The sequence below is a fragment of the Enterococcus infantis genome (assembly GCF_049166715.1).
In the GTDB taxonomy this organism is placed as follows: Bacteria; Bacillota; Bacilli; order Lactobacillales; family Enterococcaceae; genus Enterococcus_C; species Enterococcus_C leclercqii.
This window is the reverse complement of record NZ_JBMHFB010000001.1, coordinates 519043-575320: the sequence shown is the minus strand read 5'-3', so window position 1 is coordinate 575320 and position 56278 is coordinate 519043. Positions and strand designations below refer to the sequence as shown.

The window sequence follows — 56278 nt, the reverse complement described above, 5'->3', positions numbered from 1 at the left end:
ACGGCGAAATCACATTGAACGAAGAAATTTTCGGTATTGAACCAAATGAAACAGTTGTCTATGATGCAATCATCATGCAACGGGCTTCATTGCGTCAAGGCACACACGCGGTAAGAAACCGCAGTGCAGTACGTGGCGGTGGCCGTAAACCATGGCGCCAAAAAGGTACTGGTCGTGCCCGTCAAGGTTCAATCCGTTCACCACAATGGCGCGGAGGTGGCGTTGTCTTCGGACCAACTCCACGTTCTTACAGCTACAAGCTGCCTAAGAAAGTCCGTCGCTTAGCTATGAAATCTGTATTGTCTGAAAAAGTTGCTTCAAACAACTTGGTAGCAGTTGATGCTTTGAGCTTCGACGCACCTAAGACAAAAGAATTCAAACAAGTGCTTGCTAACTTGGATATCGATGCCAAAGTATTGGTAGTTGTAGAAGCCGGCAACGACTTCGCAGCATTGTCTGCCCGCAACTTGCCAAACGTTTCTGTTGTTACTTCTGACAACATCAGCGTATTGGATATCGTTTCCGCAGCTAAAATGTTAGCGACTCAAACTGCTCTTACTCAGATCGAGGAGGTGCTTGCATAATGAACTTACTAGACGTTATCAAACGCCCAGTGATCACTGAAAAATCCATGCTTGCTATGGATGAAAAGAAATACACTTTCGAAGTGGACACTAAAGCGAACAAAACATTAGTAAAACAAGCTGTTGAAGCAGCTTTTGATGGTGTGAAGGTAGCAAACGTGAACATCGTCAACGTGCGTCCGAAATTCAAACGCATGGGCAAATATGCAGGATATACAAAAAAACGTCGTAAAGCTATTGTGACGTTGACTGAAAGCTCAAAAGAAATCCAACTGTTTGACGCTGCTGAATAAGCGGTTGTTCAAAACATTACTATAGGAGGGAATAAGACGTGGCGATTAAAAAGTACAAACCTACCTCAAATGGTCGTCGTAACATGACAAGCTCTGACTTCGCTGAAATCACTACTTCAACGCCAGAGAAAACACTGTTGGCACCATTGAAAAACAACGCCGGTCGTAACAACAACGGACGCATCACTGTTCGTCATCAAGGTGGCGGCCACAAACGTCAATACCGTTTGATCGACTTCAAACGTAATAAAGACAACGTTGTAGCGGTAGTTAAAACTATCGAATACGATCCAAACCGTTCAGCTAACATCGCGTTATTACATTATACTGATGGGGTTAAAGCATATATCTTGGCTCCTAAAGGTTTGGAAGTTGGCATGACCGTTGTTTCCGGTCCAGATGCCGATATCAAAGTGGGGAACGCATTGCCATTGGAAAATATTCCAGTCGGTACTGTTATCCACAACATCGAAATGAAACCTGGCAAAGGCGGACAATTGATCCGTTCAGCTGGTACTTCTGCTCAAGTATTGGGTAAAGAAGGCAAGTACGTATTGATCCGTTTGAACTCCGGTGAAGTACGCATGATCTTGGCAACTTGCCGTGCAACAGTTGGTGCTGTCGGTAACGAACAACACGAACTGATCAACATTGGTAAAGCCGGCCGTTCTCGTTGGATGCGCAAACGTCCTACTGTCCGCGGTAGCGTAATGAACCCTAACGATCACCCACACGGTGGTGGTGAAGGTAAAGCTCCAATCGGGCGTAAAGCTCCTGTATCTCCATGGGGTCAACCTGCATTGGGTTACAAGACACGTAACAAAAAAGCCAAATCTGACAAACTTATTGTTCGTCGTAAAACTAAATAATTTTATTGACCATGTGTCAACATTTTGTAAAGGAGGTTCACCATGGGTCGTAGTTTGAAGAAGGGGCCTTTCATTGACGAGCACTTGATGAAAAAGGTCGAAGCACAACAAGGCGCAGAAAAGAAAAAAGTGATCAAGACTTGGTCACGTCGTTCCACGATTTTCCCGAATTTCATCGGCTTTACTATCGCTGTCTATGATGGACGTAAACACGTTCCTGTTTACATCCAAGAAGACATGGTAGGACATAAACTAGGTGAATTCGCACCAACAAGAACTTACCGTGGGCACGCTGCCGACGATAAGAAAACAAGACGCTAATCTTGAGAGGAGGATTTTACAATGGCTGAACAAATCACATCAGCAAAAGCAACTGCCAAAACAGTTCGCGTGTCTCCTCGCAAATCTCGTCTAGTGATCGATTTGATCCGAGGAAAAAGCGTTGCTGACGCAATTGCAATCTTGAAATTCACACCAAATAAAGCTGCCGGAATCATCGAAAAAGTTTTGATGTCAGCAGTAGCGAATGCAGAAAATAACTTTGACTTAGATGTTGAAAACCTGTTCGTTTCTGAAGCCTTCGTCAATGAAGGACCTACTATGAAACGTTTCCGTCCACGGGCGAAAGGGTCAGCTTCACCAATCAACAAACGTACAAGTCATATTACTGTAGTCGTATCAGAAAAATAAGGAGGGACAATCAGTGGGTCAAAAAGTAAATCCTATTGGAATGCGTGTAGGCATCATCCGCGACTGGGATGCAAAGTGGTATGCTGAAAAAGAATATGCCGACTTCCTGCACGAAGATTTGAGAATCCGTAAATTTATCGCGACTAAACTTGCTGATGCTGCTGTGTCTAAAGTTGAGATCGAACGTGCGGCTAACCGCGTGAACGTTTCAATCCATACAGCTAAGCCAGGCATGGTCATCGGTAAAGGTGGATCTGAAGTCGAAAACCTGAGAAAAGAATTGAACAACCTGACCGGCAAACGTGTCCACATCAACATCGTGGAAATCAAAAAACCGGATCTGGATGCTAAATTAGTAGGCGAAGGGATCGCACGTCAGCTGGAAGCTCGTGTTGCATTCCGTCGTGCCCAAAAGCAAGCAATCCAACGCACAATGCGCTCTGGCGCTAAAGGTATCAAAACAATGGTATCTGGCCGTTTGAACGGTGCTGATATCGCGCGTTCTGAAGGTTATTCAGAAGGCACTGTTCCTCTTCATACATTGCGTGCCGACATCGACTACGCATGGGAAGAAGCAAACACTACCTACGGAAAACTGGGAGTGAAAGTGTGGATCTATCGCGGCGAAGTATTGCCTGTGAAGAAGAACGCTCAAAACACTGAGAAAGGAGGGAAATAAACATGTTAGTACCTAAACGTGTTAAACACCGTCGTGAGTTCCGCGGAAAAATGCGCGGCGAAGCTAAAGGCGGTAAAGAAATCGCATTTGGTGAATTCGGTTTGCAAGCTGTTGAATCTCATTGGATTACCAACCGTCAAATCGAAGCATCTCGTATCGCCATGACTCGTTACATGAAACGTGGCGGGAAAGTATGGATCAAAATTTTCCCTCACAAATCATACACATCTAAAGCCATCGGCGTACGTATGGGTAAAGGTAAAGGGGCTCCTGAAGGTTGGGTTTCTCCAGTTAAACGCGGCAAGATCATGTTTGAAATCGCCGGTGTACCTGAAGACGTAGCTCGCGAAGCATTGCGTCTTGCCTCTCATAAATTACCCATGAAAACTAAAATCGTGAAACGCGAAGAAATGGGTGGTGAATCGAATGAAGGTTAAAGATATCCGAGAATTAACCACTGCCGAAATGCTTGATCAAGAAAAGCAATTGAAGGAAGAGTTGTTCAACCTGCGATTCCAACTTGCAACTGGTCAATTAGAAAACACTGCACGTATCAATGAAGTACGTAAATCGATTGCACGCATCAAAACTGTATTGCGTGAACAAGCGAACTAATATTGGAAGGAGGCCATTAAGCGTATGACTGAAGAAAGAAATCAACGCAAAGTTTACCAAGGACGCGTGGTATCTGACAAAATGGATAAAACCATCTCTGTAGTGGTTGAAACCAAAAAGAATCACCCAATCTACGGCAAACGCATGAACTACTCTAAGAAATACAAAGCCCACGATGAAAACAACGAAGCAAAAGTTGGCGATATCGTGCGCATTATGGAAACTCGTCCATTATCAGCTACTAAACGTTTCCGCTTGCTGGAAATCGTTGAAAAAGCAGTGATTATCTAATCACACGAGATTTTCCTATATAGATTGGTATTGAAAATCTGAAAGGAGGATACACATCGTGATCCAACAAGAAAGCCGCTTAAAAGTTGCTGACAACTCAGGCGCCCGCGAAATCTTGACGATTAAAGTTCTTGGTGGCTCTGGCCGCAAGACTGCGAACATCGGTGATGTGATCGTTGCTACGGTTAAACAAGCAACGCCAGGTGGGGTTGTCAAAAAAGGTGACGTCGTAAAAGCCGTTATCGTTCGTACAAAAACAGGAGCACGTCGTACAGACGGTTCATATATCAAATTTGATGAAAATGCTGCGGTAATTATCCGTGACGATAAGAGCCCTCGTGGTACTCGTATCTTTGGCCCAGTTGCCCGCGAATTGCGTGAAAACAACTTCATGAAGATCGTTTCCCTGGCACCGGAAGTACTGTAACAGCCACTTATTCCCAAAGGAGGTGCGAAACAAAAATGTTTGTTAAAAAAGGCGATAAAGTTAAAGTTATCACTGGTAAAGACAAAAACAAGGAAGGCGTCGTATTAGAAGCTTTCCCTAAAAAAGACAAAGTGATCGTCGAAGGTGTCAACGTTGTGAAGAAACACCAAAAACCTTCACAGGCTGCTCCTCAAGGCGGGATCCTTGAAATCGAAGCACCAATCCATGTTTCCAACGTGATGGTGATCGATCCTTCAAACGGTCAAGCTACCCGTGTCGGCTACAAAGAAGTTGACGGCAAAAAAGTCCGCGTTTCTAAAAAAACCGGCGAAGTTCTGGATAAATAATCAGCTAGGAAAGGAGGAGCAAACGAATGAACCGCCTGAAAGAAAAATACTCTAAAGAAGTTGTTCCAGCTTTAATGGAAAAATTCAACTATTCTTCTATTATGCAAGCACCAAAAGTTGACAAGATTGTAATCAACATGGGTGTGGGTGATGCAGTATCCAATGCTAAAAACTTGGATAAAGCAGTTGAAGAATTGGCTTTGATCTCTGGTCAAAAACCATTGATCACTAAAGCAAAAAAATCTATCGCAGGTTTCCGTCTGCGTGAAGGAATGCCAATCGGTGCCAAAGTTACTTTGCGTGGCGACCGGATGTACGAATTCCTTGATAAATTGGTCAGCGTTTCACTGCCTCGTGTCCGTGACTTCCACGGCGTCAGCAAAAAGGCATTTGACGGTCGCGGCAACTACACTTTGGGTATCAAAGAACAATTGATCTTCCCTGAAGTCGATTATGATTTGGTAGACAAAGTCCGCGGGATGGATATCGTAATTGTGACAACTGCACAAACAGACGAAGAATCTCGTGAATTGTTGACCCAACTCGGCATGCCATTTGCAAAATAATAAAAGGAGGCGAACTACGTGGCTAAAAAATCAATGATTGCTAAAAACAAACGCCCTGCTAAGTTCTCAACTCAAGAATACACTCGTTGCGAACGTTGCGGACGTCCACATTCAGTTTATCGTAAATTTCATCTTTGCCGTATTTGCTTCCGCGAACTTGCCTATAAAGGTCAAATTCCCGGCGTGAAGAAAGCTAGCTGGTAAACCAGAAAACTCGCATAAAGGAGGTAAATCATCCAATGGTCATGACAGATCCAATCGCAGACTTTCTGACACGTATTCGTAACGCCAACATGGTGAAACACGAATCCCTGGAAGTGCCTGCATCAAAAATCAAACGTGACATCGCTGAGATCCTGAAAAAAGAAGGATTTGTTCGCGATGTTGAGTATATCGAAGATGACAAACAAGGCGTGATCCGCGTTTTCTTGAAATACGGGAAAAACGGCGAACGCGTCATCACCAACTTGAAACGTATCTCCAAACCAGGCTTGCGGGCTTATGTCAAAGCTGACGAAGTGCCAAAAGTATTGAACGGTTTGGGTATCGCGATCTTGTCTACTTCTGAAGGTGTTATCACTGATAAAGAAGCTCGGGCGAAAAATATCGGCGGCGAAGTTGTCGCTTACGTATGGTAATCCAATAATTACACAAGGAGGTGTCTTCAAGTGAGTCGTATCGGTAATAAAATCGTTGTGCTTCCTGCTGGCGTTGAAGTCAAGCAAGACGGCAACAACATCACTGTCAAGGGTCCTAAAGGTGAATTGACTCGTCCTTTCTCTTCTGATATCAAAATGAATATCGAAGGAAACGAAGTAACATTCACTCGTCCTAACGACAGCAAAGAAATGAAAACAATCCACGGAACAACTCGTGCCAACTTCAACAACATGGTCGTAGGTGTTTCCGAAGGTTTCCAAAAAGCATTGGAACTCCAAGGTGTCGGTTATCGTGCTCAATTGCAAGGTAAAAAACTTGTATTGGCAGTCGGTTACTCTCATCCAGTAGAAATCGATGCACCAGCTGGGATCGAGATTGAAGTACCAAGTAACACTTCAATCATCGTGAAAGGAATCAATAAAGAAGTTGTCGGCGAATTGGCTGCCAACATCCGTGGCGTTCGTCCGCCAGAACCTTACAAAGGCAAAGGGATCCGCTATGTTGGCGAATTCGTACGTCGTAAAGAAGGTAAAACCGGTAAATAATCGTTTGCATAAAAGTCCGTTTTCGTTTGGCGGCCAACTGGTCACAGACGGGGACTTTTGCTGTGAGCGAATCGCGGCTTAGGCCAGCAAATACAAAGAGGTGACAATTGTGATTACAAAACCAGATAAAAACAAAACACGTCAAAAGCGTCATAGTCGTGTACGTAACAAAATCTCTGGTACTGCTGAGTGCCCACGCTTGAACGTTTTCCGTTCTAACAAAAACATCTACGCGCAAGTAATTGATGACGTAGCGGGTGTGACGCTAGCAAGTGCCTCTACCTTGGATAAAGAAATTTCAGGTAGCACAAAAACCGAACAAGCACAAGCTGTCGGAAAATTAGTTGCAGAACGTGCTGCAGCCAAAAATGTTAAAGTCGTTGTCTTTGACCGTGGTGGGTACCTTTACCATGGCCGTGTGCAAGCTTTGGCTGAAGCTGCACGCGAAAATGGACTTGAATTTTAAGAGAAGGAGGAACACCATTCATGACTTACATTGATCCAAAGCATTTGGAATTGGAAGATCGCGTTGTTGCCATCAATCGCGTTACTAAAGTAGTTAAAGGTGGACGTCGTCTGCGTTTTGCGGCTCTGGTAGTCGTTGGTGACAAAAACGGTCATGTGGGCTTTGGTACCGGTAAAGCACAAGAAGTACCAGAAGCAATCCGCAAAGCTATCGAAGCTGCGAAGAAAAACCTGGTCGAAGTGCCAATGGTCGGTTCTACTATCCCTCACGAAGTCATCGGCGTATTCGGCGGCGGTCGCATCTTGATGAAACCAGCAGTAGAAGGTTCTGGAGTTGCAGCCGGCGGACCAGTTCGTGCGGTCTTGGAATTGGCCGGTGTTGTGGATATTACATCCAAATCACTTGGCTCCAACACACCAATCAACGTAGTACGTGCCACTGTTGAAGGTTTGAAACAATTGAAACGGGCTGAAGAAGTTGCAGAACTTCGCGGCAAATCCGTTGAAGAATTGATCGGATAAGGAGGACAAGTATAATGGCTGAATTGAAAATTACTTTGAAGCGCAGCATTATCGGTCGTCCTCAAAACCAACGGGACACCGCTAAAGCATTGGGCTTGAACAAAATCAACGCTACTGTAGTGAAACCTGCCAATGAAGCAATCAAAGGCATGGTTAACACTATTTCCCACTTGGTAGAAGTCGAAGAAGTTTGATTCTTTGCTTCACGCTATTTTGATTAAGGAGGTGCCAACCTATGAAACTTCATGAATTGAAACCTGCAGAAGGTTCTCGTCAAGTACGTAATCGTGTCGGTCGCGGAACTTCATCCGGTAACGGTAAAACTTCCGGACGCGGACAAAAAGGTCAAAAATCCCGTTCAGGCGGTGGTGTACGTTTAGGCTTTGAAGGGGGACAAACTCCATTGTTCCGTCGTTTGCCAAAACGCGGCTTTACTAACATCAACCGTAAAGAATACGCAGTGATTAACTTGGATGTCTTGAACCGATTTGAAGACGGAACTGAAGTAACCCCTGTTACTTTGGTAGAAGCTGGAATCGTGAAATCCGAAAAAGCTGGAATTAAAGTTCTTGCTAACGGCGAATTGACTAAGAAATTGACTGTGAAAGCAGCTAAATTCTCAAAAGCAGCTGAAGAAGCTATCGTCGCTGCCGGCGGATCTATCGAGGTGATCTGATGATTAAGCTGTTGCGGGACTCGTTTAAAGTCAAAGAGATCCGTTCGAAGATTTTCTTTACGATCTTTGCCTTGTTCGTCTTTCGTCTTGGTGCCCACATTACGGTACCGGGCGTAGACGCCAGCCGTCTGCAAAGCATCTCAGAACTGCCTTTTTTGAACATGTTGAATATCGTAAGTGGTAGCGCAATGCAAAACTTCTCGATCTTCGCCATGGGGGTTTCACCTTACATTACGGCTTCGATTGTAATCCAACTCTTGCAGATGGATATCATTCCGAAGTTTGTAGAATGGTCGAAACAAGGGGAAGTCGGTCGTCGCAAGTTAAATCAGGCGACACGGATCTTGACCCTGATCCTGGGCTTTATCCAGTCTATCGGGATCACATTTGGTTTTAATTCCTTCACTCAGTTGGGCTTTGTCAAAGACACAACGGTTACGAATTTTGCTGTGATCGGACTGATTTTGACTGCCGGGACGATGTTCGTTACCTGGTTGGGGGAACAAATTACTGAAAAAGGCGTCGGAAACGGCGTATCTATGATCATCTTTGCCGGGATTATCTCTCGGGTGCCAACAGACGTCAAGACACTGATTGAAGATTACTTCATTAACATTGAGTCTTCTGAAATCTGGAAATCGGCGATCTTTATGGCAGTTTTGATCATTGCGATCTTGGTTATCGTGACCTTGGTGACATATGTGCAGCAAGCGGAACGCAAGATCCCAATCCAATATACAAAACGGGTGCAAGGTGCGCCAACTAGCAGCTATCTGCCAATCAAGGTGAATGCTGCCGGCGTTATCCCGGTTATTTTTGCCAGCTCTTTCATCGCTACTCCGAATGCAATTTTGCAAGCAGTGGCGACTAACCATCAAGGTGAAGGTTGGTATGAAGTGATGACCCAAATCTTCAGCTACAACACGGTTCCCGGTGCTATTATTTACACCGTACTAATCGTTGCGTTTACTTTCTTCTACGCGTTTGTACAGGTTAACCCTGAGAAATTAGCGGAAAATCTGCAGAAACAAGGCAGCTACATTCCAAGTGTGCGGCCAGGGAAAGGAACTGAAGATTATGTCTCCGGACTGTTGATGCGTTTGAGCGCTGTTGGTGCTGTATTCCTCGGTATGGTAGCTTTGCTGCCAATCGTGGCGCAGATGGTTTGGAATCTGCCTCAATCCATTGGTTTGGGGGGAACAAGTTTATTGATCGTTATCGGTGTCGCGCTGGAAACTGCTAAACAGTTGGAAGGCTTGATGTTGAAACGGAAATATACTGGTTTTATCAATTAACGTTGCAGCGGGTTGAGGAATCTTCCTCAACGCCGTTACACCGCTACAGGAGGAGTTAGCATGAACCTTGTATTGATGGGTCTGCCAGGTGCTGGCAAAGGGACTCAGGCAGAACGGATCGTTGCTGAATTTAAAATTCCCCAAATTTCAACTGGCGATATGTTTCGGGCGGCAATGGCCAACGAAACTAAGCTGGGTATGGAAGCTAAGTCATACATGGACAAAGGTGAGCTGGTTCCAGACGATGTCACTAATGGTATCGTGAAGGAACGCTTAGCACAACCGGATACAGAGAACGGCTTTTTGCTGGACGGGTTTCCGCGAACATTGGATCAAGCACAAGCGCTGGATCAAATGCTCACAGACCTGGGTAAAAAACTGGACGCTGTTATCGAAATCCATGTCCCTGAAGAGATCCTCGTTGAGCGTTTAGCCGGACGCTATATTTGTCGCAACTGCGGCGCTACCTATCACAAGATCTTCAATCCTACCAAGGTAGAAGGCACTTGCGATCGCTGCGGTGGCCATGAATTTTACCAACGGGAAGATGATAAGCCTGAGACGGTCAAAAATCGTCTCGCTGTCAATATCAAAAGTAGTGAACCGATCTTGAGTTACTATAAAGACCAAGGTTTATTGCAGTCTATTGATGGCGATCGTGAAATCGATGCTGTATTTAACGATGTTAAAAAAATCATCGAGTAACGAATGCTGCCACAGCCGACTTGCAACCCTAAAACTTTCTCTTGCGAAGTTTGACATAGTGTGATAAAATATGTCAGTCCGACTTCTAGCGTTTGTTAGAAGCAACTTTTTTGAGAATCTCAGGTGGGAACCCCGGTGTTTCCGCCATTTTATCGTGTGAAAATCACAAGTACAAGGAGGTACTGTGCGTGGCAAAAGAAGATGTGATCGAAATCGAAGGTACAGTCGTCGAAACTTTGCCGAATGCAATGTTTAAAGTGGAGTTGGAAAACGGACACCAAGTGCTGGCTACAGTTTCCGGAAAGATTCGGATGCACTACATCCGCATTCTGCCTGGTGACAAAGTGACTGTGGAGTTGTCTCCATATGATCTTTCCCGCGGCCGAATCACTTACCGCTTTAAGTAATTGTACTCCGTAAAACTACAGGAGGTATTATCATGAAAGTAAGACCATCAGTAAAACCAATGTGCGAACATTGTAAAGTGATCCGTCGTAAAGGTCGGGTCATGGTGATTTGCCCAGCAAATCCAAAACATAAACAACGTCAAGGATAATCGGAGGTGTAACAAAGTATGGCTCGTATTGCAGGAGTAGATATTCCTCGTGATAAACGCGTAGTCGTTTCCCTTACTTATATTTACGGTATTGGTAACACTACTGCGAAACAAGTTTTAGCTAATGTTGGTGTTTCTGAAGACGTACGTGTTCGTGATTTGACTAACGAACAAACAGACGCTATCCGTGCTGAAATTGATAAATTAAAAGTTGAAGGTGACCTTCGTCGTGAAGTCAACCTGAACATCAAACGATTGATGGAAATCGGTTCATACCGTGGTATCCGTCACCGTCGCGGCCTGCCTGTTCGCGGTCAAAACACTAAGAACAACGCACGTACCCGCAAAGGCCCTTCTAAAACAGTGGCTGGTAAGAAAAAATAATTCCTAAGTGAAGGAGGTTAAAACTTCATGGCAGCAAAAAAAGTGAGTCGCAAACGCCGTGTGAAAAAGAATATTGAAGCGGGTATCGCGCATATCCACTCAACATTCAACAATACAATCGTTATGATCACTGATGTTCACGGAAATGCATTAGCATGGTCATCAGCTGGTTCTCTGGGCTTCAAAGGTTCTAAAAAATCTACGCCTTTCGCAGCACAAATGGCAGCAGAAACTGCTACTAAAGCCGCAATGGAACATGGTTTGAGAACTGTAGAAGTAACCGTTAAAGGACCTGGTTCAGGACGTGAAGCAGCAATTCGTTCTTTACAAGCAGCAGGTTTGGAAGTATCTGCTATCCGTGACGTAACTCCAGTTCCTCATAATGGATGCCGCCCTCCAAAACGCCGTCGTGTTTAATGAGTGCTGCTCATCTTGAGTGCAACAAAGTAACGTCATTAAGCAGGACACTTTTCGTTTTGAAAGGGGTAAAAGATAAGAATGATTGAATTCGAAAAACCAAGAATCGCTAAGATTGATGAAGAAAAAGATTATGGCAAGTTCGTTGTAGAACCTCTGGAAAGAGGCTACGGGACTACTTTAGGCAATTCCCTGCGTCGTATTTTACTTTCTTCTTTGCCAGGTGCAGCAATCACAAGCATCCAGATCGATGGTGTTTTACACGAATTCTCAACTGTCAAAGGTGTACGGGAAGACGTGGCACAGATCATCTTGAACATCAAAGGCCTCGCCCTGAAGATGTACACGCAAGAAGAAAAAACCCTTGAAATCGACATTACCGGACCAGCAACCGTAACTGCCGGCGATATTATTGTCGACAGCGATGTAGAAATCTTGAATAAAGATATGTACATCTGTTCTGTTTCCGAAGGTGCGACTTTCCATGCTCGTTTGACTGTCAAACCGGGACGTGGCTATGTTCAAGCTGACGAAAACAAAAAAGAAGATATGCCTATTGGCGTTCTTCCGGTTGATTCAATCTATACCCCCGTTCATCGTGTTAACTATCAAGTTGAAAATACACGGGTCGGACGTCGGGATGATTTCGATAAATTAACGATGGAAATCTGGACAGACGGATCCATTTTGCCATTAGAAGCTATGAGTCTGGCTGCGAAGATCATGACTGAGCATTTGGATATTTTTGTGAATCTGACGGATGAAGCGAAAAACGCTGAAATCATGATTGAAAAAGAAGAAACACAAAAAGAAAAAATGCTGGAGATGACCATCGAAGAACTGGACTTGTCCGTTCGTTCCTATAACTGTCTGAAACGTGCCGGAATCAACACCGTTCAAGAATTGACCAACAAGTCTGAACCGGAAATGATCAAAGTACGTAACCTGGGCCGTAAATCTCTTGAAGAAGTCAAAGCAAAACTGCATGACTTGGGACTCGGTCTGCGTAAAGACGACTAGGAAAGTAATTTGGAATAGGAGGAAACCCACGTGAGTTACCGCAAATTAGGACGCACATCCAGCCAACGTAAAGCGATGTTGCGTGATTTGACTACTGATTTAATCATCAACGAACGCATCGTGACGACAGAAGCTCGCGCGAAAGAAGTTCGCTCAACTGCTGAAAAAATGATCACTCTTGGGAAACGTGGAGATCTGCATGCTCGTCGCCAAGCTGCTGCTTTCGTACGTAACGAAGTCGCAAGCATTCGCGAAGAAAACGAAGAAATCGTTATCGAATCTGCTTTGCAAAAGCTGTTCAATGACGTTGCCCCTCGTTATGCAGAACGCCAAGGTGGATACACTCGTATCTTGAAAACTGAACCACGTCGCGGCGATGCTGCACCAATGGTTATTTTGGAACTGGTTTAAAATCACACTTAACATCACTTTATGGATGAACTTTCAGAGTGTTATGATGTTGGAAGGCTTGATATCTTTCCGAGTCTAGCTCAGCGCTGCATCCCGGCTTTTGTCGGGATGTATGCACTCATCATAAAGTGCTTTTTTTTTGCTCTCAATCTGTGTCAAGACAGCTGCTCTTTGTAAGATACCTGTCTGCTGAAACTTGTTTTGAGCTGTCCGATGTTTGCCGTTTCTTTAAACATTTTGGTGGCTGCCTACATCGGAGAGCTTAAAAAGGGCAGATATATTTGAAATGAACGGCTTTTTTTGGTAGATTGATGAAGTATGTAAGTGGTTGTGAAAAAGTGGCGGAAGGTTACGAAAATCACCGTCAAAAGTGTATCTAAATATAGGAGAATGACTATGGATCCGATCATCGAATTAGCAGATATCACATTTAAATATGATCCCGAAGATACTCGACCAGCCTTGAATGGGGTCTCACTGACGATTGAAAAAGGCGAGTGGGTTGCGATTATCGGCCACAACGGCTCTGGTAAATCGACATTGGCAAAGACGATCAACGGACTATTGCTGCCGCAAGCCGGTACGGTAAAAGTCGGGGGACTAGCCCTCAACGAAGAAAATATTTGGGAAATCCGTAAAATGGTAGGGATGGTGTTCCAAAATCCCGACAATCAGTTTGTCGGCTCCACTGTTGAAGATGATGTCGCCTTTGGGATGGAAAATCAAGGAATCCCACGAGAAGATATGCTTCTGCGGGTCCAACAAGCCTTGGAACAGGTGAAGATGACTGATTTCAAAACACGGGAACCAGCCCGGCTATCCGGTGGTCAAAAACAGCGGGTCGCGATTGCAGGTGTGGTGGCGCTTAGCCCAGATATTATCATTTTGGACGAAGCGACCAGCATGTTGGATCCTGAAGGGCGAGAAGAAGTCATCGCTACGATTCAAAAAATCAAGGAACAAAACGATTTGACCGTGCTTTCCATCACCCACGATATCGACGAAGCAGCCAATGCCAGCCGTGTCCTGGTGATGAAAGAAGGCAAGTTAATTGATGAAGGAACGCCGGAAAAAATCTTTTCTGCCGGACCGAAGCTGATTGAATTGGGCTTAGACCTGCCGTTTCCTGAAAAATTAAAAGCGGCCCTGAAAGCTCGCGGCATACAAGTTCCTCAAGAGTATTTGACAGAAGAAAGGATGGTGGACTGGTTATGGACATCCGTTTTGAAAAAGTAGACTATACTTACCAGCCCGGTACACCTTTTGAAACGCGGGCGTTGTTTGATATCGATTTGACGGTCCTGGAAGGCTCCTACACGGCTTTGGTGGGTCATACCGGCAGTGGCAAGTCTACATTGCTGCAACACCTTAATGCACTGTTAAAGCCGACTTCTGGTGTTGTTAAGATTGGTGATCGGACCATTACACCAGACACGGACAATAAAAACCTGAAACCAATCCGTAAAAAAGTCGGAATCGTCTTCCAGTTTCCGGAAGCGCAGTTGTTTGAAGAGACAGTCGCCAAAGATATCGCTTTTGGCCCTAAAAACTTCGGTGTCTCTGAGGAAGAAGCTGTCAAATTGGCAGAAGAATATCTGGGGCTGGTAGGATTGGATGCTAGTTATATGGACCGCTCCCCCTTTGATCTTTCCGGTGGACAGATGCGACGGGTAGCGATTGCCGGTGTTCTGGCGATGGAACCAGAAGTGTTGGTTTTGGACGAGCCGACAGCGGGTCTTGATCCCCAAGGCCGTAAAGAAATGATGGAGATGTTTTGGCGGCTGCATGAGGAAAAGCAGATGACTATCGTCTTGGTCACCCATCTGATGGATGATGTGGCAGATTATGCAGACTATGTCTACGTTTTGGAAAAAGGCCGTATCGCCAAATGCGGTACCCCTCAGGAAGTCTTTGAAGATGTCCGCTGGGTAGAAGAAAAACAGATTGGCGTGCCGACCGCAACAGCCTTTGCTGAAAAATTGCAGGAAAAAGGGCTGACTTTTGACCATTTGCCGTTGACTGCAGATGCGTTGGCGGACCAATTGCTGCGAATGGGAGGACTGTCCCATGATGAATAAACTGATTTTTGGCCGCTATATCCCTGGAGATTCTGTTATCCATAAACTGGATCCGCGGGCCAAGCTGGTTGCCAGCTTTTACTTTATTGGTATTATTTTTCTGGCGAATAACTGGCAGACCTATTTGTTTGCGGCAGTCTTTACGCTGGTTTGTGTGTTGTTATCCAAGATTAGCCTCAGCTTCTTTATTCGCGGAGTGAGACCGCTAATTTGGTTGATTCTCTTCACAGTGGCGCTACAGATGTTCTTTACTGTCGGTGGCACCGTTTATTGGAGCTGGTGGATCTTTACACTGACTGAATTTGGTTTGAAAAATGGGATCTTCATCTTCTGTCGTTTCATTCTGATCATCTTCATGTCAACCTTGCTGACGTTGACGACAGCGCCATTGGAACTGTCAGATGCGATTGAGTACATCTTGCGGCCACTGAAAGTGATTCGTTTTCCGGTTCATGAGATTTCTTTGATGCTGTCAATTGCGTTGCGTTTTGTACCGACCTTGATGGATGAAACAGAGAAGATCATGAATGCACAGCGAGCACGGGGGGTAGATTTTGGTGAAGGCAATCTGATCCAAAAAATGAAGGCAGTTATCCCGCTGTTGATTCCGTTGTTTGTATCTAGCTTCAATCGGGCAGAAGACCTGGCAACTGCCATGGAAGCGCGGGGGTATAACGGCGGTGAGGGGCGGACAAAATATCGCAAGCTGGATTGGCATCTGCGAGACAGCGTGACGATTTTACTGTTTGCGGCCTTTACAGCAGTGCTGGTCTTTTTACGAAATTAACCAATCGGATAGCACGCAGTCGGTTGCTTTTGGGCCGGCTGCGTTTTTTGCAAGATGAAAACTATTTCTTGTGATGAATCAGGCTCAAGGGCTGACTGGATTATTTTGCGGTAATCCAATTGTTAGAGAACACAGATCACGCAGGTATACTTTGATAGGAGGGAAAAATAAATGGTACGCTATAAAGCAATCATCATGTATGATGGGACAAATTTCAGCGGCTTTCAGCGGCAACCCAACGGACGAACCGTACAAGAAGAGTTGGAGAAACTGCTGACAAAGATGGCAGATGGGACGCCGATTATGGTGCATGGTTCCGGTCGAACCGATGCAGGGGTCCATGCCTTGGGTCAGGTGATTCATTTTGATTTTCCTTATGAACGGCCACTGGAGAGGATGCGCTTTGCATTGGATACCCAGTCACCGGAAGATATCGCTGTCAGACAGGTGGAGCTGGTGGATGAGAATTTCCACGCCCGCTACTTAGTGACGGAAAAAACGTACCAGTTTAAGGTAGATATCGGTAAGCCTCGGAGCCCTTTTCGGCGAAATTATGCGAGTTACTACTCTTATCCACTAGATTTGGAGTTGATTCGTCGCGCGTTGCCAGATCTTTTGGGAACCCATGATTTCACCTCTTTTTGTGCTAGCGGCAGCTCAGTAGAAGACAAGGTGCGAACCATTCATGAAGCGAGCATGTCGGTAAATGAGGCCGGTGATCAGTTGACGTTTACTTTTCGTGGGGACGGCTTTTTGTATAAGATGATCCGGATTCTGGTGGGAACTTTGCTGAAGATTGGCAATGGTCGTCTAGCAGCAGACAGTCTGCCGGCAATTCTTGCTGCGAAGGATCGTAATTTGGCAGGACCAACGGCGCATCCAGAGGGGTTGTATTTGGTAGAAGTGCGTTATGATGGTGTAAAAGGGATTGACCGCCAGATGCTGTCAGATCGCAAATAAGAAGTCCCAGGCATATAGTCTTGAAAAAACCTGCTGCCGGCAAAAAATCTTTTGCAGTAGCAAGATGCGCTCATTTACAATGGCAGTTTTACGGAGAGCTGCCCCACGAGAAAGTGTCATAAATAATTTTAAAGTGCTAAACAGCGGATGTTTAACCACAATTAATAAAAAGGATACGGATGAGGAACATTTGTGACAATTTTCATGTCCTAGTCTGAAATGAGAACATCACCCTACGTGTCAAGAGAAGTGAATGACGCTGACCTCCCTTGGTGAAATCAAGGTTAGTAGCTTTTGAAATTTTTAGCAATGAAAAGCCGACGCTCTTCCACTGCGTTTAATGGAAGAGCGTCGGCTTTTGGAGTCTCACAGTTGGTAGTGTTCGCTTTAGAAGACGGTGAATCAGTTATTGTCACAGCCCCAGGTTGTTTAGTACCAGATTTAAAGTCAATGCTTTGCAGTCGTGTCTGTCACTAATTCTAAAGTTTTTTTTCGTCTGCTGCGCCATTTGCTATAGCCCAGATCAAAGAGGCCAAACAAGAGGGTGCAACCAAAGAATAGAGCGACGCCAGCTTTGAAGCCTTGTGGTGCATAATGAAAGGCGATGTCGTGTTTACCCGCAGGTACCATGACGGAGACAAAGGCATCCTGAAAGGCGGTTACAGTTGCAGGTTTGCCGTCTACAGTAACGCTCCAGCCTTTTTCATAAGGGATGGTAGTCACCAGCAGCTGTTCTTTATCAGCAGTGACTGTGCCGGTAGCATCTTGTTTACCGACTTTTAAGTCAACCCCTTTGGCCTGTAATGTATCCATTGCCTCTTGATAAGCTGTGGTATCCAGGAAAAGGGCTTGCGGGTTTTGGAAGCTGATCTCAGAAGTACCATAAAAGCTGGCGGTGAAGGTGACGGTCGTTTCTTTGTCATAATAGCCCAGATCGTAATATTGACCGGTGATATTGATCTGGCTTTTTCTTTGGGTGCCGTTGACAAAGAGTGTAACTGTCGAACTTTTTAACTGGCCAAAATCTTTCGGATACAAGCTGAGGTAGGCCTGTTTGTGAGCCGGTACTGTGACTTCCCAAGTAACATCTTTGGCAGCATTCGGATTTTCTTCCTTGATGCTTGTGTAAATTCCGCTAGTGGTGACGGTAGCATTGGCAGTCTCCTTTAAAACCAGCGGCTGGAAGGTAAAATACTGCAGTTCTAGTCCGGACAAACCGTTCAAGAGGTTGGTTTGACAGGTCAGGTTATCATTTTCCGGTTGCAAAATATCGGCTGCGTTAGGATCGGTCAGCAGCCCCAACGGCAGCGCATTTGTATTTTCGTAAGACAAGTAGTTTTTAGTCTCGCCGTTTTTGGTAAAGCCGTATTTAGACAGGGCTTCTTTAGTTAAATTGTACTTGATCCCCAGCAAGCTGTCGCCAATCAGTGTGTTGTTGGCATAGCGGATATTCAGATTAGTTCCCCGTGAACGAAAACCCAGCTTGTCCAGATAGCCGGAGGAGTGTCGGTTACGGATGGAAGAAAACATGCTGATGCCACTATAGCCGTAGTTCAAGCCGTCATTTGAGGAAACACCGTCGAGGTTTTCCATTCGAAAGAAGCTGTCATTGGCGGCGGTATTCTTATCTACCAGCGCTTTGATTTCGGGATAAGGTTCGGTATATAAGCTGCGAGAGGCATAGTTCCAATCTTGCAAAATCCCTCGTACCATGCCGCCGGTGTTCAACGCCACTTCGCCACAGACCGTTACTAACAGCACAATGGTAAAGACCTTTTGACTCATAGCGCCGATTTTTTGACAGGTGAATAAGGCTAGATACAGCAATACAAAACAAAGCGTCAAAAGGAAAGAAGAAAATTTTAGATAGTCGTAACTGCCTTGCGGGCGCATCCCAAAAGCCAGGCAAAATGCTGCTGCTAATAAGAGGAGCAAAGCCGCAAAAGTTTGCCAGTCTTTCAGCTTCAATTGTTCCCAACCGTAACCTGCCAACATCACCACCAAAAAAGAAAAGAGAAAAGCGTAGCGGAATAAAAACATGTTGGGGGCATGCATGCCGTGCCAGAACAGATTCAAAGGTGCCAGATAAAAACTGGCAATCAAGACAGCAAAGATTCCGGCATACAATAGCTTGTCACGTAAGCGGATTTTGCGACTGATGAAATAAAACAGACACAGCGCCAACGGTAAAAGGCCGGCATAAATAAAAGGGATGGAACCGTATTTGGTCGTGTCGTAAACCCCAATCATATTTTTGATCAAAAGATCCAGTGGAGCCGTCGCTTCGGTTTTCAGCTTGGTAATGGAAGACAGCGTTTCACCGTTTGCCGCCAAATCCATAACTGCCGGCAAAATCATAATCATAGAAGCACCGCCAGACAAAAGGGCGGTCAGACCATAAGGAAGTACGTAGCGTAAGTTGTGCTTAGGAGCCATAAAGAAGCGGGCGATGAAATACAGCGCCGAGAAGATTGCAATCATAAAGCCGGTATAAAAACTGGTAACAAACATCAGCAAGTAGCTGAAAAACAGCAACCGGGGGCCTTTGCCGGCTAAGATGCGGTCGATGCCCCAGATAATTAGTGGCAACCAGACAAAAGCATCTAGCCACATAATCAATTCCGAGTGGGCGGTGACAAAGGACATCAAGCTGTAAAAAATAGCGAGAATCACATGGTAGGCTCGCGGCAGCTTAAAGGTGTGTTTTGCGTAAAACCAGAAAGCCAAACCAGCCGAACCGATTTTGATCAATGTTAAAAAGTAAAGAGCGTCTGGCATCATGCGATTGGGAAAGAAGATTACAAGGGGGGTGAACAAGCCTCCCAGATAATAAGAGACCAAAGACAGGTAATTTAATCCCAAAGAAGCATTCCAAGTATAGAGGGCCCCTTGCTTGCCCAATAACATATTGCGATAGCTGGCATGAAAGTTAGAAAACTGGGAGAAGGCATCGCTAGCCAGGACACTGCGGGAGCTGCCGGGATAAATGCCGATGGTCAGATAGACCAGTGCCATAATAGCAAAAGGAATAAAAAAGCTGGCCGCCAGATAGCGGCGGTTGTCTTTAATGAAGCGTCGTTGTTTGGAAAACATATCGTCACCCTTTGTGTATGATTGCAGGCATTGACAGGAAAAAGTTCGTCACCCCTGCTTGTTGTGGAAAATAATCCCACTGTTCAGTTTACCATATCAACAGCCGAAATTGAAAAAGCTGCGCTGGTTTACGCAACCCTTCTGAAAGCTTTCCAGCAAAGTATAAAAAATACTTCTTTCTGTGACTGAATAGTTTGTGATAGTTATTTAATTTTTTAAAAAAGGAGAGAATTATGGGATATGTATGTACTTTAGATTAAAAAATATCTTGACTTTTAATTTTAACTGTTGTATTTTAATAGTATAAAAAAACATATTATTTTGCGCTGGCGAGGCGGCACATATACTGAAACTGTCGGGGACTTTTAGTCTGCGGCAGTTTTTTATTAAAGACAACGCCGATTTTGCTGTGCCTGGTACTGGGGATGAACTAGTTTCATGCAGGTGGCCAACTTCTCGATGACACGAGCAGACAGCAATAAATAATAAAAAAACCGCCTGCAGATGCAGACGGTTTGAAGGTCGTAAGATTAAACGCGCTCAACTTTTCCTGATTTCAAAGCACGAGCTGAAACCCAAACTTTCTTAGGTTTGCCATCGATCAATACGCGTACTTTTTGCAAGTTAGGTTTAACTGTGCGTTTTGTAGCGTTCAGCGCATGGGAGCGGTTATTTCCACTTTTTGTTTTACGTCCTGTAAAGTAACAAACTTTAGCCATGTTAATTGTTCCTCCTTTGCCTTGATGTCAGAGCGCATAAATTCGCTCATACCAAAAGAATTTATCACAATTCTCCAAGTTTTGCAAGAGGATTTTCTGTGAAACATTGACATTTACCGACAAACCATGTAAATTTAAGTCCGTCCTGTGACTGTTGTGCCCTAGAAAGACAGGGGGCTCGGCTTTTATTTAAGACATCCCTATGATAGAATACTATAGAAGAAACGGGCGCTTTTTCCTTTGAAAACAGTCTTTTGAGACTTTGTCATTTTTGAGGGGTGAAAAGGCGCATTTTGCAGTAAACTGATTTTTATCAGGCAATGATCAGAATAATTTCAGCAAGGGGGCTATTACATGGCTGTAAAAATCAAGACCCAAGCCGGGACCATCGAAATCACCAATGACGTGATCGCCACAGTAGTAGGCGGCGCGGCTACGGATGTTTTTGGGATCGTTGGCATGGCCAGCAAAAAGCAGATCAAAGACAACATCAATGAAATCCTGAAACGGGAAAACTACTCTCGCGGCGTAGTCGTACGTCAAGAGGAAAATGGCATTGCAGTAGATGTCTATACGATTGTCAGCTACGGTACGAAGATCTCCGAGGTCTCTCGCAACGTGCAGGAAAAAGTAAAATACAACTTGGAAACGATGCTAGGCGTGACGGCTAACTCCGTCAATGTTTTTGTCCAAGGGGTACGTGTACTGCCTGACTAGAGAGGCAGCCATCCGCCTGTTAGTGAGGGGGATGGATTTGAAGGAGGATTACTGTGAATCAAACGAATATCACTGCCGGCCAGTTCTCTGAAATGGTGCAGGCGGGCGCAAACCGCTTACAAGCAAATGCTGAGTATGTCAACTCATTGAACGTTTTTCCGGTGCCGGACGGCGATACCGGAACAAATATGAACATGTCCATGCAATCCGGTGCCAAAGCCGTGTCTGATTCCCCTTCTGAAAAAGTTGGCGAATTGGCGCAAGTTCTGGCACGGGGTCTTTTGATGGGGGCGCGGGGAAATTCCGGCGTTATCCTGTCACAATTGTTCCGCGGCTTTTCCAAGCAAGTCGTGACCGTTGATGAGCTGAATGCGACTCAACTGGCACAAGCCTTTACCCACGGGGTGGAAACAGCGTATAAAGCTGTGATGAAACCGGTGGAAGGAACTATTTTGACGGTTGCTCGAGTAGCAGCTGAATTTGGCGAACGTAAAGCTGCTGAAACCGAAGATGTCATCGAAGTGATGAAGGCGGTTGTCAGCGGTGGTAAGCGAGCATTGGCCAAGACACCTGACTTGTTGCCGGTTTTGAAAGAAGTTGGCGTTGTGGATAGTGGCGGTCAAGGACTGCTTTATGTCTATGAAGGGTTCTTGGCAGCCTTGACTGGTGAATACCAAGCTGACGAAACCTTTGAACCAACACCGGCTGCAATGGACGAAATGGTGAATGCCGAGCATCATCGCAGCATTCAAGGACAGTTAGCCACTGAGGACATCAAGTTCGGTTACTGTACTGAAATTATGGTGAAAATTGGTGAAGGCCCAACAGTCGATGACAATTTCGACTACGAAACCTTCCGTAATTATCTGAATGAACTGGGGGATTCACTGTTAGTGGTCAACGACGATGAAATCATCAAAGTCCACGTCCACACGGAACACCCGGGTGAAGTCATGAACTACGGCCAAAAATTTGGCTCACTGGTGAAAGTGAAAGTCGACAATATGCGTGTGCAGCACGAAACAATTTTGGAACATGACCAACAAGTGGAAGCTTTCACTGGTGACGCTGCACCAGCGCCACGTATTCCTTATGCGGTAATTGCGATTGCAGCGGGCAATGGGGTTGGTGAACTGTTCAAGAGTCTGGGAGCGAGCTACATCATCAATGGCGGTCAGACCATGAACCCTAGTACAGAAGATATCTTGAAGGCCATTGAAGAAGTCAATGCCGATAAAGTTATCATTTTACCAAACAATAAAAATATCTTCATGGCCGCTGATCAAGCAGCTGAAGTAGCTGAAATCCCGGTAGTTGTTGTGCCAGCTAAGACAATTCCTCAAGGGATGACTGCGATGCTTTCCTTCAACGAACAAGCGGATTTGGAAGCCAACAAAGAAGCGATGACAGAAGCCTTGGAAAGTGTTGTTTCCGGCTCTGTGACGCATGCGATTCGCAACACGTCTATTGACGGTATCGAAATCACAGAAGGCGACTTCATCGGTATGGTGGACAGCAAGATTGTGATTTCCGAAAAAGATCGGGTGCAGACAGCGGTAGATACATTGAACAAAATGCTCAATGAAGACACCGAAATCGTAACTATCATCTTTGGGGATGAAGCAAAAGAAAAAGAAGCACAAAGTATTGCAGATCAGCTGACTGCGGCTCATCCAGATTTGGAAGTAGAGATTCACCAAGGCGATCAACCGGTTTATCCGTATTTGTTTGCTGCTGAATAAGAAAGATTCGGTCGGGCCTTTCCAGGTGTGTTTGAAAACGCCCGGTCCGGACGGGAAATAATGCAAGTTTGTGGACCGCTGAAAGTCTCCGTCACATATGGAGATTTCCAGCGGTTTTCTGCATGAAGGACAATAAGGCCAGAAATATTTCAAGAAAACCTTATTTAAAAGCTACATATTGGTGGCAGGTATGGCGAAAAATTTCGTAAAAGAGAGTTAACGGAGGTGAGTACATGAGCGGCTTGGAACAATCTGTCCAGTATTTGAAAGGTGTCGGGGAAAAGCGCGCCCAGGACTTGGCTAGTTTAGGAATCGAGACAGTCGGGGATCTGCTGGGGTATTATCCGTTTCGCTATGAAGATATCCAGGAACGGAGCATCGAAGAGATTGGTGATCAGGAAAAAGTGACGTTAAAAGGGGTAGTTGTCGCGCCACCAGTGGTCAGCCGTTTCGGGTATAAAAAATCTATGCTGAAATTTCGAATGATGCAGGAACACGCGGTTTTCAATGTTTCCTTTTTTAATCAGCCTTATTTGAAAGACAAAGTGGAGCTGGGGGAAGAGCTGGCAGTCTACGGCAAGTGGGACGCTAAGAAAAAAGCCATGACTGGCATGAAAATTCTCGGAAGCGGGCAGCAAGGGGAATTTGCCCCCATCTACCATGTTTCCCAAAAAGTGAAACAAAAAACCTTGGTTCCGTTGATTCGGCAAGCTTTTGAAGATTTCGGAAATGAGATTGAAGAAAATTTGCCCTTGTCTTTGCAGGAAAAATATCGGCTGTTGGATCGGCGTCAGGCGATGTATGCCATGCACTTTCCAGTGAATCCAGAGCAGCACCATCAAGCCAAACGCCGCGTGGTTTTTGAGGAATTTTTCTTGTTTCAGATGAAAATTCAAGGGTTGAAGCAACAGGAAAAAGCCGCCAATAATGGCTTGGCAATCGCCTACGACAATGAGAGCTTAAAACGATTTATCGCCACACTGCCTTTTGAATTGACGACAGCGCAAAAGCGGGTGACCAATGAGATTTGCAGCGATATGAAAAGTCCACAGCACATGCAGCGACTTTTACAGGGAGATGTAGGTAGTGGGAAAACTGTTGTGGCAGCGATCGTCTTGTTTGCGGCGGTGACAGCGGGTTTTCAAGGAGCCTTAATGGTGCCGACAGAAATCTTAGCGCAACAGCACATGGAAAGTTTGAATAGCTTGTTTGATCCTTTAGAAGTCCGGACGGCGCTGTTGACCGGTTCTACTAGTACCAAAGAGCGAAAAGCTTTATTAGCTGAGCTTGCTGCCGGTGAAATTGATATTGTGGTGGGAACCCATGCGTTGATTCAAGAAGGGGTCGACTTTAGTAATCTGGGGCTGGTGATCACCGATGAACAGCATCGTTTCGGCGTTAACCAGCGACGAGTCTTACGGGAAAAAGGCTGGCGCCCAGATGTACTCTTTATGACGGCGACACCGATTCCCCGTACATTGGCGATTACCGCTTACGGGGAAATGGATGTATCGGTTATAGATGAGCTGCCTGCCGGTCGGATTCCGATTGAAACTCGGTGGGTTCGCCCTAGTCAATTGGACAGCGTCTTAGATTGGAGCCGACGGGAGTTAAAAGCCGGTCACCAGATGTATGTCATTTGTCCGTTGATTGAAGAGTCGGAAATGCTGGATGTTAAAAATGCCACCGAAGTGTATGAGCACCTGCAGAATTTTTTTGCGCCAGAAGGTTATGGAGTCGGCTTGCTGCACGGCCGCATGAAAAATGTCGAGAAAGACGCCATTATGGAAGAATTCAAAGACGGCAAAACGCGGATTTTAGTGTCTACAACAGTAATCGAAGTTGGGGTCAATGTTCCCAATGCTACGGTGATGCTGATCATCGATGCCGATCGTTTTGGACTCGCACAGCTGCACCAGTTGCGGGGGCGGGTCGGTCGGGGCGCAGACGCCTCTTATTGTATCTTGGTGGCTGAGCCGAAAAACGAATACGGGCAGGAACGGATGAAAATCATGACTGAGACCAACAACGGTTTTTTGCTGAGCGAAAAGGATCTGGAGTTGCGGGGGCCGGGAGAAGTATTTGGTTTTCGACAGTCTGGGCTGCCGCAGTTTGTGGCAGGAGATCTGGTGGCAGATGCAAATATCTTGGAAGTCGCCCGGGAGGAAGCCACAGCTGTTTGGCAAATGAAAAATTGGCAGCAATTGCCGGAATACCAAGGTTTGGCTAAAGCAGTGACTGCCCCTGATAAGCAGTTTTTTGATTAGACAAAAGACCGCTTGTCAGTAAGGCATCGGCTACCGAAGAGTGCCTGTGTTTTTCAACGTTTTTTTTGTTAGCTGTGGCCGGTAGTTGACTGTCTAGGCTTGTTAACTAGGCGTGTAGCTGCTTTTTGCTGAAAGACTAGCTGTGGCAGCTGGTTGTTTTTTCAGAAGGGATATTGTAAAGTTGTGATAAGAATTTACTTGTACCTGTAGGACAAGTACTCCCGAGTCACGGGATGAGTGGAGGAAAACGACAATGATGAGAATCGCAGTGGACGCGATGGGTGGCGACAATGCACCGAAAGCTATCGTGGAGGGTGTCGTCTTGGCGAAGAAAAACTTCCCGGACATCGAGTTCCAACTCTACGGCAAAGAAGCCGAAATCAAAAAATACCTGGAGGATGAGGAAAACATCAAAATCATCCACACCGATGAAAAAATTAACAGCGATGATGAACCAGTTAAGGCAATTCGTCGTAAAAAAAATGCGTCAATGGTATTAGCTGCCCAAGCTGTTAAAGATGGGGAAGCCGATGCCGTCTTTTCAGCTGGAAATACCGGTGCGTTGTTAGCGGCTGGCTTGTTTATTGTCGGGCGCATCAAAGGAATTGAACGCCCCGGTTTGATGTCGACACTGCCGGTGATGGGTAAGACGACGGGCTTTGACATGTTGGATCTTGGGGCCAATGCCGACAATAAAGCTGAACACCTGCACCAATATGCAATTTTAGGTTCTTTTTATGCTCGGAATGTGCGGAAGATTCAAAATCCACGCGTGGGGTTATTGAACAACGGTACCGAAGAAACCAAAGGCAGCGAGTTGACGAAAAAGGCTTTCCAACTACTTGCTGACGAACCGGCAATTAATTTTATCGGCAACGTCGAGGCGCGGGAATTGTTGAACGGTGCAGCCGATGTGGTCGTTACCGACGGCTTCACCGGAAATGCGGTGTTGAAATCCATCGAAGGAACAGCCCTGAATCTGATGGCGCTATTGAAAGATGCAATCAACGGTTCCGGTACCAAAGGGAAATTAGGGGCCTTGCTTTTGAAAGATAGCCTATATACGTTAAAGGATGCTTTAGATTATTCTCAATACGGGGGGGCAGTCCTCTTCGGCTTGAAAGCACCGATGGTAAAAACTCATGGTGCGACTGGTCCGGAAGCTGTTGCCAATACCATCAAGCAAATCCATACCATGCTGGAAACAGACGTGGTAAAGGAGTTAGTGAAACAGTTTGAGAGCGTTCAGGAAAAAGAAATTCAGCAATCGTAATGAAATTTTTGTAACATTTTTGCAAAAATAGACTGGACAAATAATTTTAAAAAAAGTACAATGCTTTGTAGCTATCTTTTCTTTTGTTGGTCAAAAGCGTGGAGGTGAATGCAATTGACGCGTGAAGAAGTGTTTAAAAAAGTAGCAAACGTGATCGCCAATCACTTTGAGGTGGATGCTGATACAGTGACCGATCCCATGAGTATTAAAGACGATCTGAATGCTGATTCTATCAGTGTCATGGAATTTGTATTGGAGCTTGAAGACGAGTTCGGTACGGAGATTTCTGACGAAGATGCAGAACAAATCCAAACAGTTGGTGGCGCAGTAGATTACATCTATGGCCATTTGAACAAGTAAGTACACCGGAGCCGCAGCGATGCGGCTCTTTTTTCTAACACGAGGCGAGGGACTCCTTTAAGCTTGTTCAGGCAGTCTCTAACTTGCGTCTGTAAATTTCACCACAGTTGTCAGAAGACAGAAAGATTTTTTTGAGATTGGTAAGTACCAGTTGTCGATTAATGGGCTTTTTGCCCGAACCGCCACTGGCACATGTGAGATTTCATGACGCCAAGTAAAAAAACGACACATTTGTTACTTGTGGGAAAGTCAGGTGGGATAATCCCCGCTGTTATCAGAAAATAACGACTTTCTGGAAATGACAGGCAGTGCCAAATCAACGGCTTGTGACTTTTTCAAGGATAAATTATGACTGTTTTTATAGACAGTTGGGCTTTTTTTTATTACAATAAGCCCTAGGTATTTTCGGAAAATTTGGTTTGTTCAAATAAAATCCCTTTATTAGAAAACCAGCTGTTTTCTGGGGAAGGAATTTTAGCGAAAATTCATTTTTTTGTTTTTGTCGGAGTGAAATGTAAGAAATCGTCAGGAATATTTTTTTCACGAGAAGATTTTAATAATTATAAAATCAAGGTTCTTCCCTTTTTTTGCAAGAAAAGGGCATGGAAACTTCCAAAAGAATTGTGAAAGCGCCTGATGTTTTTTTATCTCTCATTTGTCAGATAATTCAAAAATAATAGATTTTTCCATTTGACAAACCTACGATATTTCGATAATATCTCAATAATTTCATAAATTGGTTTGTTATGAAAAAGGAAAATTGGAGGTATGGACATGAAAATGAAGAAAGTGCTGGTATCATTGCTGGCAGCGACATTCGTGCTGGGCGCGTGTGGCGGTGGCGGTGGAAGCTCCAACAGTGGCGGTTCCGCTTCAAGTGGTTCTGGAGAAGGAGAAAAAGGGTCTGTAGATACGTATAGCTATGTTTTTTCTACAGATATTGAAACTTTGGACTACCTTTTCTCTCAACGGAATTCAAACAGCCAACATTATAGTAACTTTGTTGATGGGTTAATGGAATGGAATCCAGAAGGACAACTGGTTCCAGCCTTAGCTGAATCTTACAAAGTCAGTGATGATGGTTTGACTTACACGTACAAAATCCGTGAAGGTGTGCCTTGGGTGGACTCCGAGGGCAACGAATACGGTGCTGACGTAACTGCTAATGACTGGGTAGCTGGTCTAAAACATGCGGTTGAAAAGAAATCTGAAACATTGTATATCGTAGCAGACAGCATCAAAGGCTTGTCTGATTATATCGCAGGTAAAACGGATGACTTCTCTACAGTCGGCGTCAAAGCAGTAGATGACCACACATTGGAATACACATTGAACAAGCCTGAATCTTATTGGAACTCTAAATTGACTTATGGGATTTTGTATCCAGCCAATGAAGAATTCTTGAAGGAGAAAGGTGACGACTTCGGTAAACCAACACCAGATTCTATCCTTTATAACGGTCCTTACATTTTGACAGAAAATACTTCAAAATCTGCAATCGAATATGGCCCGAACGAATCTTACTGGGATCAAGACAATGTTCATGTGAAAAACGTGAAATTCATTTACTTTGACGGCTCTGATCCAGACTGGTTGTTCAAACAATACGATGCAGGTGAATTTACCTCTGCTCGTGTGTATCCAAACTCTGCTGGTTATAAAGATGTAGAAGCAAAATACAAAGATTCAATTAACTTCTCTTTGCCTGGGTCTTCCACATTCAACATGACCTTCAACTTCAATCGTCAAGCGTATGAAAATACGTCAAAAACGACTGATAAACAAAAAGAAGATACTAAAAAGGCCATCATGAACTTGAACTTCCGGAAAGCTTTCCAATTTGCATTTGATAAAAAAGCTTACCGTGCTCAAAATGTCGGTGATGCAGGTGCTGAAAAAGCATTGCGTAATACCTTGGTTCCAACGGACTTCGTTCAAATCGACGGCAAACCGTTCGGTGAAGTCGTACAAGACAAAGTTCGCGCTGCTGATGCTGAAGCGTTTGGCGAAGTAAACTTGGCAGAAGGTCAAGACGGTACTTACAAACCAGACCTAGCTAAGAAATATATGGACTTGGCGAAGAAAGAATTGGAAGCTGAAGGTGTTGAATTCCCAATTCATTTGGACTTGCCAGAACAAGAAACAGCTGAAGTATTGGTAAATGCTGACAAATCTATGAAGCAATCTGTTGAAGCTTCTCTTGGTAAAGAAAATGTCGTAATTGACATTCAATTGTTGAATGAAGATGCTTACTATGCTGCGACTTACCAAGCAACTTCATCTGCTGCTACTGACTATGACATCTCTACTGCTTCCGGTTGGGGTCCTGACTACATTGACCCATCTTCTTACCTGAATATCTACAACTCTCATTCTGGTGACATGTTGACGACTTTGGGTCTGGATGCTGATGCGACAGTTCAAGGAGAAGATCCTGGTAAAGCAGCCAAAGAAGCTCTGAAATTTGAAGAATATGATCAACTGCTTGACAAAGCAGATGCCATCACTGATGATGTGAACAAACGTTACGAAGCTTATGCTGAAGCAGAAGCATGGTTGGTTGAAAATGTAATTCAAATCCCAATCTTTGCAAGCTTGGCAACTCCTAGCGTTTCTAACATCGTACCATTTACTGCCCCTTATGCTTATGCTGGTCTTGGTGACTACCGTTACAAATACATGGAGATTCAAGATTCCGCTGTTACAACGGATCAATGGAACAAACTCCATGATGAATGGGCAGCTAAACGTGAAGAAGCTGCTGCTAAAGAAGCAAAATAATTTCTAAATGAATTACTCTGTCACCCTCGCAGGTGCTCAGCCTGCGGGGGGACTCGTTGTTTTCCGTCTAAATAGTTGATCTACTGGTACAAAAGGCTGCCGGCAATCGCTGTAAAGCCTTTTTTACTTGACAGTATGGGTCTCTTCCCAAAGCTGTCAAAATTGATTCGAAGTAAAGCGGACTTTAGCTGTTGGCGACCATGAAGACCGAAGTAGCACTGCTAGCAGTGTTACTGGAAGCTTGATAGCCGTTTACAGCTAGAGGACTGCTTCACTTATAGATGCAGTATAGAAAGTAGGAGATTTATCGTGAAAAGATACCTGTTTTTCCGGATCCTGAGATCGATCCTAAGTATCTTCTTAGTAACGACCTTGACTTACGGCGTGATCTACAGCTTGATCCCTCGAAAGACCATTTTTCAAAACGACGTCACTTATGGCAAATTGAAGTCCAAACCGGACGATATGAAAGACTATGAGAATACGGCGTTTAGCAAAATGGGTTATTTGGACTACTATCCTTCTAAGGAATTAGTAGCAGAAGTTAAAAAAGACAACCCTGAAGTAACTGCAGAAGTCAGTGATGCCAACACGAAAATTTACAAAGACTGGGCGCAGAAAAACGGCTTTAAATTGGAACAATATCCAGTCAGCAAAGGCTATTACGCTGTCAAAGAGCTACCGTTGTATACTCGTGTCTTCCGCTTTTACAAAAACATGATTCAGATTGATAATCCATGGAAGGTCAATGACCCCGATAACAAAGATATGAAACGGGGCTATAAGATTGAAAATGATCCGATGGTTGGCTGGGCTTTGGTCGGTTCTGGTACACAATACAAGTACCAAATCTACTTCAACAGCAGCTTCCCGTTCATCCATCAAAATATTATCAAGTTGAATCTAGGAACTTCTTATCCAACTTTCGCAGGCCAACCAGTAACTCAAGTCATTGGTGGTGGCCAAGGGAAGGCCGACTCAAAAGAAGTAACTTTTGAGACCGGACGCAAATCCAAAACGGCAGTGAATGTTTACTCTCGTCAATATCAAATGACTGCCAATTTGTCTTCACGAGACAAAAATATGTACAAAGATAACTACACAATTACCGTTAATAACTATCAAGACCCTTCAATGATCGGAAACTCTATGCGTATGGGGATTATTGCCGTCATCGTCTCCTATGGCCTTGCTGTACCGATGTCGATGCTAATGTCTCGCTTCAAGGGCAAATTCCCAGATAAGGTCGGGATTGCTTTAGTAACGGTATTGATTTCCGTACCATCGTTGGCCTTCATCTACTTCTTCCGTTTTATCGGATCTAGTGTATTCAACTTGCCAGATCTATTTCCAACTTTAGGAGCCAGTGATATTCGCTCGTATATTTTACCAACCGTCATCTTAGGTCTCTTGGGCGTATCTGGTATTGTAATTTGGTTGCGTCGCTACATGATTGATCAACAATCGGCGGACTATGTCAAATTCGCTAAAGCGAAAGGTCTGAGTTCTGGTGAAATCACCCGCAAGCACATCTTCAAAAATGCGGCAATTCCATTGGTGAATGGAATTCCATCAGCCGTGATTGGGACCATTGCCGGTGCTACTATTACTGAAACAGTCTTTGCTGCACCTGGTATGGGTAAAATGTTGCCGGATGCCATTAAATCCCACAACAATCCAATTGTTATCGGATTGGTCTTCATCTTTACGACTATTTCGATCTTCTCAATCCTGCTAGGGGACATCGCCATGACCATGGTGGACCCTCGTATCAATCTGTCAGAGAAAGGGGGCAAGTAAGGTGGAAGTACAAAAAGACGATCTTCAACAAAGCGATTTTAGTTTCGTCAAAATGGACGAACACGCTTCAGAACGAATCGATGCCCCAGTATATTCTTATTGGCGGGCAGTGGGACGCAAATTCTTTTCCAGCAAAGTGGCCATTTCCATGCTAGTCTTGATGATTGCCATCTTTCTGATGTCCTTTATTCAGCCGCTAGTTTCTGGCTATGACTACATGAGTGTCGAAGGAATTAACGACTTTGCCAAGCGCTACAATCCACCGAGTGCCCAATATTGGTTTGGGACAGATGCCAATGGCCACTCTTTGTTTGATGCCGTATGGGCTGGTGCCAAGACTTCTATTTCCATCTCAGTAATCTCGACTTTGGTATGTACTATCATCGGGGTTGTTGTCGGTGCGATTTGGGGAACTTCTAAAAAGATTGACCGTTTTATGATTGAAATCTACAACATCTTTTCAAATGTACCGCAACTGTTGATCATCATGGTCTTGTCTTACGCATTTGGTAGCGGGTTTTGGAACTTGATCTTTGCCATGTGTCTGACCAGCTGGCTCGGAACAGCGTACTTCATTCGTGTTCAAGTAATGATTATGCGGGATCGAGAATACAACTTGGCTTCCCAAACTTTGGGAACACCAACGATGCGGATGATTTTCCGTAATATTCTGCCTTACCTGACTTCAGTTATCGTAACCGATGTTTCCCGGACATTGCCGTCATTTATCTCCTATGAGACTTTCTTGTCCTTCTTGGGAGTTGGTTTGAGCGCCAATGTACCATCATTAGGGAAACTGATTTCAAAATACACTGCAAATATGAGCAACTATCCGTATCTGTTTTGGATCCCGGTAGCCGTGCTGGCCTTGGTATCAGTTTCACTGTATATCGTTGGTCAAACATTGGCTGATGCCGCAGATCCGCGGACACACATGTAAGAGGAGGAGACGACATGGAAAAAGCAACTGTATTGTCCGTTGAAAATCTCTCCGTCGGTTTTACCGTCCGCAATCGTGAACTAAAAGCAATTCGTAATGTTTCTTTGGAAATCAAAGAGCAAGAAACGCTGGCAATCGTAGGGGAATCCGGTTCTGGTAAGTCAGTTTTAACCAAGACTTTCACTGGAATGTTGGAACAAAACGGCAAAATCACCAACGGTACGATCAAATATCATGACAAAATTTTAAGCGACCTGAAAAAAGATAAGGAATGGGAAGGAATTCGTGGGAGAGAGATTGCCACGATTTTCCAAGATCCTATGACTTCACTGAATCCAATCAAAACCATCGGCTCACAAATTTCCGAAGTAATCATCAAGCACCAAGGAAAAAGCGCCAAAGAAGCCAAAGAAATGGCTATTGATTTGATGAAACGCACCGGTATTCCCAATGCGGAAAACCGCTACAATGAATATCCTTTCCAGTATTCCGGTGGGATGCGTCAACGGATTGTTATCGCCATTGCACTGGCTTGTCGGCCTAAGATTTTAATCTGCGACGAGCCGACTACTGCCTTGGACGTAACGATTCAAGCTCAAATTCTGGATTTGATCCGGGAATTGCAAAAAGAATACCAGTTTACTACAATTTTCATCACCCATGACTTAGGTGTGGTGGCAGCCATCGCTGATAAAGTGGCAGTAATGTATTCCGGCCAGATCATCGAGACTGGTACCGTGGAAGATATCTTCTACAATGCTCGTCACCCATACACTTGGGCTTTGTTAAGCTCACTGCCTCAGCTGAGTCAAAAAGGCACAGAGTTGTACTCTGTACCGGGGACCCCGCCATCTTTGTACAAAGACATTGAAGGGGATGCTTTTGCACCACGTAATCCATTTGCCATGGAAGTCGACTTCAAGAAGGAACCACCGATGTTTCAAGTCAGTGAGTCTCACTTTGCGAAAACTTGGCTGATGGATCCACGAGCGCCGCAAGTGGAAAAACCGCAAGCAATCCAAAACCTGCATGAAAAACTGGTTGCACTACAAGAAGAGATTGCACCGGAAGACTATGATGCCCAAGATTTGGCAGAAGATGGAGGTGTGACAGTTGGTTGATCGAAATGATGTATTACTGTCCATCAAAGACCTGGAAATCACATTTGGTGAAGGCAAGAATCGCTTTGTCGCAGTACAAGATGCCAACTTTGATATCTACAAAGGAGAAACTTTCTCTTTGGTAGGTGAGTCAGGTTCTGGAAAGACGACAATCGGTCGGGCAGTCTTGGGATTAAATCCTACTTCCAACGGGGAAATCATCTTTGAAGGAAAAAAAATTAACAAGAAACTAACCAAGCAAGAACAAGACGATGTCATTCGCAAAGTTCAAATGATTTTTCAAGATCCCTCAGCATCTCTAAATGAACGGGCGACGGTTGACTATATCATTTCTGAAGGGCTGTACAATTTCCACCTCTTTGATTCAGAAGAAGAGCGTCGGGAGAAAGTAGAGCGCATCATTGAAGAAGTGGGACTGTTGCCGGAACACTTGAATCGTTACCCTCATGAGTTCTCTGGTGGTCAGCGCCAACGTATCGGGATTGCCCGGGCATTGGTGATGGAGCCGGAATTGGTAGTTGCAGACGAACCAATTTCAGCCTTGGACGTATCGATTCGCGCACAGGTTTTGAACCTGTTGAAAGAATTCCAACGAGAAAAAGGTGTCACTTACTTCTTTGTGGCCCATGACTTGTCGGTAGTCCGTTTCATCTCTGATCGGATCGCTGTTATTCGCTCCGGCCGGATTGTTGAGTTGGCGGAAGCTGAAGAGCTTTTCCGCAATCCGCTACATCCTTACACCAAAGCATTGCTCTCTGCAGTGCCGGTGCCGGATCCAATCCTGGCTCGTAAAAAAGAACTGCATGTCTACAATCCGGATATGCACGACTATTCCGTCAACAAGCCGAGCTTTGTTGAAGTTATCCCTGGCCATTACGTTTACGGTAATGAACAGGAAATTGCTGGGTATCGAGAAGCTGTGAAATAATCAGCCTCTATTCACATACCACTTTCTATACCAAACTATTTAGAGGCAAAACAGGCAGATACCATTTTGGTACCTGCCTGTTTTGTAGTTTCTGCAAAAAAATTCATCTGAGCCCAAAAGTTTGTAATTAAGAAGGCAGTTTGGTGGAAGCGTTGAAATACCCTTGAGTCAACCAGCTGCTGCCGAAAACTAAAAAAATGGAAAGTAGAAAGCGGGGCAGCAGGTTTTCATCGTAAGGCGGCACCAGGGGCAATAAATAGCCCAAAATCAGCAGTAGGATAAAAACGTTCAGAATTCGGTATCTGACAGCTAAGACGAAGAGCGCAGCGGACGTTAAGAGTCCAACAATGAGCAACAAAAGCAAGGGTAGATTTTGAAGCTGCAGTTCATTGCCGGTCAATCGCAGGTAGCCAAAGGGGGATTGGTGGGGATTGACCGAATTGAAGATTTTCTCCTCGACTCGTGTTTGGAAGAATAGGAATAGGCCACAGAGGATACTGTAGCTGAGGCCCAACAAAAACACCAACCGCGTCGCTAGAAAGGAAAGGGCAGAATGCAAACCTTGACGCAAGGACAACACCTCCTAGAGGGTATTTTTGATGTATTTTACTCTGGAAAAACAAATCAGACAAGAGGCTTTGGCTTACTTTTCTCTAAGCTCGACAAAATGTATCATTTCAAGTAATAAAAACGTCTGAAAAACCGGCCTTTTGGAAAGAAAAGGAGGCGACAGAGGCAGCCAGAAGGACGCAAAAATCAAATGGACTTCCTGAAAGCGCTGAAGTGTTGAAAACCTGTGGATAAATGTTTAAAGGTTTGGCTTCTGAGATTTTATTTATGGCGGAAAACCAGTATAATGAAACAGTATTGAATAAATTAGAGGGACTGAAGACTAATGGACAATCAGTTGGCAAATCTGCTTAAAGAAAAATTCGGGATCGTATTTAGCGACATCAATCTCGTTGATCAGGCCTTCACCCATTCTTCTTATGTGAATGAGCACCGTAACCTGCATCTGTCAGACAATGAGCGTTTGGAATTTTTGGGAGATGCTGTTCTGGAATTGCTGGTATCCCAATACCTGTATCGGGAATTCCCCCAACTGCCGGAAGGAAAACTTACCAAGACCCGTGCAGCAATCGTCCGTGAAGAAAGCTTGGCCCAATTTGCCAAAGATTGTGGCTTTGATCGGTTCGTGAAACTGGGCAAAGGGGAAGAAAATTCCGGCGGACGCACGCGTCCCGCACTGTTGTGTGATTTATTTGAAGCCTTTTTAGGGGCTTTGTATTTGGATCAGGGGCTGGAAGCAGTTCTGCACTTTTTGGAAACAGTGGTTTATCCACAAGTGCAAGCCGGTGTTTTTTCACATGAGCGGGATCATAAGACGCGTTTGCAAGAAGTGTTGCAGCGTTCTGGTGATGTGTTGATCGATTATCGACTAGTGAGAGAAGAAGGACCTGCCCACGAGCGAATCTTCCATACAGAAGTTTATTGCGACGGAGAATTGATCGGTGAAGGTCAAGGCACCTCCAAGAAAAATGCTGAGCAGTCTGCCGCTGCCAATGCATTGCAGCGGCTAGCTTAAAGTAGCCAGTCGCTTGACTGTAAACAGCCAAGACGCCTGTTAAAGGACTTATTTCGGCATGTGCCATCGAACCCGTCCCAGTCAGTTACAGCTGCTGTTCTCGGTCAGACAATGCATTGTGATTGGAGCAATGCATTGTCTTTGGACTGAGTCGTTTTTTGCTGCAGCTTTCGTGACGGGTTTATTGAGAGGGGAAACTATTTGTGTATTTGAAGAAAATCGAGATCGCCGGCTTCAAGTCTTTTGCCGACCGGACGGTGATCGATTTTGAGAACAGCGTGACAGCTGTGGTAGGGCCAAATGGGTCCGGTAAAAGCAATATCACTGAAGCCATTCGCTGGGTCTTGGGGGAGCAGTCTGCCAAAAGTTTGCGGGGTGGCAAGATGCCGGACATTATTTTTGCCGGCTCTGATTCCCGCAAAGCACTGAATATCGCCGAAGTGACGGTAGTGCTAGACAATAGTGACCACTACTTACCGCTGGATTTCACGGAAATCAGTGTGACCCGCCGCTATCGCCGGACTGGTGAAAGCGACTTTTTTATCAACAAACAAGCTTGCCGTCTAAAGGATATCACGGACTTGTTTCTGGATTCCGGCTTAGGAAAAGAATCCTTTTCCATCATTTCCCAAGGGAAGGTGGAGGCGATCTTTGCCAGCAAGCCGGAAGACCGGCGGGGGATTTTTGAAGAAGCAGCGGGTGTCTTGAAATACAAGCAGCGTAAGAAAAAGGCTGAACAGAAGCTGTTTGAAACCGAAGACAACCTCAGTCGGGTCCAAGACATTGTTTATGAGTTGGAAGATCAGCTGGAACCTTTAGCAGAACAAAGCCGGACAGCTACCGCCTATTTGGGGTTAAAAGAAGAATTGACCCGAGTAGATGCAGCTTATGCGGTGACCGAAATCCAAAGCGCCAAAAAGATCTGGGATGAAACAGAGCAGCTGCTGGATCAACTGGACGGCCAGCTGCGTGAAATCAGCACAACTATCACAGCCGGTGAAAAGCTGTTAGCTGAAAAGCGGCAAGAACGCACACGTCTGGACGAGTGGTTGGAAAGCGGCAATCAACAGCTGTTAGCGGTGACTGAAGCCTTAAAACAGGCGGAAGGACAGCAGGAGTTGCTGAAAGAGCGCTCCAAAAATACCCTGCAAAGCTCGCGGGAATATCGCAAAAATATCGAAGAAGCTGCCCAACGAATGGCTGATTTAGAAGAAGACAAAAGCGCCCTTATCAGCCAGCTGTCAGAAAAAAATCGGCAACACCAGCAGCTGGAAGAAACGATTCGCACCACTCAGGCCGAACTGGCAAAGTATCAAAAGTCCACCAAAGAAGTTTTGGAGGAGCTGCGGGGCCAATATGTAGACAAGATGCAAGAGCATGCCAATATCGGCAATGACTTGAAATACTTGGAACGACAATATACACAAGAATTGGCTAAAAATCAGAAGGCGCTGCAAAAGCAAGGAGAGCTGACAGCTGCCATTCGTTCTGGTCAGGAACAAAAAACTGCATTAACGGCCGAGGTCAAACAGGCGCAAAGTCATTTGGAAGCGCAGCGGAAGGAATATGTATTGCTGCAAGACCAAGTCAAGACGGCGAAGACTGAGTTTGACAGTGAGCAAAAGAAAATGTACAGCCTGATGAGTCAGGTGCAGCAGGTTCGTGCCAAAGAAAAGAGCCTGCAAGACATTCAAGACAACTATACCGGCTTTTATCAAGGGCCCCGAATGGTATTGCAGCACAAAGAACGTCTTCAAGGCGTCGTAGGGGCAGTGGCTGAACTGATTGAGGTACCAAAGGATTATGCCGTAGCCATCGAAACCGCACTAGGCGCTAGTGCACAGCACGTCATCGTAGAAACGGAAAAGGATGCCCGGCAAGCCATCACCTTCTTGAAGGAACAGCGAGGCGGACGGGCGACCTTCTTGCCTTTGACGACAATCCAAGCTCGGAACGTCGCAGGAGCTCAACTGAATGCCGCCAAACAGGTGGCAGGCTTTTTGGGTGTTGCTTCGGAAATCGTCGCCTTTGATTCCTCCTTGCGAAACATTATGGAAAACCTTTTAGGGGGAATTTTATTAGCAGAGGATCTCCAAAGTGCCAATGCCATTGCTCGTGCGGTTCATTATCGTTACCGGGTAGTGTCCTTGGAAGGAGATGTCATGAATGCTGGGGGCTCCATGACTGGTGGTGCCAATAAAAAAGGCGGACAAGGCAATCTGTTTTCCCAAAGCAATGAGCTGGCTGTCTTGAAAGAGCAGCACCAGCTATTGGATCAACGGCTGCAAACTACCGAAAAACAAGTGTCCCGCCTGGAAACTGAAACCAGGGAAAAACAGGCACGCTTGGAAACCTTGAGAGAAGAAGGGGAAGCAGCGCGTCTCAAATTGCAGGAACTGGAAAATCAACTGCAAAACACAACCGTCGATCTGACACGCTTGGAAAAAGAGCATAGTATTTTTGCCTTTGAAAATCGGGAAGTTCAGGCTTTTTTGGAAGAATACGAAGAAAAGAAAGCAGGCTATCTTCAGGCGCAAGCAGAAGTTGAAGCGGCTCGGCTGGCAATCAATGAGGAGATTCAAGAGATCAACCGTACAGAAGATCTCATCGAAGCAAAGCGGGCAGAAGTCGGTGACGCACTAGCAACTCAGCAGGCAGAACTGGCTGTCTTGAATCAGCAGATTGTACATGTCAAAGGACTGATCCAAGACAAACAAGCAGACCTGACAACCGCAGAAGCACGACACAGCAGCCTAAAAATGCAGCTGGCAGCATTGGACAGTGATTTTTCCAATCATGAGCTGTCAGAAGAGTCACTGCAAAAACAAGTTGTGGAATTTAGCGCAAAACGAGAACAGTTGCAGACTGAATTGACGGCCAAGCGGCAAGCCCGTTTGGAATTACAGAATCAGATTACCGCTGGCGATACAGATTTGAGCGAAAAAAATCAGCAACAAAAGCGCCTGCTCTCGCAAAAAACCAAAGTCGAAGTAGAAAAAAACCGTGCAGACATCCAATTGGACAATCTGCTGGCTCACCTGCAGGAAGAATATGCCATGAATTACGAGTTGGCGTCAGCCACATATGGTGTCGTGGATGATACAGAGGCTGCCCGGCAAAAGATTCAATCTTTGAAGCGGGAAATTGAGGGATTGGGTCCAGTGAATCTCAATGCTATCCAGCAATATGAACAAGTAAAAGAGCGCTATGACTTTTTGACCAGCCAAAGAGATGATCTGCTACAAGCCAAAGAGCAGCTCTTTACGACCATGAATGAGATGGATGAGGAAGTGAAAATCCGTTTCAATGAAGTATTCGAAGCCATTCGGGACAAGTTCAAGGAAGTCTTTCCCAATATGTTTGGTGGCGGGCGTGCCGAGCTGGTCTTAACTGACCCTTCCGACCTGTTGAATACCGGTATCGAGATTGAAGCCCAGCCACCAGGCAAAAAACTGCAAAGTTTAAGTCTGTTATCCGGCGGCGAGCGGGCATTGACGGCTATTGCTTTGCTGTTTTCCATCATTCAAGTGCGACCAGTACCGTTTTGTGTGTTGGACGAAGTGGAGGCTGCTTTGGACGAAGCCAATGTTACTCGTTTTGGTCAGTACCTCAGCCGCTTCCAAAATGATACCCAGTTCATCGTGGTTACTCACCGCAAAGGCACAATGGAAGCTGCCGATGTTTTGTACGGCGTAACCATGCAGGAATCCGGCGTGTCCAAGATTGTCTCGGTACGTCTGGAAGATGTCAAAGAAGGTGGCCGAATCGTCGCTGCCGGGGAATAAAATTGTGAGGGAGTTTTTCTGCGAGTTGATCGGTGAATTCGACAAAAAGGCTACAAGCAGCAGAATCTCAGTCAAGTAGCTTTACAGCAGATTATAGCCGTGGCCGCAGCAAAATTTCTAGAATGCTTCGTGTTATTGTCAGGAGGAAAAAGATTGATTAAACTTGTCGCCATCGATTTGGATGGTACGTTGTTAAATAGTAAAAAAGAAATCACTGCAGAAAACAAACGAGTATTGGCAGCGGCACAAAAAGCCGGTGTCAAAATCGTGATTTGTACCGGACGGCCACTGCGGGCGATTCGTCCTTATCTGGAAGAATTGGATCTGAAAAATCCCGGGGATTATGCCATCACTTTTAATGGTGGTCTGGTGCAAAAAAATGATACCGGTGAAGTGATTGAAAAAGCAGCGTTGTCTTTTGCAGAAGTTCAAAGGTTGATTCAAATTGCAAAAGAATTGGCCCTGCCGCTGGATGTCGTCTCCGATGAAGTCGTCTGGTCACTGCCAACAGCGCCTGACCACCTGTCTATCTATGGCCAGTTAAACCCGCTGTTAGACGTGCGACCGGCCGGCTATGAGAAGCTAGACCCGGAGGCATTGTACAATAAAGCAGTAGTGGCTTACCCACAGGCGTATCTCGACCAGCAGATTGCTAAGATTCCTGAAAGTGTCAAAGCCGAATTTGAAGTTATCAAAACGCGGGAAGTCTTGTTGGAATTTATGCCAAAAGGAATCACCAAGGCCTATGGAATCGACTTATTGGCAGGAGATTTGGGAATCACAGCCGCCGAAGTCATGGCGATTGGAGATGAAGAAAACGATTTGCCGATGATTGCTTATGCCGGTATCGGAGTTGCGATGGCTAACGCTGTCCCGGCTGTCAAAGCAGTCGCTGATGTCATCACGGCTTCCAATGAGGCTGACGGTGTGGCCAAAGTCATCGAAAAATACGTCTTACAAGCCGGTACTGCCGGCAACTAATTTTTCACCAGACCATATAAGGAGGGAAAGCAATGGGCTTTTTCGATAAGATCAAAAAGGCGCTCATGGGCAAAGAAGAGCCGGAGCAGCCACCGGTAGTACCGGAAGAAGCGCTCGATGAACAAACAACCGACGAGAAAACAAACACGCAGCAATCTGAAACAGAACAATCAGAACCTGAACAACCGGAGACAAAGCCGGCAGAAGCTGCCCCTACTCCTGCTGAAGCCTCCTCTGAAGAGACCGCTGAAGTAAAGAAGGCTGAAACAGAATCTGAAGTTGAAACAACGACTGTCGCTTCACAAGACGTTTCGACTCACCAATTGACTGACACTATTGCGGAAAAAGCAGTTCCAACTGCCGAAGCAACCGAAGAGCTGGAAAATGCCACACCTGTTGAGGTTGAGGCGCAAGACACACAGGTGCAGACAGTTGATCAAGAACAAGCAGCAGCGACAGAAACCGTCAGCCAGGAAGAACCGACAGTGGCAGATCAAGCTGAGGACCGGCCACAAGTTGCTGAAACTGACGTGCAAGAACAAGCTGCCTCAACAGTCAACTCAGAAGCCGAGCTTACGCCGACTTTTGATGCAACAGCAGAAGCGGAAGCAGTGATCCAAGAGGCTGAAATGGCGCCACCGATTGCTCCGATTGAACCGCAATCGCAAGCAACTGTTGAGGAAAAGTACGACAAAGGGCTGAAAAAGAGCCGTAAAACGTTTGGTCAGCGGCTAAATGAATTGTTTGCCAATTTCCGCAGTGTTGATGAGGATTTCTTTGAAGAAGTAGAAGAAACCTTGATTGGTGCCGACGTTGGCTTTGATGCAGCCATGCGGATTGCTGATGAAATGCGCCAGGAAGTCAAATTGCAAAACGTCAAGAAACCAAAAGATGTACAAAACGTCATCATTGAAAAACTGGTGAATCTGTACGACGAAGCTGGCGAAGGGGAAAATCACGACCTCAATATCCAACCCGAGGAGCTGACAGTGATGCTCTTTGTCGGTGTCAATGGTGTAGGGAAAACCACCAGCATTGGGAAACTGGCTTACGAATACCGTATGGCAGGAAAAAAAGTCTTGATGGCGGCAGCCGATACTTTTCGTGCCGGGGCGATTGATCAATTGGTTGTCTGGGGTGAGCGGGCTGGTGTAGAAGTCGTGCGCCACAATGCGGGTGCCGATCCGGCAGCTGTCGTGTACGATGCGGTGGAAAAAGCCAAAAATGAACACTACGATATCTTATTGGTGGATACTGCTGGCCGTTTGCAAAATAAAGTCAACTTGATGAAAGAGTTGGATAAAATCAAACGAGTTATTCAGCGAGAATTGCCAGAGGCACCTCATGAAGTGCTCTTGGTGGTGGATGCTACGACCGGCCAAAATGCGATGGTTCAGGCTAAGCAATTTAAAGAAACCACCGATGTTTCAGGAATTGTTTTGACCAAATTGGACGGAACCGCAAAAGGTGGGATCGTGTTGGCGATCCGCAATGAACTCCACCTGCCGGTAAAACTGGTGGGCTTAGGCGAAGGCATTGACGACTTGGAGCCATTTGATCCGAATCAATTTGTGATTGGCCTGTTTAAAGGCTTGATCCAAGATTAGCAGGCGTTCTGAAAAAAATACGGTACTTTTAAAATAAAGGTCCCAAGCAACCAGTAATATCCGCAACACAGAAGCTTTTTCAAGTTTATAAAGCGGAAGTTTGGTGAAGGGACCAAAAAAGGAGGCTGGTGATACAATGACTAAACGACAACCGTTGATTTGGCGCATCCTGTTCTTTGCTGGTTTTGTCTTTTTACAAAACCTCTCTACGCTGGCTCTGATGGCAGATCAGCTGTTAAATACCAACTTGTCACAAGGCGCGTTTGCACTGATTATTGTCGTGGTTTTCTTAGTCGTGATGATGTATTTTATCCGTGTCTATCAACGACAGATCCAAGAGTACAATCCCCGCGGTTTCGGCAGGGAGCTTGCCATGAAAGGCAAGATCAAGTGGATTTTACTGACTGTTGCTGCAGTTTATCTTTTCTTAATCTTGGTGACTCCGCTGATGCCAGGAGAAGCAGATAATCAGCAAAATATCGACCAGCTGTTTCGGGTGCATGTTTTGGGGATTACGCTGTACGGAGCTATTTTAGGCCCAATCATCGAAGAGTTGCTCTATCGCGGAATCCTCATGAATTATTTCTGGAATGAAAATGACCGCAAGCACGATATTTTAGCGGTAGTGACTTCAGGCTTAATCTTCGGACTGTTGCATGAGCCGGCAATTTCCTTGTACCTGCTGGTTTATTCCGTGATTGGTATCTTTTTTGGGATACTTTATCTGAAGACTAAGGATATTCGGTGCAATATGATCGCCCATATTTTGTACAACAGCATTACATTTATCGTGATGTTCACGGCACTTTAAGGAGGAACCAATGAACAACAAACGACTCTGGCTGTCGACTTTGGTGGCGGCACTCTTGTTGACGGTGATTTTAGGAATCACACCGGTAAAAGAGGTTGTTTATTCAGATAGCTGGCCCCGTAAAATCATTGGAATCCTGTTATTTGTGGCGCTGCTTTTTTTCTGGTGGCGAGGGCTGCGACAATCCCGTAGTTTTCAACGGGATTTCCAATATTACGTCAAGACCTATGAATTAACACCGGAAAAGCTGGCCCGTCTGACGGGTTTTACGAAATATGATTTTTCCTATGATGGGGACGAGCTGCTCTTCATGAATAGTACACCGGAAAATCGCAAGCGGCTGATGACAACTCTCCAAACTCAATTTGGCCCTGTTCCGGAAAAATAAACTTTCGATTCAGTTTACTTGTTGGTGGTGCCTTGACCAAGGCTGCTTATTAACCGAAAGAACAGACAAGGAATTGTGACATAAATCGTTTTTTAAGTGGTAAATGGCGGAGGTTTCACCAACTGAGCAAGAAAATAGCTGTTAGCAAACCGTTACGACAATCCTTGTGTCAAAGTCCGTAGAAGGATGTATAAGGAGAAAGAGTGAAGGATGCTGACTTCTCTTGACGAAATCAAGGTTAGTCAGCGTTTGAAGTTTTTAACAATGAAAAGCCGACTATCTTCCAATGATTTTAATGGAAGATAGTCGGCTTTTGAGGTCTCACGGTTGGTAGTGTTAGTTTTGGAGAACGGTGACTAGCTGATTATAAATAAAAATAGTACCCATTGATTTTTAAATGTTTTACTTCCCCTGTGAAAACGTCAATGAAAAATTATGAGACATGGAGCAGAGCTGTTCAGTTTCCACCAAATTTCCTCTATAATAAGCAAGACGATGCTTTCGTAAAGCGGCTTTTTTTGCTGAAGGGACATCTATTCGGGACAAAGAGAAGGGACAGGTTATGAACTTACAAACAATGATGCAGACACCGCGGGCTCGAGCAAATATGCTGGCGGCTACATTTGGCTTGGAACGAGAAGGGCAGCGAGTTGATCTGACGACTGGCAAACTGGCAGCTACGCCCCATCCAACAGCTTTAGGCAATCGCAAATACCATCCTTATATTCAGACTGATTTTGCCGAGACACAATTGGAACTGATTACCCCGGTGACTCACACTCCCAAGGAATTGCTGGACTGGTTAGCGGCACTTCATGATGTAGCCTATCGTTCGATGATACCTACTGAAACCTTGTGGCCGCTGAGTATGCCTCCTGCGCTACCGGAAAATAATTGCAGCATCAAGCTGGCAGAGTTGGATAATTTTGAGGATGTCTTATATCGTCGTTACTTGGCTCGCCAGTACGGTCGTCGCAAGCAAATGGTCTCTGGCATTCATTTTAATTTTGAATTCGGTGGCGAGTTGATGGCAGCCTTATTTGAACAACAAGAGGAGATTGCTACGCTGCAAGAATTCAAAACAGCACTGTATCTGAAAGTGACTCGTAACTATCTTCGTTATCGTTGGTTGATTACTTATCTTTACGGAGCCAGCCCTGTAAGCGAAAAAAATTATTTCATGGATGATCCGGCTCCCGCAGAACCAGTACGCAGTATTCGCAACAGCGCCTATGGTTATCGAAATCACGGAGACGTAGTCGTTTCCTATGCAAGTCTGAAACGTTATCTAAACGACATTGCTCACATGGTGGAGATCGGTCGATTGTCTGAAGAAAAAGAATTTTATGCGCCGCTGCGGTTGCGAGGAGGAAAAAAAGTCCAAGACCTCGCGGATCACGGCATTCGCTATATCGAATTGCGCAATATCGATCTGCAGCCTTTTGAGGCGTATGGATTTTCTGAAGACGAGGCTCGTTTTTTGCAAGTCTTTTTGTTGTTGATGTTGTGGCTGCCAGAAGAAGCAGCGGCAGAAGAATGGGTAGCAGAAGGTGACCGACGCAATGATCAAGTGGCTTTAGAAAATCCAGAAGCGCCCACTGAGTATCTGGCAGAAGGGGAGTGGCTGCTGTCGGAGTTGCAGCGGATGATTGTTGCTCTACAACTGCCGCTACCAGAGGGTTTTCTTGATTTTGTCGTGACACGTCTAGCCCAGCCGGAAACAACACCGGCAGCGCAACTGTGGTTGGCTGGTCAAGTGACTTCCCAACAGGCAGTGGCAGTCGAACTAGCCCAGCGCAATCACGAAAAGGCTTGGGCGCGACCTTATCAATTGGCAGGATTTACCGGGATGGAGCTGTCCACCCAGATTTTCATGTTTGATGCTATCCAAAAAGGGGTAGGTGTGACTGTATTGGATCAGGCAGATCAATTTTTGAGATTGGATTTGTCAGGTCATAGAGAATATGTAAAAAATGCCAACATGACGGCCAAAGACACGTATATCGTGCCCTTGATGATGGCCAATAAAACGGTCACTAAAAAGGTCTTAGCCAAAGCCGGCTATCGGGTACCCGGCGGTGGTGAATATGCCAATCTCCAAGAGGCATTGGCTGATTTTCCGCGATATGCCGGACAAGCGATTGTAGTAAAACCTAAAAGCACGAACTACGGCTTGGGGATTTCTGTCTTCAAGGAGCCCCCTGCCAAAGAAGACTATCAAACTGCAGTGGCCATTGCCTTTGCCGAAGATGATGCCATCTTGGTAGAAGAGTTTCTGGCAGGAACCGAGTATCGCTTTTTTGTATTGGATGGTGAAGTGGAAGCAATCATGTTACGGGTTCCTGCCAATGTGGTAGGGGACGGTCACCAGACCATTGCCCAATTAGTCGCAGAAAAAAATACAGATCCATTACGAGGAACCCACCACCGTTCACCATTAGAATTGATTCAACTGGGGGAAATCGAAAAGCTGATGCTAAAAGAACAGGGGTACGAGCCAACGTCTATTCCTAAAGCTGGTGTTACTGTATACCTGCGGGAAAACTCCAATATTTCCACCGGTGGCGATTCAATCGACGTGACCGACCAATTCAACGAGGACTACAAACAAGTTGCTGTAGAAGCGGTAGCGGCCCTTGGTGCAGCTGTCAGCGGCATCGACCTGATTATTCCTGATAAGTCGCGACCAGCTGCTGAACCTGGTGCTTACGGTATCATCGAAGCCAATTTCAATCCGGCAATGCACATGCATGTCTATCCTTATGCCGGTCAAGGACGACGTTTGACGATGGCGGTTCTGAATTTTTTGTATCCGGAATTGGCAGAGTTGAATCGTGACCAATCAAACTAACACCAGAGCAGCAACATCAGGAATTTTCATTAGAAATTAGTGGTGGTCCCTTGTCTTTTTGGTTGCTAGCATTTCAAATCGTTCTGTTGGCTTTTAGGCGGCTGATAAAAAGGTTGCCACAGGTGAATGTGAATAATTCGGCAGCACTTATAGAACTCCAATAAAAAAACCGCAGATCAACTGCGGTTTTTTTTGCCGGTTTCCGAGAATACAGAGGAAAATCTTAAAAATTTTACCCTGTATTTTGTCGGAAGAGACCGGTTATTCGTTTGTAAAAGTATCGGAGCTCTCAGTGGACTGAGAATCAGAGGTTTCTGATCCAGAGTCTTCGGAAGAATCACTTTTCGGACGTTGACTTGGGTAGCCTTCAAATGCTGGAGCAAACTGAATATTCGCCGTACGTTCAGGTTCATCCCAACCGGCATCGGGATCCATAGTGCTATCATCATATAGGCGCTGTTCTGGATCATTAATCAAGGATAAGCTTTCTCGCAAGTCTAAGTTCAATTGATCCCGCATACGGTTTTGGGCTTCCAATGTCCCGTAATAAGGCGGAATCTGATAGTAGCCCCCGTTTAGCATGTATCCTTGCCCGCCGATTTGGACAGGTTCAATGTTGGTGAGAGCGTCTTGATAATTGGCGGCGATATCTAACATCTGATTCCAGCTCAAATCTGTCGATACATTGTCTCCCAAAGCATCCAAAACTTTGGTGTAATATTTAACGGTATTGACGCTGGCCAGTTTTTCAACAACTTTGGTCAAGACCTCTCGCTGACGCGCTTGCCGACCCATATCGCCGGTGCCGTCATCTTTTCGCATGCGGGCATAGGCCAACCCTTTTTCGCCGTCTAAGGTGATTTTACCAGCAGGTACGTGGATACCATCTAAGGTAAAGTCAATTTTGTTATCGACTTCGATACCGCCGACTGCATCAATCAAATCTTTAAGTCCTTGCAGATTGATGGTGGCATAGTGATTGATCGGAATGTCGAGAAAATTCTCCAAAGTATCAATAGCCATGGATACACCGCCGTAAGAATAGGCTGAATTCAGCTTATCATGGCGATCTTTGCCGACGATTTCAATCAGGAAATCACGATCGACACTGGTGATGGTAGTCGTTTTCTTTTGGGGATTGATAGTCACTACCATTGTCGTATCCGAGCGTCCTTGATCTGTTCGACCCAAGCCGCCAGAGTCAATCCCTAACAGCATGATGGAAAAAGGCTCGGCTGCTGAAGTATCAACAGATTTGTTGCCGTTGTTCAATGGTTTATACATCTTATCGGCAGCATTGCGGGCTTGATTGGCAGCATACATTCCCAAACCGCTGACAACTGCAACCACTAAGGTTATAATCCCGAAAATGACTAGGATCGTCTTTTGCACTTTACTCATAGGTCACCTCGTAAAAAGATTTCTTTCTGAAGTTTACTCTTTAAACCTCGAAACGCTAAACAACTTTTGCATTTATCTGTAAATTTAGAGAAAAATTAAAAAATCTGTTGTCAAAAGACGTTTTTTCTTTGTGGACACAACGCGCAAAAAAGGGCTCCGCAACTCTCGGTGAGCCGAGAGGACGGAGCCCCGCCAACAATCAGTATTCGAACTCTTTGATTTCGATGGTTTGCTTAGTTTCGCAGACTTGCAAGCCGGTGGTGGCTTCCCACCAGGACTTCATTTCTTTTTCGTAAGTGGTAGGGAAAGAATCAACGATATCCAAAAGCGGAGTATCATTAATTTTGGCATAAGGAAAGTTTAGCGTCAAATTGTATTTCAGCTCTGTCAACAGGCTGTAATACTGAAACATCTGGTAATTCATCTCTTCCGGGTCCTCTGCTGCCAGAACTTTCGGGGCCCGATCCAACATAAAGCCAAAGCTGCGCATCATGAACATAATCCCATCCAAGTGCTCTGCTTGGATGTAAGAGGCATCTTTCAAGATATCGATGTGGGTATCCAGTGCCAAAAGCAATTCATCTTTCAATGTTTGATAATCTGGTGTAGCCATAGATAATTCCCCCTTGTCGGCAGTCTGACAAGAGCTGGCAACTACTATTGCCCATATCCCGTAAAAGAGAACACCCTTTCAAGCTGTCGAAAATTAATTTTTTATTTGTTATTGATCATTTGGGTGAAACAGCCGATCAAAGAAACCGGGCTTTTTCTTCGTTGACTTTGCTGATTCCGCCTCTTTTTCCGGATATTTCTGGTCAATATCAATCACGGGCTCATTGACGGCTTCTTTTGAAACGACCAAAAGACCGAGACTATCCGGATTCGTTCCAACAAAATCATTGACGATGGTAAATTTATGTCCGGATTTCGTGAGCAGCTGGATATATTCCCCCTGCAGCGTTTCCGACAGCTGCCCATTCATCAAAACTTGTGCATCGGGATCTTTTGCCAGCTCCCTCCGCAGATTGTCCTGATTGTCTTTTTCCTTCATCTGAGCCAAAGTCATGCTCAAATAGCAGCGTTCACGAAACGTCCCCATATATTTATGTTGTTCATCAGGATTCACCAATGGCTGGCCGTACATGCCCTTGTCCAAATGTTTTTGCATCTCATCAGTCAATAACATCACTCCTCGCGTCTTCCAATCGACTCGGGCAAACCCGAAAAATCGCTTTCTCTGTTTGATTATATCATGCCGGCAGAAAAAACACAGGGGCAGAACTGTACTTATATTGGGAGAAGAATAGTAAAAGCTGCTATTTTTCAATTCCTTTTCTGGTTGCGCTATAATAGGATGATAGTAAACGGGGAGGAAAAAGAATGGATCATAAACAACAGATTATGCTAGGGTTTGCGGAAAATACGCGGTTAGAGACGGAGCGATTGATTTTGCGGCCGTTGATGTTGGCGGATGCTCAGGATATGTTTGAGTATGCTCAGGATGCGGAAACGACAGAGCACGTATTTCCTCAACATCAGTCATTAGCTGAAACTCGCGAGATTGTCGCCGGTGTTTTCATGGCAGATCCTCTAGGGAAATATGCATTGGAAGAAAAAGCCAGTGGCAAGATGATTGGGACCATTGACCTACGGGTGGATCCAGTCGCGATGCGAGGCGAGATTGGCTATGCACTGAATAAGAGCCGCTGGGGCCAAGGTCTGATGCCGGAAGCAGCGATGGCGATCTTGGCTTTGGGCTTTGATACATTGAATTTGGTACACATCCAAGCCTTCCACAATTTGGCTAATGAAAAGTCGGGGCGGGTCATGCAGAAAATCGGTATGAAAAAAGAAGCTGAGCTGCCATTGTCTCGTTTGTGGAAGGGAAAACCAGTCGGAGAAGCCATGTATGGCATCACCAGTGCCGATTGGTTTAAGCGAGTGATGTAATAAAATTAAAGGCAAACACGGCAGCCTTTGTTGAAAAAGGCACCAAGTTTCAAGAAAGAAGGGCTCTCTATGAAATTGAGTATCGAGCCAAGTGTTCGAACATTAATTGAAAAAAAACTTATGCCGGAAGATCGAATGTACCTGGATTTTGAAGATGGGGACGGCCCGTTTGCCAATACCGGTCTTTCTTGTCGGCTGGATTTGAGTTTTCGTTTTATTATAACCCCTGAAAACTATCCTGCTGCAGGCTTGGAAGTTTATGATGAAACATTGGCGACAGAAGTAGGGGCAGTCAAGCTTAAAAAGAGTTCAGAGGTCTATTTGGATCAAGAAACCCGGCTCGTATTAGGAAGTACCGGCGCACTGCAGCTGCGTGGTGCTTCGGGAATTTTGGCTGACAACATTCCTATTTTACGTATCCAACAGCAGCTGGCAGGTAGTCATGATTCAGTTGGCGGCTGCTGATGAGACGGCTAGCGGTTATCAGTGACCTGCATGCCGATATCAATCGTTTTTCTGATGATGAGCTGGAACTGTTAGCCCACATTCTGAAGCAGGCAGAGGTGGATCATCTGCACCTGGCTGGTGATATCGCCAACAAAACGGCCCGTGCCTTAGCCATTGTGGACTTTTTTCGGACCCGAGGACTAAATACCACCTTTAATTGGGGCAACCACGAAATGGCAGACCTTACAGAAAAAACAATTGAAGCTTATCCCAGTCCGGTATTTTTGAATTTGCAGACGTGTCCTTTGACTGAAGAAACCGTCCTTTTGGGGTACAACGGCTGGTATGACTACTTATTTGCTGCCGATTATAACCCTGAGAAGATTCGCCAATTAAAACAGCTGTACTGGTATGATCGGGTAATTCCCAGAAAAGGCAGTGATCCTGAGGTGGAGGCGCGATTGCGGGGACGACTGAAGCTAGTCTTGGATCGGCTGCAAATGGACAATAAAAAGGTAATCCTTGCCACTCATTTTGTGCCCAAGCGGGAATTTATCGTCTACCAGGAAAAGCCGGAATTTCTCCGATGGAATGACCTAAATGCCTTTTTAGGTTCCGCTGAATTAGGGGAGTTGTTGGATAGGTATGATAACGTGACAAATTGTGTTTTTGGTCACACCCATCGTCGCTTTGCCGATCATTTATTGCAAGGAACCCGCTATAGCTGTCGGCCACTGGGCTACTTTTTTGAATGGGAGCTCACCAAAGCGTTTGTTTTTGAAAATGAACTGGTGACTGAATATCGTCCCGCTAAGCTGCGCAGTGTGTTGAAAAAACATCAGGAGGCGTTTGCTGCCTACCGCAAAGAACACTTGGCAGAAGAATTTCGCAAGGGAATGACCATTATCGACATTCCGGAAGCCGCCATAAAAACAGTCCGCTGACAGATAAATCACCCTCTGGTCAGTGGACTGTTTTCGTCTTATAATGAAAAGGCTTTGGCAGCAAACTTGATGCAGCTGCCTATTGAAATCTGGTGAAAGAAGGAATGAAAATGACATTTGAAGAGATTCTGCCACATTTAAAAGCTGGCCAAAAAATCCTCCGCAACGGCTGGAGTGGTTTTGAACTGTATGTTACTCTCGTGTCCGGAGAAGTTTATGACGGGGCGCCGGTGACCCCTTATTTTTTGATCAAAACCAGTGATGAAGGCTTTTCCAGCTTTGCGCCGACTGTTTGTGACATCTTAGCTGACGACTGGAAGATTGTTCCATGACAACACAGAAAATGATGGATTCTCGTTTTGCGGAGGCTGTCGTATTGGTGACCGGGGCGGCTTCGGGAATTGGACAAGCGCAGGCTGTGGCGTTTTTAGCGGCGGGTGCCCGCGTATTTGCGGTGGATATCAAAGAAGAGTTTGCCTCGTTGACAGCCGCTGCTAAAAAGAGTGGGTCTGAAGCGTTCAGCCGCTTGGCATTTTTTACTGCGGATGTCGCCCAAAAAGAGCAGTGCTTGGCAGCAGTAGCCAAATGTCGAAAAACTTTTGGCGGGGTATCAATTTTGCTAAACACTGCGGGCAAGCTGGATGGTTATAAAAACATTTTAGAAACTGACGATGAGCTGTGGCGAGATATTTTACGAACTGATTTGGACAGTATGTTTTATTTGACCAAAGCACTATTGCCGGATATGTTGGCAGCCGGCAGTGGTACAATCATCAATATGGCGTCAGTTGCCAGCTTTGTTGGCGGAGGCGGCGGGATTGCCTATACGACAGCTAAGCATGCTGTTGCTGGTTTCACTAAGCAGTTGGCGCTGGATTATGGCGCAGCTGGCATCCATGTATTGGCCTTGGCGCCGGGAGCCATCCGGACACCTATGAATGCCGCAGACTTTGCTGGTGATGGGGCGTTAGCCAAATGGGTGGCGCAAGAAACGCCGTTGAAGCGGTGGGCGGAGCCGGAAGAAGTGGCGGAAGTGACCTTGTTTGCGGCGGGAAGCGGAGCCCGTTATATGCAAGGAAATATCATCGAAATCGACGGAGGTTGGTTGCTGAAATGATAAGAAGATTGACAGAGACGCAAGCAGCATCATGGGTTGCTGCAGACTTAGAGTTGATGACGATTTTGCGGATTGTATCCCAATGGCAGCTGCCAGATTGCTGGTTGACAGCGGGGGTGCTGCGCAATTTTTTGTGGGATCAACTGGCAGAGGCAACAGTTCTTCATTCAGCCAATGACGTAGATGTTGCTTTTTTCGATCCCAATCTTGATTATGAAACCAGTGAAGCACTGGGCCGACAATTGGCAGCTATGTGGCCAAACTATAATTGGGAAATCAAAAATCAAGCCCACATGCATACCCATAATTTTCCTGATGAATCGCCTTATAGAGATACCTTGGATGCTGTTAGTAAATATCCCGAGACCTGCACAGCTCTCGCCTGTCGTTTGAATGAAGCGGGGTATCCAGAACTGCGGGCATTGTGGGGCTTAGAGGATCTAGCCGCTTTTGAAGTTCGACCGACACCGCATTTTTCACGTTCTCCTCGGCGTTTGGCAGTCTATAACCAGCGGGTTGCTGGTAAAAATTGGCAGGAAAGCTGGCCGCAATTGACGATCCACTCTTGAAAGAACAGAATGCTTTCAGTTATTATAATTACTAGCGGTCTGTCCGCACTGCACCACTTCAATCCTTTGGGTGCAGCTTATTACCGGGAATATCCCGCAAAGGAGAATGACAAATGAATCATCCTGAAAAATTGCGTTCAGAATCTGTCTGGACCACACAAGAATTGACCAAAATGGCATTGGTAGCGGCCCTATACGTGGCGGTGACTTTCGCTTTACAACCAGTTGGCTACGGTAATATTCAGTTTCGCGTGGCTGAAATGTTCAACTTTTTAGCGTTGTACAATAAGCGCTACGTCTGGGGAGTAACGATTGGCTGTGCGATTGCCAACCTGGCATCTCCTAATGGCCTTCTTGATGTGATCGTTGGCAGTGTCTGCACGTTTTTTGTGCTGCTTTTGTGTCGCTACCTGACCCGTAAAATCAAAGACATGAGAATCAAAATTGCAGTTACCACCGTCATTTTTGCAATCTCGATGTTTACAGTCGCCGCGCAACTGACAATCTTGTTTCAAGCGCCGTTTCTTTTCAACTGGTTGACTATCGGGATTGGGGAATTGCTTTCCATGGCCATCGGTGGAATCGTCATTTATGTAATCAGCAAAAAAATCGACTTAACGGCCTAAATGTCGCGTTTTAATCATAGTAGTTAAATATTCGTTCACAGTGGTGTCTAGATTGAAGGACACCACTGTTTTTTTTGTGAAATAAACGCGCCCAAATAGTTACCAGGCATGTTGCAGCCATATTTTTAGAGACGGTAAACCGGCTGTCAGGTGCGCTTTCTTTTTTTAAAAGAAGCGGTATAATGGGGGCAAACGGCTGCTCGACGGATTTGTATCAGAAATTGCAGCCAATTATGAAGGAGTTTTTATGATGAAAGCTACAATTAGCGGACAAAAACGAATTGCTGAAGGCGGCTGCAATGCCTGTACAGCCTTTGCTTTAAATGTTTATCACTTAACCTTTTCCGATGGGACTTGTATTTCCTTGGAACGACTGGATGTTCCTACCATCGTTATGGCCTTCGCACAGCAGCAACGCTGGCAACAAGCCTTTACCATGCTGGATATGACAGAAGAAGCCATGCTTTACAAAAAAGCAGGCGAAACAGTAACCGAACAAGATGATTCTGCGACTGTCAGCTATCAAAAAGGCTGTGAACGTCTCAAAGTCGCCAAAGAATACTGTGAACTAGCTGATCTGTATCAAAACGTCAATCACGTATTGACCCGCTTTTTCAATATGGAGGAAGTAGACTTCGACTATGAAGTGATTGAACGCGAACCAGTGATCTGACTAGAGGTTTTTATCAGCAACAGCAATCCGGTATGAAGGCCTTTGTTTTAGTAATGCGTGCCAGAGGTGTCCCGTCGACAGATATGATACACTGGATGAAAATGACGAAAAGGTAGGAAGTTAGCGATGTTTGAGGAAAGTTCTTTTGATGTATTTCAGGTCCCGGGGTTAGAAGCGCGGATGGCTGCGATTCGCAGTGAAATCCAGCCGGTGTTTCAGCAAATCGGGGAGGCGTTAGTTCGGGAACTGGAAACCGCTTTGGATCGGACCTTTTACCTGCATATCGCGCAGCATCGTCGGCGTAGTGTTCATCCACCGGAAAATACCTGGGCCGCTGTCGGAGAAGGAAAGCGAGGCTACAAAATGGCCCCGCATTTTCAGATTGGGATTTGGCCGGAGTATGTGTTCATGTGGCTCTCCATTATCGATCAGCCCAAGGGGCAAAAAAGCTACGCCGAAACCCTTTTGGCAGCACTGCCTGAGATTGAAGCATTGCCGCAAGATTTTGTAATCAATAAAGACCACACAACGGCCCCTTGCTTTCCTTTAAGTGAGGCAAAGCCAGCTCTGGAACGTCTGGCAAGCGTTAAAAAAAGTGAATTTCAGCTGGGGCGGGTCATTCCGCGAGAAAGTACTTTGTGGCAGAATCCAGAAAACGCACGGGAAGACATATTGGCGACATATCGTCAGTTGTTGCCTTTTTATGAGTTGCTGACTAAAAAGTCTTAAAAACATTGATTTAAAGGGAATCGTTTGCAAAAACACTTTTGAAAGCAGATGCTACCAGGGTTGTTTTGAAGATCGTTGATGTGGCGGGCTTTTCGTCAATTAAAAAAAGTGATAAAAATACAGAAAAATTTTTTAGTATTATTTTATCGAAAGCTGGGAAAGGGTTTTCTGTTGCGCAGTTATAGGGTTTTTGCTAGAATAATACGTAGGGATTACACAAAATCCTAATTATTTTATTCCTGGGAGGAATTAAACATGAACAAAGCAGAATTGATCTCCGCAGTTGCAGAAAAATCAGGTTTGACTAAAAAAGACGCTACCGCAGTTTTGACTGCCATTATCGACACTGTTGAAGATACCTTGAAAAAAGGCGACAGCGTTCAAATCATGGGCTTTGGTACTTTCGAAGTGCGTCAACGCGCAGCTCGTAAAGGTCGTAACCCTCAAACCGGGGAAGAAATCGAAATCAAAGCATCTAAAACACCAGCTTTCAAACCTGGCAAACAGTTGAAAGACGCTGTCAAATAACATCTGAATATAAAACAACCCGCAGCTTTTTGATAAGCTGCGGGTTTTTATTTGTAGCCGAACAATCGCACTGTTGCTGTTCTCCAAAGTGAACAATACCAAACATGAGCCTCTAAAAGCCAAGTCGCTTCCACTGTTTTTAATAGAAGTGACTTGGCTTTTTATTGTTAAAAATTTCAAACACAGACTCTCCTTGATTTCATCAAGGAAAATCTGCGCTTCCCAAAGTGAACCAAATTTTTGTGATGGAAGCTCACTTTTAGGTGTGTTATTTTACTTTGCCGGTGTCAAAAAGCGCTGTGGCAGCCGACCGACAATCAAGACGCCGATAACTGCTGCGGCTACAGCTTTCAATATGCCGGGGAGGATAAAAGGAATCACCGCGGCGTTTAAAGCGGCACTAAAGGTCATGCCGGTCCCAAAGTGCATCCAGGCTGCGCCGAAAAGCAAAACAACCGCAGCACCTGCCAGATTAGCGATGATGCTCCACAAAAAGTTGAGCTTCGTCTTTGCAAGGATGCCGCCGGTCACTAGTCCGTTAAAAATAAATCCGATTAGAAAGCCGCCAGTTGGACCTAAGAGGGCACCGATTCCGCTAGCACCGCCTGCGTAAACCGGAATTCCAATCAATCCCAACAACAGATAAATGACAATCGCCCAAGTACCGGTTCTCATACCTAAAATCGTGACAGTCAGTCCAATA

At 45.3% G+C, this 56278-nt stretch carries 65 protein-coding genes (2 of these 65 running past the window's edge); 58 read left to right on the top strand and 7 right to left on the bottom strand.

What is annotated here, in order from left to right:
- The 31 genes from rplD to truA form a co-directional block, all read left to right on the top strand.
- Nucleotides 1-584: the 3' portion of a 50S ribosomal protein L4 gene (gene rplD, locus ACOMA8_RS02595; protein ID WP_161898679.1), read on the top strand. 40 nt of this gene lie to the left of the window's left edge; only the last 584 of its 624 coding nucleotides appear in the window; its start codon lies off the left edge, out of view; the stop codon is at nt 582-584.
- Nucleotides 584-877 (top strand): 50S ribosomal protein L23, encoded by a 294-nt coding sequence (locus tag ACOMA8_RS02590; RefSeq protein WP_161898678.1) that lies wholly within the window; start codon nt 584-586, stop codon nt 875-877. The genes rplD and ACOMA8_RS02590 overlap by 1 nt, the downstream gene beginning before the upstream one ends.
- A gap of 38 nt (nt 878-915) precedes the next feature.
- Nucleotides 916-1746, top strand: coding sequence for a 50S ribosomal protein L2 (gene rplB / locus ACOMA8_RS02585; protein ID WP_161898677.1), 831 nt, complete (start codon nt 916-918; stop codon nt 1744-1746).
- 42 nt (nt 1747-1788) lie between these two features.
- Nucleotides 1789-2067 (top strand): 30S ribosomal protein S19, encoded by a 279-nt coding sequence (rpsS, locus tag ACOMA8_RS02580; RefSeq protein WP_161898676.1) that lies wholly within the window; start codon nt 1789-1791, stop codon nt 2065-2067.
- 21 nt (nt 2068-2088) lie between these two features.
- Entirely contained in the window at nt 2089-2436 is a 348-nt protein-coding gene (gene rplV / locus ACOMA8_RS02575) for a 50S ribosomal protein L22 (protein WP_161898675.1), read from the top strand.
- Nucleotides 2437-2449: 13 nt separating this feature from the next.
- Nucleotides 2450-3115 (top strand): 30S ribosomal protein S3, encoded by a 666-nt coding sequence (rpsC, locus tag ACOMA8_RS02570; protein ID WP_161898674.1) that lies wholly within the window; start codon nt 2450-2452, stop codon nt 3113-3115.
- 2 nt (nt 3116-3117) lie between these two features.
- Entirely contained in the window at nt 3118-3552 is a 435-nt protein-coding gene (gene rplP, locus ACOMA8_RS02565; RefSeq protein WP_161898673.1) for a 50S ribosomal protein L16, read from the top strand.
- Nucleotides 3542-3730, top strand: a complete 189-nt coding sequence (rpmC, locus tag ACOMA8_RS02560; protein WP_161898672.1) for a 50S ribosomal protein L29 — start codon at nt 3542-3544, stop codon at nt 3728-3730. Before rplP ends, rpmC begins: the two co-directional genes overlap by 11 nt.
- Nucleotides 3731-3754: 24 nt before the next feature.
- Nucleotides 3755-4021, top strand: coding sequence for a 30S ribosomal protein S17 (gene rpsQ / locus ACOMA8_RS02555; protein ID WP_161898671.1), 267 nt, complete (start codon nt 3755-3757; stop codon nt 4019-4021).
- A 58-nt stretch (nt 4022-4079) separates the two neighbouring features.
- A complete protein-coding gene (rplN, locus tag ACOMA8_RS02550) occupies nt 4080-4448 on the top strand; it encodes a 50S ribosomal protein L14 (protein WP_161898670.1) in 369 nt (122 codons plus the stop codon).
- A 35-nt stretch (nt 4449-4483) separates the two neighbouring features.
- Nucleotides 4484-4795, top strand: a complete 312-nt coding sequence (gene rplX, locus ACOMA8_RS02545) for a 50S ribosomal protein L24 (RefSeq protein ID WP_161898669.1) — start codon at nt 4484-4486, stop codon at nt 4793-4795.
- Nucleotides 4796-4821: 26 nt separating this feature from the next.
- Complete coding sequence (gene rplE / locus ACOMA8_RS02540) at nt 4822-5361, top strand: 50S ribosomal protein L5 (RefSeq protein ID WP_161898668.1); 540 nt, start codon at nt 4822-4824, stop codon at nt 5359-5361.
- An 18-nt stretch (nt 5362-5379) separates the two neighbouring features.
- Complete coding sequence (locus ACOMA8_RS02535) at nt 5380-5565, top strand: type Z 30S ribosomal protein S14 (protein ID WP_003128010.1); 186 nt, start codon at nt 5380-5382, stop codon at nt 5563-5565.
- A 35-nt stretch (nt 5566-5600) separates the two neighbouring features.
- A complete protein-coding gene (gene rpsH, locus ACOMA8_RS02530; RefSeq protein WP_161870267.1) occupies nt 5601-5999 on the top strand; it encodes a 30S ribosomal protein S8 in 399 nt (132 codons plus the stop codon).
- A gap of 30 nt (nt 6000-6029) precedes the next feature.
- Complete coding sequence (gene rplF, locus ACOMA8_RS02525) at nt 6030-6566, top strand: 50S ribosomal protein L6 (protein ID WP_161898667.1); 537 nt, start codon at nt 6030-6032, stop codon at nt 6564-6566.
- Between the two features lie 109 nt (nt 6567-6675).
- Complete coding sequence (rplR, locus tag ACOMA8_RS02520) at nt 6676-7032, top strand: 50S ribosomal protein L18 (protein WP_161898666.1); 357 nt, start codon at nt 6676-6678, stop codon at nt 7030-7032.
- A gap of 20 nt (nt 7033-7052) precedes the next feature.
- A complete protein-coding gene (gene rpsE / locus ACOMA8_RS02515) occupies nt 7053-7553 on the top strand; it encodes a 30S ribosomal protein S5 (protein ID WP_161898665.1) in 501 nt (166 codons plus the stop codon).
- Nucleotides 7554-7567: 14 nt separating this feature from the next.
- Nucleotides 7568-7747 carry a 50S ribosomal protein L30 gene (gene rpmD, locus ACOMA8_RS02510; RefSeq protein WP_161898664.1) on the top strand — a complete coding sequence of 60 codons (180 nt, stop codon included), beginning with the start codon at nt 7568-7570 and terminating at the stop codon, nt 7745-7747.
- Nucleotides 7748-7788: 41 nt separating this feature from the next.
- Nucleotides 7789-8229, top strand: a complete 441-nt coding sequence (gene rplO, locus ACOMA8_RS02505; protein WP_161898663.1) for a 50S ribosomal protein L15 — start codon at nt 7789-7791, stop codon at nt 8227-8229.
- The gene (gene secY, locus ACOMA8_RS02500; RefSeq protein WP_161898662.1) at nt 8229-9524 is read left to right on the top strand and encodes a preprotein translocase subunit SecY; all 1296 of its coding nucleotides are present in this window, start codon (nt 8229-8231) and stop codon (nt 9522-9524) included. The genes rplO and secY overlap by 1 nt, the downstream gene beginning before the upstream one ends.
- A 60-nt stretch (nt 9525-9584) precedes the next feature.
- Entirely contained in the window at nt 9585-10229 is a 645-nt protein-coding gene (locus ACOMA8_RS02495) for an adenylate kinase (protein WP_161898661.1), read from the top strand.
- Between the two features lie 188 nt (nt 10230-10417).
- The gene (gene infA, locus ACOMA8_RS02490; protein WP_010754744.1) at nt 10418-10636 is read left to right on the top strand and encodes a translation initiation factor IF-1; all 219 of its coding nucleotides are present in this window, start codon (nt 10418-10420) and stop codon (nt 10634-10636) included.
- Between the two features lie 32 nt (nt 10637-10668).
- Nucleotides 10669-10785 (top strand): 50S ribosomal protein L36, encoded by a 117-nt coding sequence (rpmJ, locus tag ACOMA8_RS02485; RefSeq protein WP_002288710.1) that lies wholly within the window; start codon nt 10669-10671, stop codon nt 10783-10785.
- An 18-nt stretch (nt 10786-10803) separates the two neighbouring features.
- On the top strand, nt 10804-11169 hold the full coding sequence (rpsM, locus tag ACOMA8_RS02480) for a 30S ribosomal protein S13 (RefSeq protein ID WP_161898660.1): 366 nt from the start codon (nt 10804-10806) through the stop codon (nt 11167-11169).
- 27 nt (nt 11170-11196) lie between these two features.
- On the top strand, nt 11197-11586 hold the full coding sequence (gene rpsK / locus ACOMA8_RS02475) for a 30S ribosomal protein S11 (protein WP_161898659.1): 390 nt from the start codon (nt 11197-11199) through the stop codon (nt 11584-11586).
- Nucleotides 11587-11667: 81 nt separating this feature from the next.
- A complete protein-coding gene (locus ACOMA8_RS02470; RefSeq protein ID WP_161898658.1) occupies nt 11668-12606 on the top strand; it encodes a DNA-directed RNA polymerase subunit alpha in 939 nt (312 codons plus the stop codon).
- 30 nt (nt 12607-12636) lie between these two features.
- Entirely contained in the window at nt 12637-13017 is a 381-nt protein-coding gene (gene rplQ / locus ACOMA8_RS02465; RefSeq protein ID WP_161898657.1) for a 50S ribosomal protein L17, read from the top strand.
- 396 nt (nt 13018-13413) lie between these two features.
- Nucleotides 13414-14253 carry an energy-coupling factor ABC transporter ATP-binding protein gene (locus tag ACOMA8_RS02460; protein WP_421368203.1) on the top strand — a complete coding sequence of 280 codons (840 nt, stop codon included), beginning with the start codon at nt 13414-13416 and terminating at the stop codon, nt 14251-14253.
- Entirely contained in the window at nt 14229-15095 is an 867-nt protein-coding gene (locus ACOMA8_RS02455; RefSeq protein WP_161898655.1) for an energy-coupling factor ABC transporter ATP-binding protein, read from the top strand. Before ACOMA8_RS02460 ends, ACOMA8_RS02455 begins: the two co-directional genes overlap by 25 nt.
- Entirely contained in the window at nt 15085-15882 is a 798-nt protein-coding gene (locus tag ACOMA8_RS02450) for an energy-coupling factor transporter transmembrane component T family protein (protein WP_161898654.1), read from the top strand. The genes ACOMA8_RS02455 and ACOMA8_RS02450 overlap by 11 nt, the downstream gene beginning before the upstream one ends.
- Before the next feature lie 171 nt (nt 15883-16053).
- The gene (gene truA, locus ACOMA8_RS02445) at nt 16054-16842 is read left to right on the top strand and encodes a tRNA pseudouridine(38-40) synthase TruA (RefSeq protein ID WP_161898653.1); all 789 of its coding nucleotides are present in this window, start codon (nt 16054-16056) and stop codon (nt 16840-16842) included.
- Between the two features lie 447 nt (nt 16843-17289).
- On the opposite strand, the gene ACOMA8_RS02440 is transcribed toward truA, so the two are convergent.
- Nucleotides 17290-19935 carry a YfhO family protein gene (locus ACOMA8_RS02440; RefSeq protein WP_421368198.1) on the bottom strand — a complete coding sequence of 882 codons (2646 nt, stop codon included), beginning with the start codon at nt 19933-19935 and terminating at the stop codon, nt 17290-17292.
- Between the two features lie 530 nt (nt 19936-20465).
- Nucleotides 20466-20654, bottom strand: a complete 189-nt coding sequence (gene rpmB, locus ACOMA8_RS02435) for a 50S ribosomal protein L28 (RefSeq protein WP_161868756.1) — start codon at nt 20652-20654, stop codon at nt 20466-20468.
- A 354-nt stretch (nt 20655-21008) separates the two neighbouring features.
- Between rpmB and ACOMA8_RS02430 the strand changes: the two genes are divergently transcribed.
- The 10 genes from ACOMA8_RS02430 (at nt 21009) to ACOMA8_RS02385 (ending at nt 34583) form a co-directional block, all read left to right on the top strand.
- Nucleotides 21009-21371: an Asp23/Gls24 family envelope stress response protein gene (locus ACOMA8_RS02430; RefSeq protein WP_161898651.1), complete on the top strand. Its 363-nt coding sequence runs from the start codon at nt 21009-21011 to the stop codon at nt 21369-21371.
- A 92-nt stretch (nt 21372-21463) separates the two neighbouring features.
- Nucleotides 21464-23113, top strand: coding sequence for a DAK2 domain-containing protein (locus ACOMA8_RS02425; RefSeq protein ID WP_421368259.1), 1650 nt, complete (start codon nt 21464-21466; stop codon nt 23111-23113).
- Between the two features lie 233 nt (nt 23114-23346).
- A complete protein-coding gene (gene recG, locus ACOMA8_RS02420; RefSeq protein ID WP_421368194.1) occupies nt 23347-25380 on the top strand; it encodes an ATP-dependent DNA helicase RecG in 2034 nt (677 codons plus the stop codon).
- A gap of 256 nt (nt 25381-25636) precedes the next feature.
- Nucleotides 25637-26653 (top strand): phosphate acyltransferase PlsX, encoded by a 1017-nt coding sequence (gene plsX / locus ACOMA8_RS02415; protein ID WP_421368257.1) that lies wholly within the window; start codon nt 25637-25639, stop codon nt 26651-26653.
- A gap of 114 nt (nt 26654-26767) precedes the next feature.
- Nucleotides 26768-27013: an acyl carrier protein gene (gene acpP, locus ACOMA8_RS02410; protein ID WP_161898648.1), complete on the top strand. Its 246-nt coding sequence runs from the start codon at nt 26768-26770 to the stop codon at nt 27011-27013.
- A 780-nt stretch (nt 27014-27793) separates the two neighbouring features.
- Nucleotides 27794-29794: a peptide ABC transporter substrate-binding protein gene (locus tag ACOMA8_RS02405; protein WP_421368254.1), complete on the top strand. Its 2001-nt coding sequence runs from the start codon at nt 27794-27796 to the stop codon at nt 29792-29794.
- Between the two features lie 309 nt (nt 29795-30103).
- Entirely contained in the window at nt 30104-31594 is a 1491-nt protein-coding gene (locus tag ACOMA8_RS02400) for an ABC transporter permease (RefSeq protein WP_161898646.1), read from the top strand.
- Between the two features lies 1 nt (nt 31595).
- Nucleotides 31596-32534 carry an oligopeptide ABC transporter permease OppC gene (oppC, locus tag ACOMA8_RS02395; RefSeq protein ID WP_337248031.1) on the top strand — a complete coding sequence of 313 codons (939 nt, stop codon included), beginning with the start codon at nt 31596-31598 and terminating at the stop codon, nt 32532-32534.
- Nucleotides 32535-32548: 14 nt separating this feature from the next.
- The gene (locus ACOMA8_RS02390; protein ID WP_161898645.1) at nt 32549-33655 is read left to right on the top strand and encodes an ABC transporter ATP-binding protein; all 1107 of its coding nucleotides are present in this window, start codon (nt 32549-32551) and stop codon (nt 33653-33655) included.
- Nucleotides 33648-34583, top strand: a complete 936-nt coding sequence (locus tag ACOMA8_RS02385; RefSeq protein ID WP_161898644.1) for an ATP-binding cassette domain-containing protein — start codon at nt 33648-33650, stop codon at nt 34581-34583. Before ACOMA8_RS02390 ends, ACOMA8_RS02385 begins: the two co-directional genes overlap by 8 nt.
- Nucleotides 34584-34710: 127 nt before the next feature.
- Here ACOMA8_RS02385 and ACOMA8_RS02380 read toward each other — a convergent pair whose 3' ends face one another.
- Nucleotides 34711-35154, bottom strand: a complete 444-nt coding sequence (locus ACOMA8_RS02380) for a hypothetical protein (protein WP_161898643.1) — start codon at nt 35152-35154, stop codon at nt 34711-34713.
- A 324-nt stretch (nt 35155-35478) separates the two neighbouring features.
- Here ACOMA8_RS02380 and rnc point away from each other — a divergent pair, with 324 nt between their 5' ends.
- The 7 genes from rnc to gshAB all read left to right on the top strand — a co-directional run bounded on the left by rnc (nt 35479) and on the right by gshAB (nt 46591).
- A complete protein-coding gene (gene rnc, locus ACOMA8_RS02375; RefSeq protein WP_421368188.1) occupies nt 35479-36168 on the top strand; it encodes a ribonuclease III in 690 nt (229 codons plus the stop codon).
- A gap of 203 nt (nt 36169-36371) precedes the next feature.
- Nucleotides 36372-39953 (top strand): chromosome segregation protein SMC, encoded by a 3582-nt coding sequence (smc, locus tag ACOMA8_RS02370; protein ID WP_421368185.1) that lies wholly within the window; start codon nt 36372-36374, stop codon nt 39951-39953.
- Between the two features lie 153 nt (nt 39954-40106).
- Nucleotides 40107-40934 carry a Cof-type HAD-IIB family hydrolase gene (locus ACOMA8_RS02365; RefSeq protein WP_161898640.1) on the top strand — a complete coding sequence of 276 codons (828 nt, stop codon included), beginning with the start codon at nt 40107-40109 and terminating at the stop codon, nt 40932-40934.
- A gap of 32 nt (nt 40935-40966) precedes the next feature.
- On the top strand, nt 40967-42541 hold the full coding sequence (gene ftsY / locus ACOMA8_RS02360; protein WP_421368182.1) for a signal recognition particle-docking protein FtsY: 1575 nt from the start codon (nt 40967-40969) through the stop codon (nt 42539-42541).
- 136 nt (nt 42542-42677) lie between these two features.
- The gene (locus tag ACOMA8_RS02355) at nt 42678-43352 is read left to right on the top strand and encodes a CPBP family intramembrane glutamic endopeptidase (RefSeq protein WP_421368179.1); all 675 of its coding nucleotides are present in this window, start codon (nt 42678-42680) and stop codon (nt 43350-43352) included.
- 10 nt (nt 43353-43362) lie between these two features.
- Nucleotides 43363-43740 (top strand): hypothetical protein, encoded by a 378-nt coding sequence (locus ACOMA8_RS02350; protein ID WP_421368176.1) that lies wholly within the window; start codon nt 43363-43365, stop codon nt 43738-43740.
- Between the two features lie 562 nt (nt 43741-44302).
- Nucleotides 44303-46591, top strand: coding sequence for a bifunctional glutamate--cysteine ligase GshA/glutathione synthetase GshB (gene gshAB / locus ACOMA8_RS02345; RefSeq protein ID WP_421368174.1), 2289 nt, complete (start codon nt 44303-44305; stop codon nt 46589-46591).
- A 261-nt stretch (nt 46592-46852) separates the two neighbouring features.
- On the opposite strand, the gene ACOMA8_RS02340 is transcribed toward gshAB, so the two are convergent.
- The 3 genes from ACOMA8_RS02340 to ACOMA8_RS02330 form a co-directional block, all read right to left on the bottom strand.
- Nucleotides 46853-47992 (bottom strand): LCP family glycopolymer transferase, encoded by a 1140-nt coding sequence (locus ACOMA8_RS02340; RefSeq protein ID WP_161898635.1) that lies wholly within the window; start codon nt 47990-47992, stop codon nt 46853-46855.
- 199 nt (nt 47993-48191) lie between these two features.
- Nucleotides 48192-48605, bottom strand: coding sequence for a hypothetical protein (locus ACOMA8_RS02335; protein WP_161898634.1), 414 nt, complete (start codon nt 48603-48605; stop codon nt 48192-48194).
- Between the two features lie 108 nt (nt 48606-48713).
- A complete protein-coding gene (locus ACOMA8_RS02330) occupies nt 48714-49178 on the bottom strand; it encodes a YueI family protein (protein WP_202622156.1) in 465 nt (154 codons plus the stop codon).
- 194 nt (nt 49179-49372) lie between these two features.
- Here ACOMA8_RS02330 and ACOMA8_RS02325 point away from each other — a divergent pair, with 194 nt between their 5' ends.
- The 10 genes from ACOMA8_RS02325 (at nt 49373) to ACOMA8_RS02280 (ending at nt 55575) form a co-directional block, all read left to right on the top strand.
- Complete coding sequence (locus tag ACOMA8_RS02325) at nt 49373-49942, top strand: GNAT family N-acetyltransferase (RefSeq protein WP_421368170.1); 570 nt, start codon at nt 49373-49375, stop codon at nt 49940-49942.
- 69 nt (nt 49943-50011) lie between these two features.
- Nucleotides 50012-50407: an iron-sulfur cluster biosynthesis family protein gene (locus ACOMA8_RS02320; protein ID WP_161898631.1), complete on the top strand. Its 396-nt coding sequence runs from the start codon at nt 50012-50014 to the stop codon at nt 50405-50407.
- Nucleotides 50407-51333: a metallophosphoesterase gene (locus ACOMA8_RS02315; RefSeq protein ID WP_421368167.1), complete on the top strand. Its 927-nt coding sequence runs from the start codon at nt 50407-50409 to the stop codon at nt 51331-51333. The genes ACOMA8_RS02320 and ACOMA8_RS02315 overlap by 1 nt, the downstream gene beginning before the upstream one ends.
- Nucleotides 51334-51443: 110 nt before the next feature.
- Nucleotides 51444-51665 (top strand): DUF2829 domain-containing protein, encoded by a 222-nt coding sequence (locus ACOMA8_RS02310; RefSeq protein WP_421368164.1) that lies wholly within the window; start codon nt 51444-51446, stop codon nt 51663-51665.
- Nucleotides 51662-52450 (top strand): 3-oxoacyl-ACP reductase, encoded by a 789-nt coding sequence (locus ACOMA8_RS02305; protein WP_420022072.1) that lies wholly within the window; start codon nt 51662-51664, stop codon nt 52448-52450. The genes ACOMA8_RS02310 and ACOMA8_RS02305 overlap by 4 nt, the downstream gene beginning before the upstream one ends.
- Entirely contained in the window at nt 52447-53019 is a 573-nt protein-coding gene (locus ACOMA8_RS02300; RefSeq protein ID WP_421368161.1) for a nucleotidyltransferase family protein, read from the top strand. The genes ACOMA8_RS02305 and ACOMA8_RS02300 overlap by 4 nt, the downstream gene beginning before the upstream one ends.
- Nucleotides 53020-53132: 113 nt before the next feature.
- The gene (locus tag ACOMA8_RS02295; RefSeq protein ID WP_421368157.1) at nt 53133-53645 is read left to right on the top strand and encodes a QueT transporter family protein; all 513 of its coding nucleotides are present in this window, start codon (nt 53133-53135) and stop codon (nt 53643-53645) included.
- Nucleotides 53646-53895: 250 nt separating this feature from the next.
- Nucleotides 53896-54318, top strand: coding sequence for a DUF4809 family protein (locus tag ACOMA8_RS02290; RefSeq protein ID WP_421368154.1), 423 nt, complete (start codon nt 53896-53898; stop codon nt 54316-54318).
- 126 nt (nt 54319-54444) lie between these two features.
- On the top strand, nt 54445-55047 hold the full coding sequence (locus ACOMA8_RS02285; protein ID WP_421368151.1) for a DUF1054 domain-containing protein: 603 nt from the start codon (nt 54445-54447) through the stop codon (nt 55045-55047).
- 255 nt (nt 55048-55302) lie between these two features.
- Nucleotides 55303-55575 carry an HU family DNA-binding protein gene (locus ACOMA8_RS02280; RefSeq protein ID WP_161898624.1) on the top strand — a complete coding sequence of 91 codons (273 nt, stop codon included), beginning with the start codon at nt 55303-55305 and terminating at the stop codon, nt 55573-55575.
- A 273-nt stretch (nt 55576-55848) separates the two neighbouring features.
- Here the strand turns inward: ACOMA8_RS02280 and ACOMA8_RS02275 are convergent, their stop codons facing one another.
- Nucleotides 55849-56278: the 3' portion of a biotin transporter BioY gene (locus ACOMA8_RS02275; protein ID WP_161898623.1), read on the bottom strand. Its footprint extends 122 nt past the window's final position; 430 of the gene's 552 nt are visible here — the last part of the coding sequence; its start codon lies off the right edge, out of view — the gene reads right to left on this strand; it ends in the stop codon at nt 55849-55851.

Excerpts from the sequence above, each read along its gene's own strand:
- ACOMA8_RS02590 (WP_161898678.1), top strand. The coding sequence starts at position 584 with ATGAACTTACTAGACGTTATCAAACGCCCAGTGATCACTGAAAAATCC.
- rpsS (WP_161898676.1), top strand. The coding sequence starts at position 1,789 with ATGGGTCGTAGTTTGAAGAAGGGGCCTTTCATTGACGAGCACTTGATG.
- rplV (WP_161898675.1), top strand. The coding sequence starts at position 2,089 with ATGGCTGAACAAATCACATCAGCAAAAGCAACTGCCAAAACAGTTCGC.
- rplP (WP_161898673.1), top strand. The coding sequence starts at position 3,118 with ATGTTAGTACCTAAACGTGTTAAACACCGTCGTGAGTTCCGCGGAAAA.
- rpmC (WP_161898672.1), top strand. The coding sequence starts at position 3,542 with ATGAAGGTTAAAGATATCCGAGAATTAACCACTGCCGAAATGCTTGAT.
- rpsQ (WP_161898671.1), top strand. The coding sequence starts at position 3,755 with ATGACTGAAGAAAGAAATCAACGCAAAGTTTACCAAGGACGCGTGGTA.
- rplX (WP_161898669.1), top strand. The coding sequence starts at position 4,484 with ATGTTTGTTAAAAAAGGCGATAAAGTTAAAGTTATCACTGGTAAAGAC.
- rplE (WP_161898668.1), top strand. The coding sequence starts at position 4,822 with ATGAACCGCCTGAAAGAAAAATACTCTAAAGAAGTTGTTCCAGCTTTA.
- rpsH (WP_161870267.1), top strand. The coding sequence starts at position 5,601 with ATGGTCATGACAGATCCAATCGCAGACTTTCTGACACGTATTCGTAAC.
- rpsE (WP_161898665.1), top strand. The coding sequence starts at position 7,053 with ATGACTTACATTGATCCAAAGCATTTGGAATTGGAAGATCGCGTTGTT.
- rpmD (WP_161898664.1), top strand. The coding sequence starts at position 7,568 with ATGGCTGAATTGAAAATTACTTTGAAGCGCAGCATTATCGGTCGTCCT.
- rplO (WP_161898663.1), top strand. The coding sequence starts at position 7,789 with ATGAAACTTCATGAATTGAAACCTGCAGAAGGTTCTCGTCAAGTACGT.
- secY (WP_161898662.1), top strand. The coding sequence starts at position 8,229 with ATGATTAAGCTGTTGCGGGACTCGTTTAAAGTCAAAGAGATCCGTTCG.
- ACOMA8_RS02495 (WP_161898661.1), top strand. The coding sequence starts at position 9,585 with ATGAACCTTGTATTGATGGGTCTGCCAGGTGCTGGCAAAGGGACTCAG.
- rpmJ (WP_002288710.1), top strand. The coding sequence starts at position 10,669 with ATGAAAGTAAGACCATCAGTAAAACCAATGTGCGAACATTGTAAAGTG.
- rpsM (WP_161898660.1), top strand. The coding sequence starts at position 10,804 with ATGGCTCGTATTGCAGGAGTAGATATTCCTCGTGATAAACGCGTAGTC.
- rpsK (WP_161898659.1), top strand. The coding sequence starts at position 11,197 with ATGGCAGCAAAAAAAGTGAGTCGCAAACGCCGTGTGAAAAAGAATATT.
- ACOMA8_RS02470 (WP_161898658.1), top strand. The coding sequence starts at position 11,668 with ATGATTGAATTCGAAAAACCAAGAATCGCTAAGATTGATGAAGAAAAA.
- ACOMA8_RS02460 (WP_421368203.1), top strand. The coding sequence starts at position 13,414 with ATGGATCCGATCATCGAATTAGCAGATATCACATTTAAATATGATCCC.
- ACOMA8_RS02455 (WP_161898655.1), top strand. The coding sequence starts at position 14,229 with ATGGACATCCGTTTTGAAAAAGTAGACTATACTTACCAGCCCGGTACA.
- ACOMA8_RS02450 (WP_161898654.1), top strand. The coding sequence starts at position 15,085 with ATGATGAATAAACTGATTTTTGGCCGCTATATCCCTGGAGATTCTGTT.
- truA (WP_161898653.1), top strand. The coding sequence starts at position 16,054 with ATGGTACGCTATAAAGCAATCATCATGTATGATGGGACAAATTTCAGC.
- ACOMA8_RS02440 (WP_421368198.1), bottom strand. The coding sequence starts at position 19,935 with ATGTTTTCCAAACAACGACGCTTCATTAAAGACAACCGCCGCTATCTG.
- rpmB (WP_161868756.1), bottom strand. The coding sequence starts at position 20,654 with ATGGCTAAAGTTTGTTACTTTACAGGACGTAAAACAAAAAGTGGAAAT.
- ACOMA8_RS02430 (WP_161898651.1), top strand. The coding sequence starts at position 21,009 with ATGGCTGTAAAAATCAAGACCCAAGCCGGGACCATCGAAATCACCAAT.
- ACOMA8_RS02425 (WP_421368259.1), top strand. The coding sequence starts at position 21,464 with ATGGTGCAGGCGGGCGCAAACCGCTTACAAGCAAATGCTGAGTATGTC.
- recG (WP_421368194.1), top strand. The coding sequence starts at position 23,347 with ATGAGCGGCTTGGAACAATCTGTCCAGTATTTGAAAGGTGTCGGGGAA.
- plsX (WP_421368257.1), top strand. The coding sequence starts at position 25,637 with ATGAGAATCGCAGTGGACGCGATGGGTGGCGACAATGCACCGAAAGCT.
- ACOMA8_RS02405 (WP_421368254.1), top strand. The coding sequence starts at position 27,794 with ATGAAGAAAGTGCTGGTATCATTGCTGGCAGCGACATTCGTGCTGGGC.
- ACOMA8_RS02390 (WP_161898645.1), top strand. The coding sequence starts at position 32,549 with ATGGAAAAAGCAACTGTATTGTCCGTTGAAAATCTCTCCGTCGGTTTT.
- rnc (WP_421368188.1), top strand. The coding sequence starts at position 35,479 with ATGGACAATCAGTTGGCAAATCTGCTTAAAGAAAAATTCGGGATCGTA.
- ftsY (WP_421368182.1), top strand. The coding sequence starts at position 40,967 with ATGGGCTTTTTCGATAAGATCAAAAAGGCGCTCATGGGCAAAGAAGAG.
- ACOMA8_RS02355 (WP_421368179.1), top strand. The coding sequence starts at position 42,678 with ATGACTAAACGACAACCGTTGATTTGGCGCATCCTGTTCTTTGCTGGT.
- ACOMA8_RS02350 (WP_421368176.1), top strand. The coding sequence starts at position 43,363 with ATGAACAACAAACGACTCTGGCTGTCGACTTTGGTGGCGGCACTCTTG.
- gshAB (WP_421368174.1), top strand. The coding sequence starts at position 44,303 with ATGAACTTACAAACAATGATGCAGACACCGCGGGCTCGAGCAAATATG.
- ACOMA8_RS02340 (WP_161898635.1), bottom strand. The coding sequence starts at position 47,992 with ATGAGTAAAGTGCAAAAGACGATCCTAGTCATTTTCGGGATTATAACC.
- ACOMA8_RS02335 (WP_161898634.1), bottom strand. The coding sequence starts at position 48,605 with ATGGCTACACCAGATTATCAAACATTGAAAGATGAATTGCTTTTGGCA.
- ACOMA8_RS02330 (WP_202622156.1), bottom strand. The coding sequence starts at position 49,178 with ATGTTATTGACTGATGAGATGCAAAAACATTTGGACAAGGGCATGTAC.
- ACOMA8_RS02325 (WP_421368170.1), top strand. The coding sequence starts at position 49,373 with ATGGATCATAAACAACAGATTATGCTAGGGTTTGCGGAAAATACGCGG.
- ACOMA8_RS02320 (WP_161898631.1), top strand. The coding sequence starts at position 50,012 with ATGAAATTGAGTATCGAGCCAAGTGTTCGAACATTAATTGAAAAAAAA.
- ACOMA8_RS02315 (WP_421368167.1), top strand. The coding sequence starts at position 50,407 with ATGAGACGGCTAGCGGTTATCAGTGACCTGCATGCCGATATCAATCGT.
- ACOMA8_RS02310 (WP_421368164.1), top strand. The coding sequence starts at position 51,444 with ATGACATTTGAAGAGATTCTGCCACATTTAAAAGCTGGCCAAAAAATC.
- ACOMA8_RS02305 (WP_420022072.1), top strand. The coding sequence starts at position 51,662 with ATGACAACACAGAAAATGATGGATTCTCGTTTTGCGGAGGCTGTCGTA.
- ACOMA8_RS02300 (WP_421368161.1), top strand. The coding sequence starts at position 52,447 with ATGATAAGAAGATTGACAGAGACGCAAGCAGCATCATGGGTTGCTGCA.
- ACOMA8_RS02295 (WP_421368157.1), top strand. The coding sequence starts at position 53,133 with ATGAATCATCCTGAAAAATTGCGTTCAGAATCTGTCTGGACCACACAA.
- ACOMA8_RS02290 (WP_421368154.1), top strand. The coding sequence starts at position 53,896 with ATGAAAGCTACAATTAGCGGACAAAAACGAATTGCTGAAGGCGGCTGC.
- ACOMA8_RS02285 (WP_421368151.1), top strand. The coding sequence starts at position 54,445 with ATGTTTGAGGAAAGTTCTTTTGATGTATTTCAGGTCCCGGGGTTAGAA.
- ACOMA8_RS02280 (WP_161898624.1), top strand. The coding sequence starts at position 55,303 with ATGAACAAAGCAGAATTGATCTCCGCAGTTGCAGAAAAATCAGGTTTG.